Raw genomic sequence first — 55,349 nt, forward strand, 5'->3', positions numbered from 1 at the left:
TCTTGTAGTTTGGCGACCACAAAGTTCAGGAGGTTTTCACTTTTTTGTCAAACCCAAAATTCGGGATGACTCATGTTTACAAATGTATAGATTAGATCATTAATTCCGATGGCTGATTTCGTCGCGGATTTTAGCGGCGCGTTCATATTCTTCGTTAGCAAGGGCATCGTCGAGCATCCGTTGCAGCTCGTCGACCGTCATATCTTTCAGCTGTTCGCTGAATCCGCGTTGCGGACGTCCCGACGAAGAACGGACGAGTTCTTCCGGTTTATCTTCTTCGTCCTCTTCTGACGAACTGGCCGTAATACCGGCTTCCGATAAAATGGTTTCGTAGGTATAGATCGGTACACTAAACCGGATACCGATGGCAATGGCATCAGAAGGGCGGGCGTCAATAACCGTCTCCCGGACACCGTCCGAACAGACAATCCGTGCGTAGAAAATGCCTTCACGCAGGTCAGAAATGACGATCTCACGAACCGTAAATTTGAACTTCTCTGCAAATTGCTTGAAAAGATCGTGCGTCATCGGGCGATTAGGCGCAATCTTTTCAATTTCAATGGCAATTGCCTGGGCTTCAAACATACCAATAATAATCGGCAAGCGTCGATTGCCATATTCCTCGCCCAAAACCAGTGCAAACGAACCCGACTGCGACTGGCTGGGTGACAAACCTAATATTTCAAGCTTAATTTTTTCCACAGCGCGAAATTAACAATTTTAGTAGAGACGCAACAGCTTGCGTCTCAATCAAGCAATATATTACGCCTGATCGGGCAACATTTTTCAACTCATTTCGCAAGGATAACGGGTCGCGAAAACGCCTGACCTACCCCCTGATAACAGGCAATATCCTGCAACATATCAGACAGGATACATTGCAGGATATTGTATTGCTGTAACAACGCAACTATGCGCGTTGTTACAAGGCCTTCACTGCTTTAGTCAGCCGTGGCAGAATATCGAATACATCACCGACAATCCCGTAGTCGGCCGACTTAAAGAAGGGTGCCTCAGGGTCTTTGTTGATAACGACAATTACCTTCGAGGAGTTCACACCGGCGAGATGTTGAATCGCGCCCGAAATACCCGCTGCGATGTAGAGATTCGGGCTGATTTTAATCCCTGTCTGGCCCACGTGTTCGTGGTGAGGCCGCCAGTCGAGGTCAGAAACCGGTTTTGAACAAGCCGTTGCCGCACCCAGCGCCTTGGCCAGATCCTCAACGATACCCCAGTTTTCGGGACCTTTCAGGCCACGGCCTGCCGACACAACAAGGTCAGCCTCAGGCAAAAGTACGTCACCGGTCGCTTTTTCGGTGTTCGTTACCTTCAGCACAAAGTCGCTGTCGTTCAGCGCCGGGCTGAACGCTTCCACGTTGGCGGTGGCATCTTTTTCTTCCGGCGTGATTGTATTTTTCTTGATGGCCAGAATTTTTTTGTCCGCCGTCAGTTCGGTTTCAGCAAAGGCTTTTCCGGTATAAATGCTCCGTTTTACACGGAAACCGTTTGATAAGTTTGGCAAATCAACCACGTTTGCGGCCAGACCAGCCCGCAGTTTTCCGGCCAGACGGGCCGCCATGGCGTCACCCAGCGATGATTTAGCCAGTACCACAACCGTCGATCCTTCCTGCTGTGCCGCCGCCGCTACCACGCTGGCGTAGGCCATGCCGTTAGCTTCGGTCAGCTTGCTGTCGGCAGCATGCAGGACCTTAGCTGCCCCGAAACGGCCGGCAGCAGCCAGCTCTGCGCTATCAGCCTGACCGATCACAATTGCCGTAGCGGCAGTGCCCAGGCTTTCGGCTACTTTTGAACCATAATATATTGCCTCCTTTGAGGAGCCTTTCAGTTTGCCTTCGTCTAATTCGGCAAAAATTAATACTGACATAGTTAATGGGGTTTAACAGGGTTGATTAAATGACTTTGGCTTCGGTCCGCAGTAACCGGATCAGCGTTTCGGCTTCCTCGGCCGGAATCATTTTTACCGAACCACGGGCCGGTGGTAATTCATAGCCGACTACCTGCGTTAAGGTATCATTGCCGGCCGGCGGAATTACGTTCAGCGGTTTTGTCCGTGCCGTCATAATGCCCCGCATGTTTGGTATTTTCCACTCGGCAATCGGTTCCTGACAGCCCAGAATCAATGGCAGCTGCGCTTCCAGCTCCTGCTTACCACCTTCGATTTCGCGGGTCAGCTTCGCGGTTGAACCATCGATGTCCAGCTGCATAACCGGCGAAATCGACGGCATACCCAGCAGTTCGCCCACGATACCGTGCACCTGACCGCCATTATAATCAATGGATTCACGACCCATCAGAATCAGGTCGTAGCTGTTTTGCTTCGCAATGGCGGCAATCTGCTCGGCCACGAAAAAGGCATCCGTCGGCTCGGCATCTACCCGGATGGCATCGTCGGCACCAATGGCCAGGCACTTGCGGATGACAGGGTCCGAATCGGCGCTGCCGACGTTCAGAACGGTTACCGTACCACCAAGTTTCTCTTTCAGCTCAACGGCCCGCGCCAGCGCGTAGTCGTCGTAAGGGCCGGTGATAAACTGCACGCCGGCCTTGTTGAACCTGGTATTATTGTCGGTGAATGTGATTTTAGTTGTCGTGTCCGGCACGCTCGTCACGCATACTAAGATTTTCATGCTTCTTTGAGGTTTTGTAGTTGAGCAGATAAGGGACCGGCAGTTGTTGCGGGTTAAATTAACCGTAGCGCAAGGTGTCCTGTCCGCTATCCGCTATTTTGCGGCTAATTTACAAATCGAATTCAACAATCGTATGCATGCATACTAATTTTTTAGCAACTATGAATACCGATCGTATCCAACAATTACTTCAATTTGTACAGGAAGAACCCGGTGAGCCGTTTAATGTTTACGCGCTGGCAATGGAATACATGCGTGCGGACCCTGGCCAGGCGCTGCATTACCTGGAGAAACTGCTGACGGAGCATCCGGGGTATCTGGCGACGTATTACCATGCCGCCGCCTTATATGTTGAACAGGGGGAGATTCAGAAAGCGGATATGCTGTACGACATGGGCCTTCAGCTAGCGCGTCAGCAGGGAAACGAAAAAACGTTTCAGGAGCTGAAGCGCGCGCAGCAGGCCATGCGTGATGAAGAAGATTTATAACGTTCTGACCAGTTCCTTAATCAACAGGGTCAGTTGGGGTTCGGCTTTGGCCGCCGCCGCCAGAATGTGGGCAATGTCGGCTTTGACCAGAGTTTCGGGAATACCCATGTCGGTGATGACCGAGCAACCAAACACGCGCATACCCATCTGATGGGCCACCATCACTTCGGGAACCGTTGACATCCCGACGGCATCAGCCCCCCATTGCCGCAGCATCCGGTATTCGGCCCGGGTTTCGAGCTGCGGGCCGGTCACGCTGACATACACCCCTTTTTGCAGGAGGATGCCGTGTTGGGCGGCAATAGCTTCGGCTTGCCGGATCAGCGCCTTGTCGTAGGGATCGCTCATATCGGGGAAGCGGTCGCCGAATTCGGGTGGGTTCCGGCCCGTGAACGGATTCTGCGGCAGCAGCAGGCTGATGTGATCGTCGATGATCATCAGGTCGCTGGCTTTAAAGGCCGGATTCATACCGCCCGACGCGTTGGACACCAGCAGCGTTTCGACGCCCAGCCATTTCATGACCCGCACCGGAAACGTGATCTGCTGCATGCTGTATCCTTCGTAAAAATGAAACCGGCCCTGCATCACCACAACCGGCTTACCGCCCAGCGTACCGAGCAATAACTTACCGGAGTGAAATTCGACCGTAGATAACGGAAAGTGCGGAATCTCCTCGTAAGGGATAACCGTTTCGACGGCCACTTCATTGGCAAGCGCTCCGAGGCCGGTACCCAGAATAATGCCGATAGCCGGCTGAATGTTGGTTTTTGACTGAATGAAGCGGGTGGCTTCCTGTATGGCTTCGAGCATGCGGTTTTGAGTCGGATGAAGCCCGAAAATACGGATTTCCCGGTTGCTTCTATGCGTAGATAACCGGATTTAACGGCGTATCAATAACCTGCCCGACCTGCGCACCGGTGCACCACTTCTGCCAGTCCTTGCGTTGGTTCTCATTTTCAGGCTCTTTCAGCACCATGTCTTTGTCCATGTAGATGATCGTCATTACTTTACGAACCTGATTGGTCTGGTTGGCACCCGCCCGGTGAAAAACCCAGCCGGAGTGAAAACTGACCTCGCCAAGAGCATAGGGTTCGATAACATGGCGGAAGTCGGTAACCCGCAGGCGTTGCTGTATGCTGGTTTCGCTGTCGTCGCTGATCGACAGGTCGCGGCCTTCGACAATGGCATGGCTACCGGCGCTGAACTCAAGCGGACCCATCTCAAGCGGTACCGGCTGGAGGGGAATCCAGGCGGTGATGGTTTTGTCGGTCGCCAGCGGCCAGTAGTATTGGTCGGCATGCCAGGGCGTTATGCCGCCGCCCGCTTCCTTGAAAAGCGCCTGGTCGTGGTACAACCGCACGCCGTCGGTCTGCATCAGCGCGGCCGCAATCTGCCCTAGCCGCTTACTCAGCACAAATTCCTTGCAGCGGTCGTCCTGCAGCCAGAGGTTAAACACCTGTAAAAACGCTTTTCCGTAGGTATCTCGCTGATCCAGCGGCTGATGCTCCCGGTTGAGTTCGGCTACCTTCTGTTCAATGGCGGCACCATAGTAAGCAAGGGTTTCCGCATCCAGCACATCCTTCAGTTTGATATACCGGTATTTCCGGTAAAATTCGATGGCGTCGGCCGACACGGTAAAAGGGGCTTCTAACAAAGTCGTTGTCATACACAGAACTGATTTATAGTGACAAAGTTGGCGGATAAGCGGCGGGATGGTTTGGAGCCAATTAGCGGATTATTGTCTTATATTAGCTGTATAGATTAACAGAATGTGAAGAAATGCTAATATAGTGGGCGCTAAGCCGGTTAACCTATGCGTGCTGTATTCGAACATCTGACAACGTCCGGAGACCATTCGTTTCTGGCCCGCCGGTTTACGGTGCCGGGCTTTACGGCGCCTTATCATTTTCATCCGGAATATGAACTGACGCTGATTGTGCAGGGAGAGGGGCAGCGTTTTGTCGGTAAGCAGATCGCTTCGTTCGGGCCGGGGGATCTGGTACTGCTCGGGCCTGACCTGCCGCATTGCTGGCTTAGCCGCGACCGTGGCGATGAGGCGGTGTGTGAAGCCGTGGTAATTCAGTTCGGGGAGCAAATCAACGGGATTGATTTCTTTAGTGCGCCCGAGTTCCGGCAGGTCAGAAAGCTGTTGCAGCGGGCGCGGTCGGGGTTGCAGCCCGGCGCGGCCGACAAGGACTGGTTAGCGCCGGCTATGATGGCGCTGATCGACAAAACTCCGCTGGAACGGTTAACGGGGCTTTTCTCGCTGCTGGACAGGCTCAGCACCAGTACCGGGCTGAAGCCAATTGACAGTATGTTTGCCAATCACGCCTACAGCCAGCATGAGACAGCGCGGTTCCAGCGGGTATTCGCCTACCTGATTGCGCATTTCCGGGAAGAGGTTACGCTCCGCGACGTTGCCGGAGTTGCTAACATGAGCCCGACGGCCTTTTGCCGCTACATCAAGAGCGTAACGCAGAAGACACTGGTGGAGTTACTGATCGACATGCGTATCCACTATGCCACGCAGCTGCTGACGGAAACAGATCTGCCGATTCAGGCCATTGTGTTTGACGCCGGTTTCGGCGATGTACCGTATTTTAACCGGGTGTTCAGAAAGCACAAACAAATGTCTCCGCTGACCTACCGGAAGAAAATGGCCGGTCAGCGGAGGTTACCTTAAAGCCCGATGTGTTTGCCGGCAATATGGCCGGTGGTCCAGGCATTCTGAAAATTAAATCCGCCCGTAATGCCGTCGACATCCAGCACTTCACCGGCGAAAAATAATCCTTTATGGGCTTTGCTTTCCAGCGTTTGCGGGTTCAGGCTACCGAGCGCCACACCGCCGCAGGTCACAAATTCATCCTTGAACGTGCTTTTACCCGAGACCGGAAACCGGCTGTTCGATAGCTGGTCCATCAGTTTGTTCTGCACTTTGCTCGGCAATTCGGCCCAGCGGACGTTCGGGTCCATGCCTGCCAGTTCTGTGAAGGCCAGCCACAGGCGGTTGGGCAGTCCGAACGGGTTCTGCGATGTTACCTGTTTTTTAGGGTGATGCTGCCGGAACTGATTGAAACCGTCGCGCAGTTGCTGCTCGTTCAGATCCGGAAGCCAGTTGATGCGTAGGGTAAACGAGTAATTCCGGTCGGCCAGTTCGCGGGCACCCCACGCCGACAGCCGCAGCACGGCGGGGCCGCTGAAACCCCAGTGCGTAATGAGCAGGGGGCCGGTTTGCTCCTGTTTGGTATCCACGATCTGCACGCGGGCATGCTGCACCGCAACCCCCGCCAGGGGCAGGAGCGGGTTGCCGGGCGTGTTAAACGTAAACAGCGACGGGACCGGTAGCACCAGCGGCTCGGCCTGGTCGGGCATCCAGCCGTAGGAGCTTGCCTGCGGATAGCCGCCCGTTGCCAGCAGAATGCGGTCGGCCCACAGCGACTCGCCCGAAAGCAGGTCGATGCCCCAGCGGTTTTCACCGGACGCCGGCGGAATCAGCCGGCTTACCCCGCAGCTCGTTTCGATCCGGATGCGCAGGTCTTCGGCCGCGTCGAGCAGGCAGTCGATAATGGTTTCCGACGAATCGGTCGTCGGGAACATACGCCCGTCGGCCTCCGTTTTCAACGGCACGCCCTTCGACTCAAACCAGCGCACGGTAGCAGCGGCATCGAATGTATTGAGTAACGGACGCAGCCAGCGGTCGCCGCGCGGGTAGTGCTTGATAAACACTTTGTTATCGAAACACGCATGGGTGACATTGCAACGCCCCCCGCCCGAAACCCGGACTTTGCCGAGCACTGACCGGTTTTTTTCCAGTATCGTTACGCGGGCATCCGGAAACGTTTCGGCGGCAGTAATCGCTCCGAAAAAACCGGCTGCGCCACCACCGATTACCACGATATGTAATTGTGACATACTGTCTTAATCAATCCCGGCGTTTTTGAGTTTCAATGGCTGGAAATAGCTCCGAATGCTGAATCTCTTAACTTTGCCGATATGTTTTTCAAACCCAAATTTCGCACAAATTCGTATCATCGCCGCGGTTTCCGGCTGCGGGGGAATACGTTAGTCCTGTTATTTTTCTTTTTCCTGGTCGGATTGTTCCTGCATTATGGCGGAAAAACGAAACCGGTAGTAGCTTTCTGGAACGATGTGAAGCAGATCATCGGGCTGGGGCCGTCGAAAAAAAGCAAGCAGGGCCATAACCCGTATAAAGCCCCTGAACCCGACGAAGATGTCGCGTCTGACGACCGTTCATCGGCATCCGATAATGCTGCACCCGACGCTAAAACCGAAGACAATGCACCGAACAATCCGGAGGCGACCAGGAAAGCCGGTAAATCGGAGTCGGGCAACAACCGGTTTGCGTTTGAAAAAGAGGTTGACTTTGCCTTGCCCGGGTTTAAGGCATCCGATGAAATTGTGCGGCATGAGGGCTATACCCTGCGGTTTAAAGACCAGTACAAACAAGCCGACTGGGTAGCTTATCCGTTGCTGGCCTATGAAATTACGGGCGATGCCGACCGTTCCCACGAGCAGTTTATGCCCGATCCGGCGGTGTCGTCAGGCTCGGCCGTACCGGCTGACTATTCAAAATCGGGTTATGACCGCGGACACCTTGCCCCCGCGGGTGATTTCAAGTTTTCGCAGCGTATGATGCGGGAATCGTTTTATATGAGTAACATGAGCCCGCAGGCGCCGCAGTTTAACCGGGGCATCTGGAAGTCGCTGGAAGAGCAGGTGCGGTCGTGGGCCTTCCGTGATAAGGGCGTTTATGTGGTAACCGGACCGGTATTGACGCCGGGTCTGCCGACCATTGGCAAGCAGAATGAAGTGGCCGTGCCGGCGTATTACTACAAAGTGCTGCTCTACTGCAATGCCCCCGACATCCGGATGATTGCCTTTCTGCTGAAAAATGAAGGTTCCGACGAGCGGTTACAGTCGTTTGTGGTTACGGTCGATGAGGTAGAGCGCCGGACGGGTATCAATTTCTTCCCCAAAATTCCGGACGATCTACAGAAAAAGCTGGAAAGCGCCCCGCCGAAAAAGACGGTGGCTGAATGGTTTTATTAAGCAGAGAGCTTAGGGAAAAGAGCTTAGGGCGAAGGGGTGTAGGGCAGAGGGCTTAGAGAAAAGAGCTTAGGGCGAAGGGGTGTAGGGCAGAGGGCTTAGGGCGAAGCGCTTAGAGCAGAGGGTATCAATGTACTTCCTGCTCCCTGCTCCCTGCTCCCTGCCCTCAGCCCCCTGCCCTCAGCTCTACGCCCTACGCCCCCTGCCCTCAGCTCTACGCCCCATGCCCTACACCAGGAAGTTCTTCACTGGAATGGCCATTTCAAACCGGTCGAACGGAATGAGTTCGTCGGGTTGCCGGTAGGTGCGGCAATGCCAGGCACCGCTGCCGGTGTCTTTTGTGTACACATCAATTGTTTTGTTTTCGGGATCAACAAACAGACAGTACCACAGCGAAATAACCTGCTGGTACTGTTGCCATTTAAAGCCCCGGTCGCGGTCGCGTGAGTCGGCGGTTACGACTTCGGCCAGCATGCGCGGTTGCCGCATAATCGGGTTACCGCTTTTAAACTCCAGAAAATTGCAGGTTACCGACACATCGGCATGCAGGTAGGTGACGTCGGCCTGTGTTTCGATTTTCGTGTGTGTATGGAAAACGGTGCAGCGCCGTAAACCGGATTCGGTTTCGAGGGCGTCGGCCACGCGTTTCACCTGCTTTTCGTGCAGGTGTGATTCAGACGCCAGGGCAATCAGTTCACCGTTGTGGAAATCGTAACGCAGCCCGTCGTTGGGCTGAAACGCCTTATATTCGGTACTGGTTAGTACCGGTGTTAATGTATCGTTCATGACTATATTTATGTTTTGTTGTACTTTAACAGCAAAACTAAACATATAACGCAATTGACAAGGGCTTATGTTCAGGTATGGGACAAAATAATATTTGGTTAACGCGCGAAATTAGTGGCGGTACCACTCAAAGTGCTGTCATCACTATATCGTATATTTTAAGTAATGTGTTGATTATGAGTAGATTTTTTGACTTACCACATAGGCACATAGATCACAAAGAGGTATATAGCGTTATATAAATAAGAACTTTGTGCCGGATTGGCAAACGAATAAAAAATTACGGGACGGCTGCGGCAGAAACCTGCGCAACCGTCCCGTAACTGGTTATGGCTAAAAGCTGAATCAGCTCATTTTAGTACCCAGTGCATTGTCGTAAACCGCTTTGGCATCCGCAACGGTCATCAGCGTTGTGCCGTCGATTACGAAGTCGCCTGTGGTAACCTCGCCCAGCTGGCTGAAGGCAACGCCGCTGGCCGACAGAGCCGCTTCGAACGCCGCTTGCTGACCGGCCGATACCGAAACCACCACACGGCTCTGGTTTTCGCCGAACAGGAACGCATCCGTACGCAGACCGGCTTCGGTAGTAACCGAGAAACCAACGTTACCCGCCATCGCCGATTCGGCCAGGGTGATGAACAAGCCACCGTCTGACAAATCGTGGGCCGAAACGACCAGTTTGTCTTTGATTACCTGCTTCACAGCCGCCTGCACCGCTACTTCCTCTTCGATGTCGAACGCAGGGGCCGGAGACGCTTTTACGCCACGGAACGAGTACAGGTATTCCGACGACGCGATATCGTTTTTGGTTGATCCGATCAGGTAGATCGCATCGCCCGCCTGACCGAAGTTCAGCGTCATGCGGTTGTCCGGATTTTCCATCAGACCCAGCATACCGATGGTTGGCGTCGGGAATACCGGACCATCATCAGAGCTTTGGTTGTAGAAACTCACATTACCGCCCGTTACCGGTGTTTCGAAGCGCAGGCAGGCTGCACCCATGCCTTTAACGGCTTCCACAAAGTGCCAGTAGACTTCCGGCACGTATGGGTTCCCGAAGTTCAGGTTATTGGTCACCGCCAGCGGCTCACCACCTGTACAAACGATGTTACGGGCTGCTTCGGCCACCGCGATCTGCGCACCTGTGTTCGGGTTTGCGTTTACGTACCGGCTGTTACAGTCGACCGTAATAACGATTGATTTATCGGTTTGCGGCAGACCGGCGCCTTTCACGCGTACCACAGCCGCATCCGAAGGCGCGTTGGTGCTGCGGTTAGCCGTGCCTACCATTGAGTCGTACTGCTCATATACCCACTTCCGTGAGCAGATGTTCGGGTGCGACAACAGGTGTTCGGCAACTGTTTTGATTTCACCGGCGGTTACGTCGGCTACAGTATTGATATCGAATTTCGCAAATTCGCTGATGTAGGCAGGCTCGCGGTATTCGCGGTGGTATTGCGGTGCACCGCCGCCCAGTACGAGGTCATGCGCCGGTACATCGGCAACCAGCTGACCCCAGCGGTAGAAATGCAGACGGCCGGTATCGGTAACGGTACCGATCTGGGCGCAGTGCAGATCCCACTTATCGAAAATTTGCTGAATAACGTCTTCTTTACCTTTCTGCACCACCACCAGCATCCGCTCCTGCGACTCTGACAACAGAATCTCAAACGGCTGCATGTTCACCTGACGCGTCGGTACGAGGTCAAGGTTGACATCCATTCCGAAGCCTTCCTTAGCACTCATTTCAGATGTAGAGCAGATAATACCGGCGGCACCCATGTCCTGAATACCGATAACGTGGCCCGACGCGATGATTTCGAGGGTAGCTTCCAGGAGCAGTTTCTCCATGAACGGGTCACCCACCTGCACCGCCGGCAGTTTCTCGGTTGATTTCTCGGTAATGTCTTCCGAAGCAAAGGTAGCGCCGTGGATACCATCTTTACCGGTGGCCGAGCCGACGATGAAGACAGGGTTTCCGACCCCGTGCGAGGTTGCTTTGGCTACTTTGCCCACCTCCACAATACCGGCCGAGAAGGCGTTCACGAGCGGGTTGGTATTGTAGCAGTCGTCGAAATAGATTTCACCGCCTACCGTCGGAATACCAAAGGCATTGCCATAGTCACCGATGCCTTTGACGACCCCGCGCAGGAGGCGTTTGGTTTTCGGGAGGTCGATATTACCGAAGCGGAGCGAGTTGAGCTGAGCGATCGGGCGGGCGCCCATCGTAAAGATATCGCGGTTAATACCGCCCACACCCGTTGCTGCGCCCTGATACGGTTCGAGGGCCGAGGGGTGGTTATGCGATTCAATTTTGAACGAGCAGGCCAGTCCGTCACCGATGTCAACGAGTCCGGCGTTCTCTTCACCGGCTTTAGCGAGCATGCGCTCGGAGTCGCGCGGCAACGTTTTCAGCCAGACGATTGAATTTTTATACGAGCAGTGTTCCGACCACATTACCGAGAAGATACTGAGTTCGGTAAAGTTGGGTTTGCGGCCCAGGATGTCGCAAATACGGTCGTATTCGTCTGGTAATAAGCCCAGTTTGCGGGCAACGTCAACAGTAGGGAGTGAACCTGTGTTCGGAGAATCGACGGGCAAATGATTGGTAGCTTCCACGAATTAATTGTTTTTCCGTGGTGCAAAAGTACGGCTTTTGCGCAGAAAAAGGCATTTTTTTTTGCTCAGGTATTGACAAGCCTTAAAAATCGCTATATCTTTGCACCCACAAACCACGACACAGAGAGATGGCGGAGTGGTCGATCGCGGTGGTCTTGAAAACCATTGACTGTAACAGGTCCGGGGGTTCGAATCCCTCTCTCTCTGCCAAAAGGCGCTAAAGCCCTAGGTTTTGACAATGCCACGTTTCACGACGTGGCATTTTTGTTTTTATGCCCTTCTCAAACTGCCCTCATTATCAGCGTCGTTACTGCCCGGTAACACGTCAGGTTACATTCTGATCAAAAGGTTACACTTAGGATATTTATTCGTGTCGGTTTTTTCATTTATTAATAATTCCGACACCCGATGTACAACATTTCTCAAATGTCACTCCTCTTCTGGTACCGTAAAAAAAAGGACGGCAAGTCCGGCACCATTCAGGCCCGCGTAACCTATAAGGGCGAACGGGAAGAAATCGGATCCACACACATCACCTGCACTCCCGAGCAGTGGGACCGCACCGCCCAGCACATCGCCGGCAGCAGCGTCTGGGCAAAGGAACAGAACATGCGCCTCAAGCGGATATCCGATCGTATATGGGATATCGAACGCGCCCTGCATGACGAAGGCCTCGACGTGACGGCCGCGCTCATCAAGTCCCGCTGCCTGGATCACGACGTGGTAAAAGAGCAGGTGCAGATTCAGGTGAAGGGCAAAACCATTACCAAAACCGTTACCCGCCGGTTGATTTTCACATTCTCTGATCTGGCAGATCTGCATCTGGAAGCCCAGCGGGCCAGGGTGCCGCGGGGTAAGCTCAGCCAGTCAACGGTCGATATTCAGGAGAATTACGTGAAGAACATCACCGACTGGCTCAAATCCATTAAAAAGGACCAGCTGCCGGCAAGCTCCATCACCGAAAAGCAGGCGGATACCCTGATGGATTTTCTGCTGGAAGGGCGGGTTTTCAAGTATTCACACGTCGAAAAACACCTCAAGCACCTCCGCGCCGTGCTAAAGTGGGCGGCAAACGATTCCAGAAAGTACATTAAGCGTAATCCGCTGGCGGGCTACGTGATCGAGGCCGACGACGAAGATCCGGATACGACCCACCTGACCCATGAGCAGCTCCAGCGGCTGATCGACTTTGATTTCTTTGCCCTGGGCCTGCCCGAAAAGTCGGCCATTGCCCTGGACCGGGAGCGGGATTCGTTTGTCTTTAACTGTTTTACCGGCATGCACCATGCCGATTATACCTCCAAAAAATACACTATTGAGGAAGAGAAGGGTGAGTACTGGCTCCAGGGCCGGCGGGGAAAAACCAAAAAGCCGTTTTTTGTCAAGCTGCTGGAGCCGGCGGTGGCCATTTATAAAAAATACGGCTCGGATCTGGCAAAGCTCCCGTCCAAATCGAACCAGCGGCGCAACGATCACCTCAAAATCATTGCCGCGCACGTCGGCCTGCCGCCGGGGCTGAGCACCAAGATCTCGCGGAAAACCTTCGCCGATATGGCGCTCAACGAGCTGATGGTCCCGATCGAGGATGTGGCCCAGCTGCTGGGGCTGACCACCACTAAACGCCTGCGCCACTATGTGCGGCCGCGCCGCAACCGGATCCGCAACCTGCTAACCTCATGGAATGATATCCACCCACCTAAAGCCGCGTAAATGAGTAAGCCCGGGACTGCCGGGCTTTATTGTAATGTATCGCTTGTAACAACGGTTTTTAAATCGAAGTACATTAATCTGGTAAAATCGTCTTTGTCGCTCTCTGTTAAAAACTTGAATTTATTTTTTTTGTAAAATCTCAATGTATCTTCTTTGTTATAGGCATCAACTGTAATGAATCGACACCCAGTACGATTATTCCTAACAAAAAGCTGCTTGAGAGAGTCAACTAAAAAACTGCCAACCCCTTGCCCAGCAGCAGTATTACTGACTCCAATACGCCCTATTTTCATAGAGGGATATGAAGTATGGGTCCGTTTGGGGTTTGGAATTGGCCGCATAAAACGGTTTAGTTCAGTCTTGTTTTCCTTTAGAGAAATCAGATTGATTTTATCGTTTAGCAGACTGTAAAATGCTAGTGTTTCTTCTGATGTCTCTAGTAAGTAAGTAACAGCAAGGAGTGATGCTTGGTAGTCTTTTGCATCTTTGAGAAGAAACTCATTCAAATCACTGTCTCCGCAGTCAAATGGTTTTATTTCATGTTGCTGCGTAAGACGAATGATCTGAAGGTCTGGTCTATTAAATATTGAACTTGACAACGGACTTAAAGCGGTCAAAGTTTGCGCTCATGCGTTTCTGTTCTGCAGTCGATGCCTTTTTATTTTGACCGGCCTCAACTTCTTTTAAAAAGCGGGCCGCATCCTGACCCTCAAGGATCGGAGTTTCTTTAATTGGTCTGGCCATGCTGTATCTTGATTGTTTGATTGCAATACAAATATAACATTTGGATTTGAACTTTAGTTTACCAGTCTTGTACTATTCCGTTTGACAGGCATGCCTCTGCTCATTCAGACGTTGTATTATTCCAGGGAAGATAGATTTTTATAAGAACTTTAAAACAGCTGTTTTTTGTGTAGCTATATATTAAGGATCGCGCGCGTTAGCGGTGGTTGCAGTGTAAGAAATTGCATTGTATTTTTTTACACTCGTTGGGTGCCGGAGAGCATTTAAAATAGTTTGAAAATATTTTTTGAGGCTTACAGGTCAGGGTATTCCCGGTCCTTCAGGTCATTCAGTATCCGGATAAACATTGCCAGCCTGTTTTGTTCCTCCCTTGTCAGATCAGGCCGGTCAAGCTCATCAATCTTTTGGGTCAGTGAGATCACCCGCCGATCCTGCCGGTAGGCAGCCAGCTGGCCATCCCGCTGCGACTGCGGGCGCGGCTCCTGCTTCGGGGTCACCACTGGCAGTAGTTTGTCGATCACCCGCTGCCGGACAACCGGATTCGCGCAGATCACCTCCAGCTTCATACCGGCCAGCCGGTCGCCCTTCACCCTTACCGTCACCCGGAACGGATCCGTCCGGATATGCAGGATCGCCTGCCGCAGTTCCACCAGCACCGTCTCCCAGTCATGCCCGCTTTTCATCACATCCGGATGCCAGCGCCCGGGCGTGCGTTCGAACTGATCTATCACCTCAATCATGGCCCGAACATACAAAAAAAGTCCCGGCCGCCCCTCTGCGGGCAACCGGGATCCTATCCCACCGTAATAAAACATTAGGGAGTAAATATAGCGGCTCTCCGGCCGGTTGATTCCTTTACGTGATTTGGCGGCACATGTAGGCGGGGGGGTACCGGTTTATTGCCCCTGAGTATTATTTGCCCGCCGGCAAACGAAGCGAATACCTCCATTGTTTGGGTCCGGAGGCAGTTCGTAGGTCTGCCATTCATTGCCGTTCGTGCTGATCTGTATCCTGAGCGGCCGGTTATTTTCCTGATCGAGCTGCATCTGCCGTGTAATCATTTCCATGAGATCACTGTCAAGCTGCTCCAGTTTTTCGCCCACCTCGGCCATGTAATCGGTAAGCGTCAGTTCGCCCTGAGCAATCCGCTCCAGCTTTTTCGTGAGCTTTTTGTAGAATTCCCGTTTGATTTGAATCTCTTCCAGCCTGGTCATAGTTACGTGTGTAAAACTCTTTGAAATTCCCGCCAGCGGTCAAACAGGATCTGCTCCGCATCGGGTATTGATACGCGCTGCTCTCTGGCAATCCGCCAGGTTTCTTCGTTCCAGCGAAGTCTGGCTTCATCGGCGTTAATCCGGTCAGGTTCTTCGGGCTCAAAGCGTGCCCTCGGGTTGATCTCTTTCATGGTTGCATGGGGTTAAATGCGGAATGCTGTCAGACACCGGACAGCGAAATCATAGAGATCCGGCCGGATGAGTCTCTTTTCCAGTGCTTCACGGAATTGTTCTCTCAGGTAATGTGCAGCATAGTCATAGATAAAAGCGACGGGCATGTTCGTGTATTCAAATTCCGCTATGTGGAACATGCGGGCAAACTGGATGTCGTTTTTACGTGACCGGTGAAACACCACAAAGCAGCTGTTTGGCTGCAACGTAATTGGGTCGGCGTCAATTCTTAGTTCTGTGTCCGGCATAATACTTCTGAGCAGCCGGGTAGTTACCTCCGCGAAAAGTCTGGCTTTCGGATCAATTTCAGCCGGTATATTCAGTTTTGCAGATCTGCGCATAACAAATAGTACAGGTTACGGTTAGTAGGTTAAGTTGCGTAAAAGCAACGTTTGCAGAAATACCGAACGCCCTGTACGGCTTGAGACAGGGCGTTGTTCTTTAAAGGTAGGCCAGTATGATGGCCAGCGAGTTGAACAGCACATGAAACGTGTTATCTGTAATGATCAGTAGCCACACCGACAGATACGCCGGCTTACTGTCGGTAAATCCGGAATTAGTGCCATGCCAGTTCCAGTTAATCAGCCGGATCCAGAGCACTGCCAGCCGGAAACGGTCGATCAGAAAGTGCGAGATGAAGATGATCCACATGCCCGGCGTATTGTAGAGCAGCACCGAGAAGGGTAGCGTATAAAGGGCGCAGTGGATCAGGCAGGGAATTGTCTGACGGGTTTTGCGATCGGCGATCCAGTCATTCTGAAGCAGGTAGTCACCGACAAAGTGCAGCAGTAGTCCGATGAATAGGGCAGTGCCCATAGTTACTGTTCCTGAAATTCAATCCCGCGCGATCGCAGGTATTTATAAATAGTAACCTTTGATTTGCCCAGCTGGCGGGCAATCTCCTGGATGTGTTGATTGGCCCGGTAAAGTGCCTCGGCTGTCTTCGCCGTTTTCTCCGCCGCCGGCGAGAGTCCCTTCGGCCGGCCACCGACGCGGCCCTGCTCTCTGGCTGCCTTAATGCCGGCATTGGTCCGCTCGCGGATCAGCTCCCGCTCAAACTCGGCCAGTGAGCAGAAAATATGAAAGATCAGTTTGCCTGACGGCGAGCTGGTATCGATCTTTTCCTGAAGGCTGGTAAAGGCTACTCCGCGGTCGGCGAACCGGGTGACCAGCTCAACCAGGTGCGGCAGTGAGCGGCCCAGCCGGTCGAGCTTCCAGACGATCACCTCATCACCCTGACGGATGTGCTCCAGCAGGCGGGCCAGTTCGGGCCGGTCGGTTTTGGCCCCGCTGATTTTTTCCTGATAAATCTTTTCGCAGCCGGCGGCGGTGAGTGACGACAACTGGAGATCCAGGTGCTGGTCTTCGGTGGAGACCCGTGCGTATCCGATTTTCATAATATGCGTTCAGAAAACCCCGCTTTCGGGGCATTTGCTGAATTTAGAATACTGAACGCATTTTATGAACGGAAACGGGCCGACTTCGTATTCAATGGCCCGGGTACAGGAAACCGAGGGTTTTTCTGTACAAAGCATATCCGGCTATTTGTTACCGATAATATGATCGGTTATTGTCTGTACGGAATCTTTACCCAGATCCCAGGCTCTGAACTGCCGGCCCTCTTTTATGACGTATGCAATTTCTCCGGAAGTATGAATATCGATGATGTACTTCCGGCCGTCTCTATATATAATCAGAGACAGGCAGTCTTCTTCATAATAAAAATGGTCAATCTGTATTCCGTGTATCAACAGCGGACGCTTCAGGTCTTCGAGAACCGACAGTATAGTAATGGGTAAGTTTTCTGCGCTCATGAAGTAAGTGTTTAAATGAAAAACCCGGCTCAATCTGAACCGGGCATTTTACCTATGACTAGTTTATTTCCTTGACAGCTAAAAAGGATCCTCAGCGGTGGTTTGTTTTGGGACAATGCCCAGCGTAATCATCTCTTCGGTCGTCAGGTCAATGGCAGTACCGTCGTGCAATAAGCCAAGGAAATTTGTAGGAAGCTGAAGTTCATGCCCGTCATCATTCAGAGTCAGAAAGGTGTCCCGCAAATCAGCTAGATCAATCGGTACAAAGGCGATACTATGACTTTTATCTTCATCAACAACATGAACACAGGCCACACCAATGACGGGACTTTTCCAGTATGAATCTTCGTCTTTGTAGGCAGCGTACAGGCCATTGACAGGCAAAACCGAAACTGACTTAATTGTCTTCATAAAGTTTTATTAAGAGTTAAACGTGATTTACTTCCCCTTACTGTATTCATTCATTTTGGCAAAGGCATCGCGCAGTGAGTACAGATCGTAATTAACGCCGGCCCGTATCTGCTCCCAGTTCGGCAGCGGCTCGGCATTGATCAGCAGATTGAATTGCCGGATGGCTTCGTCGAGCCGGCTGACAATGCTCTGCATACTACCGACGGGGCCGTCCATCTGATCAAGCATGGCGAATATAGGCAGTACGTCAATAACCGAATTTGTGTAGGGGTTGGTAACCAGAACCGGAGATGGTTTTGTATCTTGCATAAAACTCGAAGTTTGTGGTACAACTGATTTTTGGGTTTGGCCCGGCTGCTCGCTACAGCCGGGCTTCTTTTTGTTAGCCATATTAATTAAGCGGTAATTCAAGTGCCTGATGGGCCTGCTTCAGAAAACGCTGGGTCTCCCGCGGATCTTCGGCATCTTCGTGGAGCGGTTCCTTATGATAGGTATGCGCCCTCCGGTTCTGAATATTCTTCAGCTCTGTTTGTAGCAGCTTTCGCTTTTTCATTTCGTTTCGGATCGTTATGTCCGTCTGCTTGATGTCGCGGATAATCTCCCACTCCCGTAGGGCATCATGCCGCATGGTACTGCCATTGCCAAAGAAGTGATTATATAGGACACTATAGCATTCTTCCTGAAACCGCATCAAAATAGGCTGCACTTCCGGTTTTGTCCGTTCAATGTCAATTTTAAAAAGCCATCCTGGTATATATAGTCTAACCGAAGGCAAAGCATCTCCTGACGGCGATTTGCTGAGTCGTGTATATAGCGTAGGCTATGTGCGCGATTAAGTATCGGGTGCTTTTTTATCTGATTATACTGCGTTTGACTATCTACACCAATCGCTTCACAGATCGGTTTAACCGCTACCCAGATCACATCCTGTTCTTTTTGACAGGCTAACATTGTTTCGTGAAAACCAATGATCTCTGTTGTCATAGTTGTAATGTTAGTTATATGTGTTAATAATTGTAGCAAATATTAATAACAGGAATTAATATTCCTAATGTTAGGAATAAATATTTTTCATAATACTTTTGTAGCATTAATTAACAGTTAGAACTATGGCAAAGGTTAACCTCGATATACCAGAAGATTTACATTTGAAAGCAAAGCAGATCCAGCTTGACCGGGAAAGAAAGGGCGAAAAGATAAGTCTTAAAGACCTGTACTATGAGATTATCCGGAAGGGTATCAGTGAGGTCGAGAAATAAAGTCAGTTATAATTGTAATGTACTAATAACAAACCCCCGCCTTGTTTAGGGCGGGGGTTTTTCATTAGTACAGCTGAGCTGAATCTATTTTTTCTTTTTCTTCGGCGGCTTGGTTTCCTGTACTGCCTTTTTCTCCCACGGCCGGTCATCAAACTGGCTTGCATATATTTCCCGAAGTCCGGTTTTTAACTCCCAACCACTGGTATAGGAATACGGCACATCATAAAAGGTAGTAGGTTCCTCATTCATCGTTACCGGCTCGACCCTGATAAAGTTAATGGTTGACAGCAGCAGATCCGTGACGTTGGCCGGGGTAAGCTCGGCTGAAACCCGCATAAAGCCGTCATGGGTGTGCCAGCTGCGCCGGACAGGTAAGGCAATAATTTTGTTACTGGCCAGTTTAAGCAGGATGCGGGCACTCTCCGGCACATCGTAATCACGGGCCACACGCCGCTCAACATGAAGGATAAACGGGCTGTTTTCGTCCTGCGTAATTCTGACTGAATATGTTTTTGGTAATGTCTTTACTGCCGGAGAACCCGCCGGTAGTCCGGCAGACATTAACCTGCGGTATGCCAGGTCTTCTTCTTCCCAGCCACCCTCGACAGTAGAAGATGTAATTACATTAGTGAAGGGATCGGATGTCCGGATGCTATATCGGACCGGAGGCAGGCAGCCGGCCATCAGGGTCAGCACCGAAAAAAGGAGTAGTGTGTTTTTCATTGGTGTAATTGGTTTAGCCGGCAAAGTACATATTAACATCTTAACAGTAAATACCGGTAACAAAAAAGCCGGACAGGATACCCGTCCGGCTTTCCGGCTACAAACTGAAAACAGGTCTACAGGCTTGTCTGATTCCGGATGTCATTGATCCGGCCGGTTTCGTCCTCCCATGACTGGTAATGGATTTTCGCATAAACGGGTCTGGTGCTGATGCCCTCCAGCTTCTGATTCATGGTCCGGAGCTCTGCCAGCAGCGCCTCGTTGCCGGATCCGGATGCAGTACTGCCCCCCACAGCCGCATAATTCCCCGACCGCTGCACCACGTCGAGCATGCGGGCAAAGTTGGCCACCGCCGGCACCTGAAGCGCCCGGTTGTTGATAACAAACTCCGGCCGGCCGTCTTCGCTGACGGAATAGTTTTTCCCCGAAAAAAATGTCGGCGTCGAGTAGAACCCGCCGGGCATACCGGTCGTGTCGCGGGTAAAGCCCCCGTCAATAAACTGCGGGGCGTCAAACTTCTGGGCCCGGATCCGGGCCACGGCACCGGCAAAGCTCAGCGTCGGCACGGCCGCACTTTTGGCGATCGCTAAAAGGTTGGCCGGAAACGGAATGCCGGCAGCGGCGGCTACCGACTTCATCAGTGCCCGGCCGTATTCGATGCCCGTTTCGGCCAGCGCCCAGGCCTGCTGGGCAATCAGGGCGGCCCGGTAAACCTTGGTGTTTTCCTTGAAAAACGACTTCAGCACAACGACGGAGTCATTAAAGATATCGCGGCGCTTATCCATATGGGCCTTCAGGGCATCGACCCGGCTTTTTTCTTCCTTCTGCTCCTGCTCGCTGCGGGTTTTGGTTTCGGCCTCGACGATGTCGGATTTAGCCTGCTGCTGATTGACCTCGTTCTCCTGAATCGAGGCATCAATATCATCCAGCTTCTGCTTTTTCTGACGGGCGATTTCTTCCAGCTGCTCGGCATCTCCTCTGGCCAGCTCCTGTAATTTCTGGTAGTGGGCCTCATAGAGAAGCTGCTTTGCCTCCAGGAATGTCCGCTCAATTGCAAGTGAAGCCGCTTTAGCTTCTTCTTCGCTTAGCTTACCGGCTGCCAGATCTTCCTTAATTCCGGCCTGCTCCAGCCGCTTACGGATCTCCAGCTCTTCCTCGGCATCCTTCATTAGCTGCTCCTGCTTTTTCTGCTGCTTCTCCCGGTCCTTTTTTTCATACTTTTCTTCGATTCGGGCCAGTTCGGCTTTTTCTGCATCAGCAATGCCGGTCAGCCATGTCTTTCTGAGCTCAGCGGAGATCTTTGCGTCGCTGGCTTTCCGGCGTTCCTTCTCATAATTGGATTTCACCCGTTCCATCTCACGGGCCTTGTCTTCTTCCTGCGCCTTTGCATTCAGCTCACGGATAGCCTCTTCTGCATCCACCCTGGCCTTCAGCCGCTCTTTCTCCTCTTTTGTCGGATCGGCCGGGACTGATCCGGTACCGGTTTTGGTTTTCGGGGGCGTTTGTCCCTCCGGCGCTTTAGTCACCTCTTCCCCGAGCCGTGCCCGCCGCATTTCCCTGCGGACGTCGGCGCTATAACCCTTAAGCCCTTTTAGTATTTCCTTCCGCTTTTCGATCTCCGCATTCAGCTCCGTTGTTTCCTGCTGGATCGCAGACAGTTCCTCATTGGTCATTTTACGGGTAATCTGCGCCTGACTACCGGCAATACCTCCGCCCCCGGGGCCGGCTTTTTCTGTTACCTCACCTTTGTTGAGATCCTTTACCCGTGCCGCCCGCTGCTTTTCCAGCTGGGCCAGCTCATTTTCCTGAGCCTTGATTGCATCGCGGTTAAGGTACTCAGCCATATACTGCTGCTGCTCCATGAACTTACGGGCCTTTTCAGTATTGATATCCATTGCCCGTCCATACTGATCAAACCCGGTTGCCGCAATGGGCATAACCTGAGCCACCTTATCAACGGCCTTCCTGAGCTCATCCTGTTCTGTTTTTGAGAGGCTTGTCTTGCTCTTAAGCTCATCAATCCGGCTAAGTAATGGCCCGATCTGTGTATTCAGATTCTGAACCTTGTTTTTCTGCTCCTCAAACGCATGCATTGTATCTTCTGTCTCGGATTTTAATCCGAGCATTCTGACAGCAATGTCTGTCAACGCAGATCCCAGCCCCAGCAGTGTATCAGAGGTCAGTAAATTGGACACAAACTCGCCCAGCTTTTTCATGTTCACCGCCAGGGCGTAGTTACGCTTGTTAAACTCCTCGGTGATACTGCTGGTCTGATCAATGCTGCTGCCGGCGAGCGCAATCTTCTGCTCGACCATGTCGGTATTGGTGGCCAGCTTCATGAAGATCTCCATCACCCCGGTTCCCGACAGGCCCATCTTATCCATTTTCGTTGCCATACCGGTGGCCGACGTGTCGCCCGTGTTAAAGCCGCGGGCCACCGACAGCAATGCACCCATCAGGTCGTTATTGACCAGATCGGCAAACTGCTTGCTGCTGAGCTTTGCTCCGTCTGCACCAATAGCATATCTGGCAAACTCGGCCGGCGCCTTGGCCATACCGTTGAGAATGTCGATTACGGCCGTTGAGCCCCGCTCGGCGGTGACGTTCATTTCCTGAAGGGCGGCCGAGAGCCCCAGTGTCTGGGCTGATGTAAGGCCCAGCGGGATGGCTACCCCACCGATCCGGCTGGTAAAGTCGGCGATCACGGGCGCAGTAGCAGCGCCGGCTGCCTCCAGTGTATTGATCGAATTGGCAATGTGGAGCATATCCTGATCGGACCGGTCGGTCTTGATGTCCTGGAGCGTATTGCGCAGGGTCATCATCTGGGTGACAGTCTGCTCGGCTCCGCCGAACTGATCGCCCAGAGCCACGTTGATTTTGTCGGCACTCTCCACAAAATCAGCCATCTGGTCTTTGGCGATACCGAACTGACCGCCCACGGCCGCCAGTTCGCGCAGATCCTTCGTCGCCGTACGGGTATTGAGTCCGCGCAGCTCCTTGTTTAGTCCGGCGACCTCCAGATCGGTCATGTCGGCTGTCTTGGCTATATCGGCCAGCTGATCCTTCAGATCCATGCCCCGGCTGATTACGGCCGGGATCAGACCCAGCAGCTGCTGAAAGCCCATGGTCAGTACGTTACCACCGAACACACCGGCCGACACCTCGGCAAAGCGCTGACCGAAGCGCTGCCAGGCCGTCGTGGTATTGTTGATCTGGGTGGCCATCTGCTTCTGGGCGGCCACCATTTTCTGATATTCGGCGACCTTAGCCCGGTAGGCCTCCGGATTGTCGGCCTCCTTCATCTTGATGATCTCCGAGCGCAGCCGGGCCGTGCTCAGGGTGATCTCCTTCAGCGATGTCTGGGCCTGCTGCCCGTTGATGACCAGGTTAATGACTGCCCGGTCCTGTTGCGTCATTCCCATTTTTTACGGAGTGAGGGTTAATGAGGTAGATAAGGCGTTTTCAATCAGATCGACGGGTACATTGACGTAGTAGCGGGCCGCCAGCTCACGCAGCCGGTGGGTTTCAAACGCCTTGCGCTTGCTGTACCAGCGTTTGGGGTGGCGGTTGAGCTCCTCGCCGTTGGCCGTGCGTCGGGCGTATTTCGCCAGCTGGTAATCCACCCCGCGCCCGACGCCCATGTCCACAAAGCGGCCGTATAACGGAAAGCTCAGCTGCACCGCCCCGCCGCCGTTACCGGCCGTTACCTGGCTGCGCCAGCTGTCACGCAGCTGCCAGGTACGTTTTTTGAGCCATTTGCGCTCACCCTGCCCGAACCGGTAGTTTTTACCCAGACTTGTCCGCTGCACCCCCCGCCGGTTGGTAATCAGCCCGTACACCTTAGGGGTGATCTCCTTCTGCTGAAAGCGCTGCTGCGCTACCCGGGTCCACGCCTGGAGCATGGCCCGGAGGTTAATTTTCGTGTTGATATCCAGATCGCGGTAGTCCATCAGATAATGTTATAATCGTCGCCGGGTTCGAGCTGATACGTGGTGGTGTAGAACTGAAGACCTGCCAGCATCGATCCGGACTGAAGCCGGTCGGCCAGCGCACTGCTCTCCAGAACGGTCTGCGTGCCGGTACCGTAATAGGGCTGGATGGTTTCCACGTCGGGCTGCGAAGAGCCCACCACGTAGGCCACCTTTTTTCTGACCCGCAGCGGCAGCGACTGCACGGCTACGGGCGTAAGCCGCTGCCGCTCTTTCCAGAACCTGACGGTGATGGTGGTCCGGCGCTCGACGAATACCACGCCTGACTGCGAGCGCGAGGCCTGCGTGCGGGTTTCAGCCCATTCCACCCAGACCGGATCCGCAAACTGTTCCGTGCCCAGACTTATCGCCGCCGGCACGGTCTGAAACTCCCCGCGGACTTTGAGCAGGCCCGAGGGGCCCGGTGCTTCGGCGGTGATCTTTGCCGGCAGAAACTGCCCCGGCTGCCGGTCAAACCACAGCATTACCGGTTTGTGCAGCTTCAGACCTGCCAGCTCCTGAGCGGGAACCAGCAGGTCTGCCGTGATTTTCCGGGTATTGGCCAGAAAGTAATAATACAGCGCCAGCCCGCCGTTCCAGCCCCCGAAGCGGCCCGACAGGGCGGGGGAGAAGCTGCTGATCTGCGCCTGCGTGCCGTCGCGCACGGCCGACGTGGCCAGCGGGTAGAGCGAGCCGGCCGAATCCTTCTGCATGCCCATGTAGGCCAGCAGCCGCAGCCCGCAGCTGTTTTTCCGCAGCCCGTCGGTGACGTACCGCGCCGAGGCCTGGTAGGTTGGATCCAGAATGTTGCCCGGCTGGCGTACCACCGGCACGATCCATTTTGCGGCCGGGTTGTAGGGCGTCACCAGGTAGGTGATGTTGGCCGTGCCGACCGGCATGGGAATCCGGTTGGTGCCGTCACCGGAAACGTAGGTTTTAGGCTGGGTGAGCGTCAGCCCGCCCTTGCCGTCCGGGACTTTATACAGTTCATCCTCCGGATCCAGGTACTCCTCGATGGTGTAACCCGATCCGGAGGCCTCCTCAATGCCGTAGTCCGGCTTCTGAAAGCTCCGCCAGTCCCGGTCGGGCCGCTCGTTCCACACATCGGAAAAGCACCGGACGGTGCAGGTTTTTTCCGTCGAGTTAAAGCCGAATACCAGCCCGAAGCGGGTTTTGACGGCCTTCAGAAAATCGCTCACGGTCATATCCGGCACATGGTAGCGGGGATAGACGTAATCAGGGAAAAGCGAGGAAAAGCCCGTCTTCGTGCTCATCGCCGTCAGGTTCAGCACCACCAGCCGGCGGATCTCGGGGCGGGTAAAAAAGTCCCCCTGCAGGCGGTAGCCCGCCGCCAGCAGCACCTGCTCGACAAGCCAGACCAGGTAAAACTGCGGACTGATCAGGTTGCCGGTTTTACCCGCGGAGTCTGTCACAAAGTCATACCGGTCCCAGGAATTGATGTAGCTGCTGCGGGTAAAGCCCGGCAGCTTGTCGGCCCCGAACTCCGGCTCAATCATCAGCTCGTTGTACACCGGAAAAAACGTAAACGGGAAGGAACCCGGCGCCATGGCCGCAATCTGTCTGAGCCGCGCCTTCAGCTGACCGGGATAGCCGGCCATGGGAATGCCGGCGGGCAGCACCTCGCCCAGCCGCTTCTCCTTTAGTTTCGAAAAGGCCTCGCCGCCGTCGATTTTCAGATACCCGTCAATTTTGGCGTCCCGGATCCGGTAGGAGAAGGTGCAGCGCCGGTAGAGCATGCCGGCCAGGTTGACGTTAACGGGCAGCTCCATCTGCGGGGAGATGTGGCCCGGCCGCCAGCTGTAGGACAGAAACCGCTCGTTGTGCTCGTTGAGCGGAGCGGTAATGGGGTAGGAAAATGCGCCGGGCAGGTTATCGTCCGACAGCCAGCCCGAGGCCTGCTCGACGGTGATGCCCTGCCCGGCGGAAAGCTGAAGGAATTGCCCCGCATCGTTACGGATCTGAATCATGTGGCTGCGGTTAGTGGCCGGCGGCGCTGCGGGCGCCGCCGGCGTGGGTTACCGGGTAAAATACAGGTTGGCTTCCCGCTCCCGGCGGTTGACCAGGCCGGCGAGTTTTTTGCCGTCGGCATGCACCCAGCGCATGAACTGGGTGCGGATGGCCGGATCGGCCGGATTGGCATTGACTTTGGCCAGCAGCGTCGATTTCTTGAAATTGTCCGGACCGATATTATAGGCCAGGCTCACCAGCGCATCGAACTGGTTCTGACTAACGTCGTCGCGGGTGACGCTGTCCACCAGACGCTCAAAGCCGGCCAGCACCGCCATAAACAGGCTGGTGGCCGTTGCCTGGCTGATGGGGGGATCCTTCAGGGTTACCCGCCGGCCGTCGACGTAATAGGTGGAGCCGTAGCCGATCGTCGGGTAACCGGCGGCGCAGAGATAGGGGGACAGGCGCAGGGATTCGAAATCCTTAATCAGCGCCTGCCCTGAGGCGGATGTTCTGGTAATGTGCATAGCTTGTTACGGATTCGGGGGTTGATCTTCCTGCCGGGTGGCAATCACCGGCACCTCGATATTATGTTTCATCAGCACCAGCTGCAACTGCTGCCGCTCCTTTTCCAGCTCATAGACCCGGTTGCGCAGATGGGCAATTTCGGCCTCCAGTTTGGCTGAGTCCTGCAAATGCCGCGTCTTGAGCTCATCGAGCAGATCATAGAGACTTTTTTTAGTCTCGATATCGTCTTTGCGCCGCGAACGCAGGTACTGCAGCAGCTGGAGGATGTTGCCCAGACCGAAAATACCGGACAGCAGCGTCCACAGGTTGTCTGAAAACAGGGAATCAAGCATTATCATGGTTGTTGGATTGGTTACGGGGTAATGGGGATCCGACCGGCGGAATCAGTAAGCACCTGATCCGCCCGTGCCCAGACCAGAATCCTGTCCAGGGCACGCTTTGCCTCAGCCCGCCGCCGCCGGAACCAGCCAGGGCCGGCAATCGCCCGGAAGGACTGCGCGGACTGTGCGATGATCCGGTCTTTTCTGACCTCCGCTTCCGCCCGGAGCGGACCGGTGCGCCTGTGCCAGGTCAGCTCGGCCAGATTGAGCGTAAGCTGCCGGTAGGCTACCGTATCGTAGCAGATGGTTAGCCGGGAGCTCACTGCCGGCAGCAGGTACGACGGCGGCACCGGTGCGGCACCGGTCGTCTGATACACGTACCGGATCCGGACGGGCAGCGGCAGACTGGTAACCGAATCTTTGAGCAGCTGCATCTGTACGGACTGAAGCAACTGCCGGCGCTGACTCTCGGCCGCAATCTGCTGCTCGCGGGACGCCAGGATCTGATTCTCGCTGATCAGCTCCGCATTCCGGAGCCGCAGGCTGTCAGCGCGGGCCGTGAGCCGCCCGACGGTGTGGGCATGTCGCCACGCACTGGCGCCCCAGAGCGAGCCCAGCAGTAAAGCCACCCCGGCCAGCAGCCAGAGGGGCAGGGAAAGGTTAAGCAATGTTTTCATAGAGTTACGTTTGGGTAAATACCCCGGCTTTCTCCCGCCGGCGGGCATTACAGATCGTTCTTTACCAGCTCGCCGTACCGGAACACCGCATACGTCTCGCAGTAGCTGTACATGAGCTCAACCTGCCACTGCGCGATACCGGCGTCTTGTAGTGCGGTATAATACCAGGCGTTGGCTGTCTCTTCCGGCACAATCGCCAGCGAGCAGAGCCAGTCATGGCCAAGTGACGGCAGAAAACTTCGGCCAGCCCTCGGAATCAGCCAGTCCGGCACCCAAAAGGGAACCGATGCCCCGTCTGATACGAAACCCGCCGGAATAATGTAGCTGACACCATCGACAGTGATCGCTGCCTCCTCGGCCAGCTCCCACCAGTCGTATTTGGCATCGCTGTAGAGCTTTCGGACGGTTGCGTGCAGCAGGTCGGCGGGCATGTCAGAGCTGACTCAGATCGTTCAGGTTCCCCCGCACCACCATCCGGTTCATCACCGTTTGCAGCATCTGCGTGATCGGTCCGCCGAAGTTGCTCCAAATTGCAGCCAGTTCCGGTACGGCGCCCGGCGTCCCTGCCGGTACCAGGTCAAACGTTTGCGGGTCGATGAACTTTGAGTTATCCGACTGCGTGACAAACGCAAACTGGTTGGTCGCTGTAAAGCGCCGGTATGGCTCCCAGTCCCCGTACACGGTTTCCGTTTCGCCGGTCGGCTCGCCGTTTTCGAGTACCAGCACGTCTGTAGCCGTTCGGGTAAAGAGTTCGAGCATTAAATCAAGCACGATCTTTTGTGCCTGTATGTTCTCGCCAAAAACGACCGAAAAGCCCTTACAGATGAAATCCTGACGCACGCCCGGTAATGTCGGATCGTCGGGCAGTGTAATTTTGATCGGTTGCATTATAGTGTTCCGGAAAAGGTGATGTATTTCACAACGTTGCTGGCAGTTCGCACGTAGAACCGCGTGTCATCGTAGCAGATTTCTCCCAGCGCAATGTTGGTATCTGTGCTGCTGGTCGGGGTGTATCTGCGTAACTGTGTGCGACGCTTGTAGCGCCTGTTATCAATTGTTTTCAGTACATCCTTACCATCATCTGCACTCAATGTATCCGCACTGTCGTATTTGAACAATCCTGAACAGGCGGCATCATCGACAATGATGTATTTCGATTCGATGCCGGTTGCTCCGCGAATCATATCAAGCGACATGACTGGTGCATACCAGATCGCATTGTCCGAATTGTTTACGTGTGCTGCCGTGCCAAGCAAGCCGTTAGGCGATGTCTGATCGGGATTTGTCCCGCTTCCGTAAGGTCCCATCTATAATACAAGAGTTTGTGCCTGACTATCTGCTATTTGTTTTGTCCATACTGCGAGTTTCATTACGTGGTCGTTCAGCTGCCCGGTGCCGTCCGCATAACTTCCGGCAGCCAGAAATGTCCAGCTGGACGAATGAGAGCTTACATAGTTCTGCGATCCGCTGGAGCTACCCCCTGCATAGAAGAATTTGACCGGAGATCCGTTTTTCCACGTTACGACATAGCGGGCAATGGCGCCGGATGTCCATGCTGTTGTCCCGCTGTCGCCGTTACTACCAAGCGCCGGGTCCCGGAACATAGCCGAAACGGTCGATGCCGCCTGCCGGATATGGATACCGTCTGTCGAGTCTGTGCCAATCCCACAAAGAGTTCCGGATGATCCTGTAGCCCCGTGCCTTATCTCTACGAATATTGCTCCCTCTTCGGGGTTGAACCAGTTCCTTGAAACCGGAAGCCGCAACACATCCGCACCGCGTACAGCAGCCACCCCACTTGTTCCGGTCGGATTGGCCGACGTAGGAAATGCACCGACCGATAATTCTATATTATCTACATACACTGTTTCGCCGCCCGCAAGCCCCGGAGTTTCTGCATGAGCCGCATTGCTTAGATGTAATCCGGCGTACCAGGAGCCTTCGGCAACAGTAACCGTCCGGCTCGCACTGATCCTGTACCAGCCGCCTGCGAGAGTTTCGACGAATGTTGTGTAGTTTGCGCCGGAGTTGTTTGCAACGAAACTGAGGGTGTTGAAATCAAACGCTATGCCAGGCGTTGATATACTCCCCGCTACCCGAATAGCAACATACCTGTAGTTGCTATATTTCACGTCTGCGGAAACCGTATAGACAGTATTAGCGCCAACAGCAGAATATAATCTCCTTACATACGCGAAACCAGACCCGGCAACACCAACCATCGCGTCCGCTGTCATTTTTCCATCAGGGCCGGTAGTTGCATCCGCTGTGATGGTTAGCCCTGCGCCAGTAAGCCATCCGCTGCCGTTCAACTGCCCCCCGTATAGCTGAATATTCGTGCGGCTCTCTTCGGCCAGATAGCCCAGGCACTTTTTCGTAGCAGGGTCGAAATTAATACGGGGCACGTTAGCACCTATAAGCTCCCGAAGTCCGGTCCGATTGTACCGTGTTGCCGGACCTGACCGACCATATGTCAGGCGGGGCGATACGACACCGGAACCCGCAAAATCGAACAGCACACTGGGCCGGACATCCGGAAAACCGGTCGTAAACGGGTCAATCTTGCCCATCGACCCATCGCTGCGCTGAATGACAATCTTATCTGTAGATACCAGCGGCAGCGAAACGACCGGAAAGGCGGATGCCGTTAGTGTCCCCGGATCGCCTTTGTCTGCCACACTTTCCAGATTTGTGGTACTGAAGCTGGCACCCGAAACATGATCCGTCGTAACCCGGTAGCTGCTGCCGGCATTCCGGACAATATCATCTTCGTAGTACTGCGTGTTGGCCTGCCAGGCTCCGGCTGGATTCCATCCGCTGAACAGGCGCAGCCAGTTGGCCCGCGAAAACGTGGAGCCGCTTGTAAAGTCCGATGTAGCCAGGTAGGCCGACCGGCGGAATACAACCAGATCATTCAGCAGGTAGTCTGTATTCGCCGCCCACGAACCGCGCGGGTTGACACCGGCAGCCAGTAAGTCCCAATTGGCTTTTGCGAAGGTAGACCCGCTGTTTCCGGCAGTCTTACGCCGGTAGAAGCTGTTGCCGTACAATACACCATCACCAACGATGTAATCCGTGTTCGGTGCCCAGCTGCCCATGTAGCGGTAACGGTTCTCCTGCGCGGCAATACGTTCCTGCTGAGCCAGCAGGGCGGAAGCAGCTGCGTTGTTCTCGCTGGTTTTGGCGTTGGTTTCCGACGTACCGGCCGCAACCGCCGAATTGTAGGCGCTGTTCTTGTACTGGTTAGTCAGGTTCAGGTTGTCGCTGACAGTCTGCTTATCAGAGGCTACCTGCTGCCGGTCCTGATTAGTGGCCTGCCGGTCGTTAGCCGTCTGACCGGCCAGTACTTCCACTTGCCCCAGTGAATCAGCGGCACTTTCGGCACTGGCAGCGGCTTCAGCAGCCTTATTGGTGGCCGTTTGGGCACTGGCTTCTGCATTATCTTCTGACGTACCGGCCGCAACTGCCGAATTGTAGGCGCTGTTCTTGTACGTGTTGGTCAGATTCAGGTTATCGGCTACGGTCTGTTTGTCTGAGGCAACAGCTTGACGGTCCTGATGTGTCGCCTGCCGGTCATCAGCGGTTTGCTGAGCCAGCTGATCAATAGCCTCTCTCTGATCATCAATGTGTTCAACCTGCTGATCAACGTGTTCAACCTGCTGATCAACATGAATCACCTGCTGATCAACATGCTGTTTGGCGGTATTGACCTGACCATGTTTCGCGTTGACATCATCCTGCACCCCCAGCATCTGCGCGATGATCTGATCCAGAAATACGTAGACCATATCGCCGCCAAACGTGTGCAGCTTAAAGAAATCCTGCCGTGGCGTCTGTTCGGTGCGCAGATCAGATGTCAGCGTGCCGCGCGTCTGCACCATGCCCCCGTAGCTCAGCTCGACGTAGAGATTACTGTAATCTGATGCGGCCAGCATCTTGGGGCCGGAGATGACCAGAATTGCCAGATCCGGCCGGGTCTGGGACAGAATAAACGCCGGCTTCAGGGAAGGAACAGGCGCCGGGTCATCCCCGAAATACACCTCTGCCTCCAGATCGGAGGGCACCTGCCCGCTGGCGAAATACAGCGGAAGCCGGTACTCGTTCTGCCGGTTACCCGACAGCGACAGATTGACAAGTTTTTGTAGTCCGATCATATTTAAGCGAGTCTTACCAGTTGCCCGGTGGTTATATCGTATCGTATCTGCTTCTGGTTTACATTGAAGCTGCTCACTACCGGGATATTGTCCCGGCGCAGGTAGATGCTGTCGGTCACGCGCCGGATAATCGTAATCTCATCATCCTGCGTAATCTTGTACCACCGTTTGGCGGCGTTGTCGTACATGAGCAGAAAGGAGCCGCCCGTAATGACACTTTCCCCGACCGTCACCGGATAGGTGATAATGTCGTACTGGGTGCCGGTGTCGCTCTTCGCCGAAAGCTGAAGGTTGCCGTTAGTGTCGATGTAGGTCGTGAAATCGCTGTTTTGCAGGAACGTGGTATCTGCCATTTTGGCCCCTACCCGCTGCCACGGCGTATAGGCAGCATCGCCTACGGCCGTGCGTGTAATCAGGTAGCTGTTGTCGTCCGCCAGCATGATCTGTGCGTGCCGCTTTACGCCGTTTGAGCCGGTAAACACCCGGTAATCCAGATGCCAGAGGCTTTTTCCGAAAATGGTTGCCGCCACCAGATAATTCTGATTACCCGCAATATTTCCGGCGTCTTCGGTATACAGGACCGGCCCCAGAATCACCGACCAGTCCGACCAGCCCGAATCGTTGACAATCTGACATTCCAGAACCACGTTGGCGAAAATATTCCGTGCCTGTAGCCGTTCATACCGCCCGCCGTTCTGGCCGATATAGCGGTCGATCACCTCAAAAATCCACAGCTGTTTGCCGTCTTCCAGCGGATAGGGATGCAGCCGGCCGGTATAGAGGTACTTAACCCCCGTCAGCAGGTTATCCCGCGTTTCGGTCAGGTGTACAACCGACCGGTATTCCAGCTGCTCGATGCCCCGCCGCCCGTTACGGAACGAAATGACCTCTTGCGGCAGGAGCATAATGTCCCGCTGCTGCGTCAGGGGCAGCAGGTCAACATTATTTTTCAGCAGGATCGGCACATCCGTATGCAGGTTGATTTTCACGCCCCACGCGACGGCAAACCCCCGGATATTCTTACCCTCGAACGGACTGGATATAGCTACCGGGTGCGCCGGATTGCTGTAATCAATCGCTGAATAGTAGCTGTCCCGTATCCAGACATCCACCTCAGTGCCCTGCGCCCATTGAAGATCCAGAATGTAGCCGGTGGGGTCGGCATTGCTGCCCACATTAATCAGTACGATCTCGCCGCCTGACGACACCCGGCATACTGTAATGTTACCGGTGAACGGAACAAGCTCGGCCCCCTCTGACTTACGGGCAAGTACCAGAAACTCGGTCTCGCCGGAGGGCAGCGGCTCACCGTCTGCATCCAGTACCGGCACCTCATCCACTACTAATTCGCCATGCACAATAGGCACGATCCCGCCTGCAATCGGCGGGGTCGGAGAATTGGGCGTAGTAACGTTCTGGGGCAGGTTTGACCGTGCAGGTAACAGGTTTTCGCGCCGGTTAAACTGGTAGAAATTCTGAATGGCCCCGTCCTGAAACCAGCAGTCTTCCATGCCGCCGCCCGGTTTTCCCACAAACAGGTTGTGGTGAATGTTGTTGGCCACCGCAAATTCGAACCGGTCTAAAACGGGGATATACCCGCCCGACACAATTACACCCCGTGGTGATTTCTGCGTATCCGGCGCACCCTGCCAGTAACACTTATTCCCCGTAATCTCCCAGTCAGAGGCTGACCGGTTGAGGTAGAAATAAGCGCATACGCCCGGACCGTTGAAGCCCGAACAGTACCACAGACCGGAAATCCGGCCCTGCCGCATCTGCTCGACGTAGACACCAATCGCCTCGAAGTTTCCGTGACAAAACAGAATATCCCAGCCGGGAGCGCCGTAGGTATCACCCAGCAGTACCACGCACCGCCGTACGTTAACGAAGGTGCACAGCTCGATTTTCATCCCCTCCTGCCCGTACGGGAAATTACCCGGACTCGGAATCGGGTTTACGACATGAATCGAATCCTCAACATCGTGAATCTTGCAGCTCGAAATAAGACACTCGTAGCCGCCCCTGGTTGATTCAATGTAGATGCCGTAGTTGTTACGGCGTACCCCTTCCGGATTGCGGATGCCGTTGCCCTGCATCTGTACCCAGTAGATACTTGCGTAGTTGGGATTGTAGAGCTTCAGGCCGTATTTTGTCCCGTTCGACCAGGGCCGGTCACTCGTATACGCATTCGAGCCGTTGAGGAAGACATTGAAAATATCAATGTTCTGGCGGCTAAGCTGAAAGTCGATGTTGCTGGGCTGGTCAACAGCATATCCGTTTATCTGGATGTATTCGCCGTTCTGGAAGTCTCCGTGCATCTCGACCTTGAAATCATGCAGCTTAACGGTTTTCCGGCCTGCCGACACGTCGAAGCTGAACCCCTGCCCCCACGTCAGATCTGGCGTACCGTCCGGATTAGCCTTGCCTGGATATACCCTGATAACAGAATCAGCCCCGAACCCTTGAATGTTGATGTTGCGGTTATACGTCCTGATCTGCCGGTTGATTGGGATGATGCAATCTTCCGGATACCCTACCGGCCCGATGCGGATCGCCCGTTCAAGACGATCCGTGTTTTCGGCAACGGCCTTAATGAACGCCGGTTGCAGATAGTAATACGGGTCTTCATCGTCATAACCGATTTCAGACAGGGTTTTTACGCCATACTCAGTGACTGACCTGCGATGTCCGAATGCACGGTGGGCAAGGTAATTGATTGCCTCATACGTCCATTTATAGGGCGTATCCAGCAAGCCGCGCAGATGCTCGTCATACTCTGCGAGCTTGCGGTTTACCTTTTTTATCCACGTGGTTTCAGCCATTATTCAGAGATTTTGTAATACAGTTGTGTTGCTCTGTCCCCTAATGCAGCCAGCATATTGCGTTGAAACTGCGATGATGCTTCCGTCTTGTTACGGGCATCAATCGTCTGCTCAAAAATTACAGTTTCGGCTTTCCGGTCATTCCGGTCATACGCCTTGCAGGTGAATGATGTCATTATACCGGATATGATTCGTTGAAAACCTCACAGGTTGCGCCCTGTATGCGTAATCTGACCACCTTCCCCGATGGTGTCATGAGGTCATACACCTCAATCACATTGACATTTCGGCCGGGGTGGTAGGTAACAATGGAGACATGTAGCTGATTGCCAACCGTTTTTTCACGCACACGGGCATATAATCCACCATGCACTTTTCCGGCACCCGTTGTATTGTAGCCATCATACATTGACGCCCATTCCAGCAGCTGCGTGCCATCGTTTTGCGGTGTGCCGTAATTGGCAGGTGTTACCCAGTCTTCTGTAACCGGCGAGCCGTTGCGCTCGATGCATTTGTACTTGCAGTCCTGCCACTTTTTTCCGGCCGTATTGACGGTCATGTTGTACATCAGCTTCGCTTTCGGAGCAATGTCCATATAGGCCATCGGTGATTCCGGATAGCCCTTTACGCCATCGGTATGCGGGGGGTTAGTGCTGCTTCCGTCACTGTTAAACCAGGCAACATAGTTAGCGCGGTCAGGCCCCGGATTGGGGTTCGGATTGGTCATTTTCAGCGGATTCGTGCCGAATATTTCGCTGTTTTCCCAGTTCCAGACATCGGCAATACCTTCACGGCCATCAACGTTTACGCCCTCGGTATAAGTCGCTACACACATAGCGACCAACAATTCATGATCGACCTGCGGGTGTTCGGTCGAAATGACATAACCGTTAAGTGCAGGTATATCACGCCGGTAGCGGAAGCCATTATGAATGCTCCATGTTACGCCCTGTTCAGGTAATTGTTCAACTTTGGACCAGAAGTGCAGACAAACCCGGTTCCGGTAAGAGCCGTTGTCATTGGTGGTGCCGAATACGGAGACCCGCACTGCGTACATCACGTTCCAGAACTGACGGCGCGACTGGAAGTCTTCTGCGTAAAACTTGATGTCATGCACCATGCCCATTTCATCGTAGCCCAGCGCAAAGAAATTACACCGGCTGCGGGCCGTAGCGCGGCTTTGCAGGGCCGCTTTCCAGTAGGAATCATTCGGGGCGGTATGATTACCGTCCGGCTTGCGGAACCCGAATTTGACCGTATGCCAGAAGGTGTGAAAGCCGCCGTACGTGGTTTTATAGTACAGCGTCCGGCCCTCAGCGGTATAGATTTCCTTTAGCCGCTGCACGATACCCTGCTCGAAGGTAGAAATGTGGGTGCCGGTCGTAATGGCGCCGATGTCACGGAGCTTGCCCTCGCCGATGAACTCAGTACCGATGTAGCCGGCCTTTTCGATGTAGTTGGCTACTTTGCGGCCGTGGGTGTCGTTTAGTTCAACCACCGGAGCACCTTCATACGCAGGCGGCGTCCAGCCGATGTCTGACTGGTGGTTGAACAGGATACCGTAGATGTCGTTGCCAATCAGCCACAAGCCTTTACTGGCCAGAGCAGGCTGATTTGACTTGGATTCATCCGGCTTGGCTACGCCATCGACACCGGCACGGCCGGGCAGGTCGGACGGGTCTGCGACCTCAAAAACCTGATGCTGGATCAGTTTCACGCCATCTACTGACGACGCAACTTTGGGCTGGTTGATCCACTGACCAACCCAGCCCAAAGTGTTTAGTTTTGGTTTTTCTGCAAATGGCATATTTTAAGCGTTTTGCGTGACAGACATACCATCGGGCGTCCCGGTGTAGAGAAGCAATTGCGCCTTGCGTAAATCCGGATAGGCAACCCCTGACGGGCGTTCCAGCGGGTTATAGGTCGGCCAGTCCATTACGTCAACGGTGGCCTGCGTGTGCTGCGGCAGAAGAATCGGGAAGCCGGCTACAGGATCACCGTTCAGGAATACTTTCCAGCCATAGGTTGCCGCCGCAAGTGCAGCTGTTACCTGTAACCACTTGTTACCATCAGGGCCGTTTACCCAGTTCAGCGACGGCGTAAAGACCGGGTTCTGCGGATCGGGCTGACCAACGCGGTACAGCTGGTTTGTGGTCAGGTTGTTGCCTTGTTTAGTCGCTTCCGGCCAAACCAAGGCCTCAACAGTGCTGTTAGTTGATAAAGGAGATAAGACGGTGTAGGTGAGCGGGATTTCGATGGTCTGTCCTTTGATGCGGAATTTGATGGTGACTGTATCACCGGCTACTACATTTCCAAACATAAACCCGAACCGGCCAATGCCATTTTTCTGGACATCGTACCAGTCTGTATCCGGTGGTAAAGATGCGCGGCTTGGCTGCACCTCCACAACCTGAGTACCGGAAACAACCGCCTCAAATGAGATATTGACCGTCGATCCTGCCACGGTGATTTTCCGGTAGATCGCCGTTATCGCTGAAGCCGCTACGGTTGCCGACAAATTAAAGCTGAACGATCCCTGCGAACCCTTATCGCCGGTCGCAATGACTCCAATGGTGCTGTTGCCGGCAGCAGCAGCCGAACCACTCAACACAAATTCATTCGTATTGGTATCAAAGGTGATGGCCACACCCGTAGGCACACCGGAATACGAGAATGATTTAACCTCGCCCGATTGCCAGCCGTTAAAGTCCGCAATCCGTTTGCTGATTGTCTGGCCGACAATAACCGGAACCGTGCCCACGTTTGGCGGCACCAGTTGGTTTGTGCCCGTACCTGCCGTAGGTGCTTCCGTCAGCAGCGGCGTAATCGGGGTGTTCTGGACCGGATTGTAGTAGAAAAAGAAATCCTCGCTGGTCGTATCACCCGGCCGCTTTACATCCACGGCATAGGCTTTGCCGCCTGCCAGACCACCGGTTCTGGGATTGAGCGAGAATGCATAGAAACCCGCGCGGAAATTGAACTCAGCGTTGCCGGTCGAAGGTACGGCAGACTGAAAGTGGCCCGCTCCGACAGGATCGGTTCCTGTCTGGCTGCCATTGGCCGCATTACCGGTATATACCGTGCTGTCCAGTGTCCGGAAAGCAACTAACACTGCGTTCGTGTTTTCTGTCTGAATGAAAATATCCACACCGCCCGTGTTAACATCAATCCGCACGAAAATACCTTTCAGCCAGGCGTTCACCGGATTAGGTGCAACGACCATCGTGAATTGCATGTCATCCGTCTGTCCGTCCGCATCTGTCCACGTCAGCGTTACGTAGTATTCGCCTGGCAGCGTAGGGAAGCCGGGAAATTTACCCGTTGCCGGATCAATGCTCAGGCCGGAAGGCAAGCCGGCTGCTGACCATGTACCGGTTTGGGTTACCCCGTTGCCGTAGCTTACCTCTGCCTGTAGCGGGGTAGTCTGCCCCTGCACCAGCGTCAGGGCGGAAATCTGGGTAACAGTCGGCTGGGGTTTCTGCGTCACCGGAGCCGCCAGCACCCGAAGGTTGAACGGCTTTCTGACAACATTGTCAGCCTGCAGGCCGGGCCCTACCGTACCAACCAGCACAAGCGGCCATGTGGTCTCCTCGGCAACCGTGCGGGTGCCTGTCAATCTCCTGCTGGAACCCGCAAACGCAAAACCGGCCGGAGGGGTTTCAACGGCGTAGGAAATCGTGTAGGGGTATTTCGTGCCGTCGGCTTTGGTGAAAGCCGGCAGCGTGATACTGAGTGCAGCCCCCGATGAAATGACAATATCGGCAATATCCGGAGCAACCGGCAGTCCCGGATCGGCATCCTGCTGCTGCGATTTTTCTCCGGTAGCCAGTGCCATAAATTCGGCAAACGAGGCTCTGAATGCTATTTTACTGTCATCGCTGATGAGCAGCGGCGAAAACTTGCCGGTGGGCGGCAGCGGTTCCAGATCAAGGCGCAGGCGGATATCGCCGTCTTTGTCTTTGCCTTTGCCGATCACCTCCAGCCCGCGATGGGCTTTTATCTCAATTGTAGCACGGGGGTCAATATCTAGCGGCGCATTAATGCCGTACTGCCCGATCAGTGCAGAGAAGATCTGCTCCAGTTGATTGCCGGCGTCGTTTACCTTCACAAAGGTATCCAGCTCCAGCAGCGTAGTGAGTACATCTTTCAGCTTGTCATAAATAATGACCTTCACTTCCTTGTTCTGGCTGCCTTCCTGCGGCCGGGTATAAGCCAGCAGCCCCTCGGCCTCTTCGGTTTCGGCAAAAGGAGCCATCACGCCACCAACGGTAAGAGGAGCACTCTCCGATATGGCATCCGCCTTCAGATACGCCAGGTCCGCCTGCGCGGCCGTGAGTACAGTATTTTTCCGCGGATACAGCAGATCGGCGGCCGACGGGGATAGCTTACCCGAGCTGGCAGTGACAAGTGCATTAATCTGGCGGATGTAGCTCAGATCCTCGGTTGTAAGCTGACGGGCCGCAGCGGGTACTGTATTGTCGACAGCGGCAATTACCTGCGTCTGCTCGACGGTAATGCTGCCAACGCCCGAAAAGCCCGGCGGCGGGCCTTCGTCAAACTCGTCGTTGTCTGTGAAAAACATATCCTGATAGAGAAACTGGAAGCTGAACGAATGGGCAAACAGCGAGTCCCCGTCTTTAGCCTGCTTAATGGATTTACTGACCAGGCCTATCGGTAAAACCTCACGCGACGGGCGGAGAAGGAACTTCACCGGCGATCGGTAAAAGTCAGTACAGCGGGTGAGAAATCCTTCGGGCCGGAAGCCCGTAGCTACTTCATACTGTTGCTGGAGCTGCACGTCGTACTCGGCAAACTGCCCGTCGGTAACGGAATACTGAATCGGGAGCACGCTTTCGGCCAGCTCGCCGGCCCGTGAGAGTTCAGCCGAGCCCTTGCCGTAGGTCGTCAGGGTATCAAATGCCCCCAGCGAATTGAGATAGATAAAATACCGGGTATACGGCCGGTAGGCGTAGTCAATCGTGTAGCGGTATTCGGCACTGTAGTCGCTCTCCCCGTGGTGCAGCACCACAAAGTATTCCTTCAGGTACTTGCCCGCCGGTACGAGCTCCGAGAGCCCCAGCGCGTTGAAGCCGGTGGCAAAGGTGAGTTTGGCGCCGGCCGGAAAGGGGAGCTCCGCCACCAGATCCGTGCGGGTCAGTGAGCTGTTATCGTCAAAAATCAGCCGCACGGAGAGACCGGCTGCGGACTGAGATGCATGAAAATTAATGAATGTCAGGTAGGAGGGCTCGTTGAGCCGCACGTAGCGGCGGCGCGGGCCGAAGCGCAGCGCCCGGCTGACCGGCGGCTGAATGCCGCCCAGCTGCGGCAGCGAAAAACCCTCGCCGGCGGCGTGGATGTAGTCCGCCCCGCCCAGATAGGCCCGTTTCACGGTATCTTCTGTCACCAGGGCTACTTTCAGGGGAGAACCCCAGGCCTCCCCGTAGGCAACGTAGTAGGGGCGGGCTGACAGGGTGTTTACCTTGCCGATTGCCTGCTCAAACAGGGGCAGGTCGGCCGAGAGCTGACTGTGCAGCATCGAGCCGCAGTCAAAATCGGCATAGCCGTCCGCATCCGTGTCGATGGTAGCGGCATAGATGCGGACGAAATGATCCGGATCCGAGCCGTCCAGCCCGGGGCGGGCCACAAACAGCTCGACGTAGATACTGTACCGTTCGCGGATGATTTCCGCCTGGCCGGCCAAGGCGTTGCCCACGCTCCAGTTGCCCGACTGGCTGAGCTGGCGGATATTATACTGCTGCCCCTCGCGGCGGGCGGTGAGGTTTACCCCCTCAAAACCATTCAGTGAGGAGCGGAATACGGTAAAATCTTCGCGGAAGGGCTGGTACTGGCTCAGGTAATCGGCCAGCTGATTGGCGTGGGCAGCGCCGCCGTTTCCTGCCGGCAGCTCGCCGGGTTCGGCCGGATTATTACGGATCGTCAGCGTTTCGGTCTTGTCGCCCCACTGGAGGGTAATGCTGTTACCCTCTGCCAGCGGACCGGAGATCACAAAACCGTTGACGGCCGCGATGCCGGCGGCGACCACGCGGCCGTCGCCCTGAAAGCGGTAGGCACAGCGGCCGCCTTTGGTCAGCGCCAGCGGATCGGGAGAGAAGATTTTGGAGATGGCCATACGACGCATGAATGCTTGGCCCCGAAATAGCCTTCTTACCGCTCCTTCTGCTCTGACAAACGTTGTACGTATCAGCCGTCCCAGCAGTCATCGGGCGCAACGGACAGGGGCGCCGAGAGTTTAAACCCGTAGCTCCAGCCCACGGCAATGTTGCCCAGGACCGGAGTAGCTTCCCCGCTAAACGGCGGGCTCAGCAGCACACCTTTCCCGAAAATATGTTTGCGGCAATCAGCCCGGAACCGGCGCAGGATCTGAAGGGCGATCATCCGCGCCTGGTGGCGGGCCTCCCGCTGGGCCCGGCTGTTGCCCTGCTCAAAGCGGACAAGGACAGAAAACCCGCCGGATACATTCACCCTGAAATTATCCTGGCTGTCGTCCACATCATCCACGTACTGATCCAGCAGCAGACAGGGCAGGGTTAGTTTTGACCGTACTGCCTGCACAACTTCGGTATATTCATCGTTATCGGCTACCCAGAAGCGGGGCGAGCCTTCCGAGTGCTGAATGGCCGTATGGGCAGCGGCCAGCCCCTCAAAATAGCTGATGTACTGCTGTTCGGTCATGTTCGTCTGAGTTTTTCGAGTTCCTTCTGCTGGGCCTGATCCGCCCTGAGCTGCATGTCGAGCGCCCTGAGGGTCAGATACAGGTTAGTCTGCTCATAGTGCCGGATCTGCGTCGGGTCATACTTTGCCATGGACAGGGCCACATCCAGCCAGCCGGCTGACGGCTGCGTGTTTCCCCCCTCTGCCGGCGAAAACACATGCGGAAACGCGCGGGCGAGCATGGCAATGGTGCTCTCAAAACTGTGGCGGACGGCGGCGTGTATCGCCGGATCCAGTGAGCGGAAGATGGCGGCCCGTTTATCAGCCCCGTCCGGATCAAACCGGATCCGGACGCCGTTTTTGGCCGGCCGGTAGAGAATGGCCGTCAGCGTAGCGTTATCGGCGGCCCGGTACGCCCGGTCGGCAAACATCAGCTCCCCGAAGGTGCAGTCGGTCATGGCCGGAGCGGGGCCGTACCAGACCTGACGGCGCAACAAACGGCCAATCAGGACCGCCGGCGTACCGAAGCGGTAACTGTAGCGGGAAAACCGGGGCAGAAATCCGGCTTTTTCGTCGGGCCGCATCACAAAGCTCACCAGCTCCAGCAGCGACTGGCCCTGCTGGAGCAGCAGGGAGATCTCGTCGGGCTCAAATCCCTTATAGCGCAGCCAGCGCTCGTCGTAAAACCACCGCAGATGCCGGCGTCTCATGCCAAACAGCAGCGTCAGGGCAGGGAAAATACTCTCGGGGGCGTCGCTCAGGCGCTCCCGCAGCCGCATGAGCGCGATCCGCTGGTCTGCGGACAGTTCATGCCAGGCCGATGGACCGGTAAAAAACAGGTCATAATCCGGGGTTTTGAGGTTGATTGTGTGCATGGTGAGAATGAAAAAAGCGGCAGTTCTGCCGCTTTTTCTGGCTTAGATGGTGAATATTGCCCTACATCAGGGGTAAACATCGCAAAGGCAGCCCGCCGGATCCGGACTGGTAGAGTCGTTTGGGCAGCACGCAGACAAACCATAAACCCGCCGTTTTGTGTGTAGTAGTCCGCAGCAGGAGCAGGTCAGCGATGGTTACGACTGACCGCGCCAGATAGATAACGTAGCGGGATTTCAGCGCAGATTGAGCCGCAGGCCGGGCATTAACAGAAACAGCCGGCGCTGCATCAGTCTGACGGATGCTGTCAGCCACGTAAATAGCCTGATCAGCGTGCAGCAGCGGGGTGATCGCAGCCTTGCCGGCCGCAGACAGTGAAACGGGGGCGCAGGAGAGAGCGGAATCCGGCGGATCAGCCGCCGTCAGCAGGACGGATACGCCCAGCAGAAGCCAGCCCAGGAGCAGAAACTTTTTCATGGTACTGAATCGGGGTTAAAGTGAAAACTATTACAGATACACGATCTTATCGCCGATCGGAGCGGGTGGAACAGGATCCTCAGTGTCGGGGGGCGGACTCAGCGCCGCCAGGGCATTATCCAGCGTCTGCCAGGCATCATCCGCCTGCCGGCGCAGCTTCAGCCCCAGCCGGTCGAGCAGCTCAGCCGAAGGCGCCGTAAAGTACTCACTGGCCCCGCCGTACTGGCTGGCCAGATTGACCTGAAGCGTCTGGCCGGAGATTTCGACGGCCAGATTGGGCATGCCGGCGGCAATGGTCTCAAACGCCACGGCATAGCGCAGCTGCTGCATGAGTGCCGTCTGCCGGGTCTGGTCTGTTACCTGACTGATCTGCGCCAGCCGGCCGGCAGCCGTCAGCTCAGCCCGGGTTAAAAAGGGCCGCAGCGCCCGGAACGTCAGACATTTTCCCTGAATCGGGTAGTAGGTGGCGAACTGCCGTGCCGACTGAAACAGGCTGCTGCGGTATTCATTGTAGCAGGGCGCATCTGGCCATGCCGGAAAGGTATCTTCGTGTTCGTCAATGTGCGCCAGCAGCTTATCCAGCGCCTGCCAGCCGGACTGCGCCAGCCGGGCGGCCAGATTGCGGGTCTGGTAGGAAAATGCCGCCTTTCGGCCGTCAGCGGCCGAAATAGTCACCCCGTCATCACCGATCTGGGTCTCGGCAAAGGGCAGATACCGCTCAAAACCCAGGTTGGCGACGACCTGACGGAAATAGCTCACGGCCGGCACCAGAACGGGATCCGTCTGCACCGGCACGGCTGCTGCCAGCAGCTGCGCCGCCAGATCCGGGCCCAGAAAGCCCGTGCGGATATCCTCTTCCACCTGATCCAGATAGGGGCGAAGCGGCCCCACGCTGAAATTCATGGTTACCGGCACGTAGCGGCGGAAAAAGGCGGTATCGTCGGTAAACAGCGGCATCAGCTGACTACTTTTTTAGTGCCGGCTCCCGTATCCAGCGTGGTGAGTATGGTATCCCGGAAGCGGAAGGTCAGATTCGGGAAAGCCGCCTTCCAGCCGTTGTATTCCGCAATAAATTCAAGGGGTTCCAGCAGCATCTCCCGGAAGGGTGCCAGCATCTGAAGCGCAATCAGGTAGGCTTCGCGCTTGTCGGAGCCGCCGGATTTGGCCCCCATTTTATCGCCGCCGGCGAAGCCGACGATTGCCGGATCCACGCCGAGCGCGTAAAAGACGTTGGCCGCGGCCTCCAGGTTGTCGTCGAGAAACTTGCCGTCCAGGGTTTTGTCGTCGATGGTGGTAATCTGCACGTAATCGCGGATCTTGTTCTGGGCGGACGGCTCCCAGGCCACTTCGGTCATAATCGCCTTGCCGGCATTTTCCGTGCTGGTAAGCGTATCGGTCAGCGTTTTGAGCCAGCCGGTAATCTTCGCCTGTTTTTCAGCAGGTTTCAGCTTATTCCAGACCTCAGTACCCCCGAAACGGATCGGCCAGAAGGCACTGTCAACCTTGATGTGGTATTTGACCGAGATCTGGTTCTTCAGCAGGTATTTTTTGTAGGCGGGCACGTCCAGATGCACATCGTACCAGCCCGACTTAATCAGCGCGTAGTGGTGGGCAAGCGAGTAGTAGCGGCGCCCCGGCGTCGGGTAGCTGATGGGATAGACAAACTTGTAAAAATCAGATCCCCGCACCCAGTCCACGCGGTCCCAGCGGTAGGGATCCAGCGCCGTGAGCTTTTTGGTGTAGCGCTCCTCGCTGACGGCCACGTTCGGCCAGGCACTGGAGAGATACACATGCGGCAGGTTGCCGTTTTCGTCCATGCGGCACCAGCGGCACTCCTCGGCGTTGAGCTCATGAATCTGCACGATCTTCTGACGATCCTTTGAGAGGATCATTTCCGGCCAGGCGTTAAAAAACCAGGCGATATCGCCCGAGGATTCGCGCAGGTAGCGCCGCAGGTCGGGCGATTTGAGAAACGCCCGGATTTCGGCAGCGACGGGATGATCTGCCGGCAGCGGGTTGTCAATTTCCTTTCCGGCCCCGTCGATATCTTCCTGCACGGCCATTACGCCCCGGCCGGTCATCATGCTGGCGACCTTATCGAGCGTTTTGGGGATGATCGGGTCATTATTGTAGAGTTCGGCCAGCCGCTGGGGAAAATCGTTTCCGTCGCCCCAGGGCATCACCTCACCAATGGCCGAACCCATCAGGGCATCGGGCAGGGCGACGGCCGACGGAGCGGCGCCGGGCAGCGTCTCCTTTGCCAGCGCAAAGCTGACGCCGGGCCCCTTTCCCGTAGCGGTAAATACCGCAACATCATACTGCCCGCCCTCAAAATAATCGATCATGCTACCGGGATGTTATTAAACCACAAAATCAGGTCCAGGTGAATCCGCACAGGCGCACGGGTACCCCGCACGGAGCGGAAATCCAGAATGCGTTTTGGTGCCCGTTTTCTGGTCAGCAGCTCGGCCGACCGCAGCTCCCGCACCTGACCACCTTCGCCGGTAGTCCGGTTGGCGGTGACAAAGGTGATGTCGAAGGGCTTGTCGGCACTGCGCATGCGCTGCACCATCTCCTGAACCGTAATCATAGCGGAAATTGCCGGGCCCGGGGCGGAAGCGGCCTGACAACCGTTGTACGCGGGGATTTGCCGGGAAATAGCTAGATTCGCTGTGACAGAAATAACCCGCAATGAGAAAGCCGATTACAACCGACCAGGCCTTTGAGCAGCTGGTCAGCAGTCCGTACTACTGGAGCCTGACCGGACTCAAAAAACAGCGGCAGCGCTACTACCGGACGCAGCTCCGGTCAGGAAAGAAGAAAATCAGCACAGAAAAAAAGGAGGAGCTGCTGACACTGGCCGGCTTCGGGGTCTGGCAGGAAAAAACCTGGCACTGGCCGGAGTAGAATTCAGGGGCGAAGGACAAAGCCGGACGGCGGGAAGAAAAACACCGAATCGTTAATGCGCCGCATGGAGTCGCCGGCCGTAACTGAATTATAAACCGCCGGCAAAAGGTACAATGTTTCTGTATCCTGCGTGCCGGAGCCTGCTGACACCAGTACACAGTAATCCTCATCGTCAAAAACCTCGACAGGTACGGTAATGACGATGACGCTTTTCCCGTTCGGTATTATCCGGGGGGCAGGGCTTGTATACCTGCGGGCCGGCTCATACCACTTCTTAACAACGATACCCCGCCTGAGTTTTCCGGACTCACATGCCGTCAGTACACATAAGATCCAGAGTATGGACACAACTGATTTCATCCGGCTTTTGCTGTATCTGAAGAACATCCCGGACCGGCACAAACCGCACAAGACTTAACCGACTGGTTAACCAGCAGATTATCCCGCACGCAATACTGAAGCGGACGTATATTAACCGGTATCACGGTATGGCTATACCCGTCATTCATATCGCCGGTTTTGGTAATATCCTGATAACTGACCATTGCCACCAGCTGACCATCAATGGTATTAAGCTGAATAATTTCTACGTTTCTGAGATTTTCCATTGTTTTCTTTAAGAATGAACAAGCCCCGGCCGTGTTGCCGGGGCTTCTGGTTTGGGTGCCGGTCAGGACAGGGCTACCCGATTATAAGCCGCATATCCCTGTTGTAGCGGCCGGAATCCTCACTGACCTGGTCCGTCCGGAAGCGGACCGGGCACCATTTGGCTATTGAACGGGAATGACAGAAGAATCAACGGTGGCCACGTTGTACTCAGCCGCCGGTGTTACTTCAGTAATGTCAAGATAATACTCCCTGCCAGGCCGGTAGTGACCAAACAGATCCGGAACTGTAATCATCATCGTCAGCTCTCCAACCGGCGTAGCCGTAGAGAACGATTTGTTTTCAGGACTGTTGCCATACACCGGTATAAATGTCGGCTTTTCGCTGGCTTCGTAAATTTCGACCTTAGTACATTTAAATTTAGCCCTTACACTACTCATAAAGTGATAGTTTAGTTACAGGTTTTCCAGAGACAAATCTGCCCGGAAAAAGCGGTTGTCCGGTAGCCGTTAAATCAGATGAAAACAGCTAATCCGCTGATTAATAATGGACAGTAACAACAAAGCGTATGCTACAGCAAACGGTATATAAACCCGTTTTTAAGTCGCTTTCATTGAAAATCAGTCTTTTATGCGCTGGAATTCAAAAAAAACGGCTCCGTCTGACACACCGAACCCCGAGGCCACGCGCCTTTTCAAAATGCAATTGCACCGCCGGGCTGCACCATATATGATGGGGCATCGGTGCATCCCGCACCCGCCCGCTGCCGCCTGAGCCGTCATCGTATCAGTGTGCCCGCTATCCGATCACATCGAAGCTCTCAGCGCTCATGTGACGGTGTACCTTCAGGGCGCCCACCAGCAGCGTATCCGCCGAGTCCGAGAAGTGGGTGGTTTCGCGCTGATCCAGGTTCGGTTTGCGCTCGTTGCCCTTATCCTTTTCGAATGCCCGGCCCCCTTCCTTAATCGATGCGTTCTGCATGGAGGTGCGCAGGTACTCGGTGTTACCCCGGTTAAAGCCTACCTCCAGCAGCCGGTCACGGTTGCCCCGCAGACAGCTGCCCCATACCTCATAGCGGTACTGATAGCTGGCTGTATGCCCGATCCAGTAGGGCTCTACGGTCCAGCCTGCCTGGCTGAGCACATCCACGACGATATCCTTATAGGTCTGATCATCCTTACCATCCGAGCCGATAGCGGTGTGATCATAGTAGTAGCGCACATACTTATTGTGATGATAGCGGTAGTAACCGGCAAACCCCAGCAGGGCATCGCGCAGCCGCTGGGGGTGGCGGGCATACAGGGCATTGACAAAGTTGTACTTCTTTCCCGCCGGCTGACCAACACTGATACAGTTGATCGATGCCCCGTAATCCAGCCCGATCTCCAGCATCGCGTACGGATCCACATCAGCATCCTTACGCGAATCGCGGAACTCTCCCTTACCGAACTCATAGGAGTCGATGTAGTCATAGTTGTACGCATCATAAAAGTGGCGCTCATCCAGATCCGGATAGAAGGCGTTCTCGGTCAGAAACGGCCGCTCGTTGAGAATCGCCGTCCGGTAGATAAACGTGGGCAGGATCTGTCGCAGCCGGAGAATATTTTTCTCTCCGAAACCGTGAATGTTATCCAGCGTGGAGGCCTCGGAGAAAAAGACCGTACCGGCCCGGAGCTCATTCCACTCTTTCTGCCAGGCGTTAATCCGGCTCAGAATGTTTTTGCGCCGGGCCGGATAGCACAGCAGCTGCTCGTAGAGCTTGTAGATCTCAACCTGAATCGCCAGCAGGATCCGGATCCGGTCGGGATCCATGCGTTTCTGCTGCTCCAGGATCCACATAGCCTCCTTGGTGGTGGGCATGTCGGTGCAGAACAGCAGGGAATGAAATTCAGGGATGCCGCCGAAGTAGCGCTCATCCCCGCGGTTTGTCATTAACAGCTCGCTGTCGAGCTTCTGTTTGTTAAGGAACTTGGCCTCATCGCCCGCAATCCAGTGCACGGTCTTGCCGTTGGCGCTGCCCGGCCGGTCCTGGGAGATCATGCTGGCGATCGCGCCGTTTCTAAAGAAAATACAGTGCTCGGTGGTGATGGGCCCCACGATCGGCTCGGGGATGCCCAGCTTTTTCGGGGGGCGCTCGCGGATCCAGAAATCACGGTTGCGCCGGAGACCCATATTTTCCCATCCCTTGATCACCGGCGGCAGCGTACGCTCCAGCAATTGCAGGTAGGTGGCTCCCACAAAGCAGCCGTGCGAGCGGGGCATCACCTGCATGTTGCGGTAGGTGCGGGGGGCAATCAGCCCCTCTGACTTGCCGGTACCACGGCCCCAGACAGCGTACTCTTCGTTGGCGCCCACCAGCATCGAGCGCAGCTGCGGCTTATTATAGTGCAGGTGGGTAATGTCCACGTCGGCCGCCAGCCCGCTTTCGGGCGCCTCCAGTCCGGCCAGCTGGAGCGTGGCGCCCAGATCATCGCGCAGTACGCTGTCCAGGGTTTTATAACTGTCAGGCAGTAGTGTCGTCATCGTCCAGGGTGGTAAAGTCGCTGAATTCCTCTTCGCGCCTGCGTTTATCGGCCGCTTTCAGGTTTTTGATTAGCTTCTCCAGCTGCTCGGGGCCGATCTCCTCGCCGCCCAGCTGCACCGGATTAAAGTTGAGCACGTTAATGACCGTTTTGTTGTCAACCTGCTCCTGGGGCTGATCGGCGCCGATCACCTGCGCGTAGAGCTTACTCAGCGAGGCGACCGCCTTGAAGTCTTCCGACCGCCGGGCGCGGCGGATATCTTCGCGCAGCTGACTGATCAGCATGACCCGCTCAAAATCCAGATTGGGTTTGCCCAGCACGGAGTAAAAACGTCTGGTGTCATCCAGCAGCCGGCGGGCAACACGTGCCTGCGTGCCGGGATACTGCTTTTGGATAGCCAGTACCAGCTGCGACTCCTTTACCTGGGCGCCGGATTCCATCAGCGCGTAGATCCAGGCCCACTGCTGCCGCTCCTGTTCCAGTTCCGCCGGCAGGGTAATACCGCCTGTCTCATCGCGGTACCAGCGGTAGACCCGGTCGAATTTATCTTCCCACTTAGCCAGCCCTGCGCCGGGTGACGTTGTCAGCTCGCTGCTCATTGGACATGAATCTGATACGTGGTAAATTCGGTGCCGTCATCGTTTTTGATTGGCTCGCCGGCGGGCTCGCAGAGCAGGGTACCGTCTGCCGCCTGTTCGGCAAACACCTTCAGCAGCTTGCTGTCAATGCCGGCGGGCCGGGAGGAGATTGTAAATTCCAGACAGGGCCGGCCGTCGTCTGTTAATGAGAGGGATATCATCACGTTTGAGGGGTAAAATTCACAGAAATCAATCAGGGGATTCACAGGGTTCAATCCGCAGCGGCCTTTTGCAGCTCAGTTTCTACGGCAAACAACTCGGCCCGGTAATGGTCGAGCTTCTGCTGAAGCCGGCTGATCTCTCCGGCCCCGTAGGCCTGCTGAAGCTGTTTGCTGTAGCGGGTCACGTAGGTCCGCAGCGTGTTGCGGCGGGTGGTAAGTGCCAGGGGGGTGGTGCAGGAGGGGGGATCCGCATCGGGCAGATAGCCGTGCTGCTCATAGAAATCCTGCTGCCCGAAGTGCTCATCGAGCTGATCGTTGAGTGCCAGCACCTGAAAAGCCAGCTCCCGCAGCTGATCGCCGGAGGAGGTACCGCCCGCATGCAGCAGCCGCATGCGTTCCTTGAGTACAATCCGCTCGTCGAGCAGCTTTCCCGCCCGCTGCCTGCCTTCGGCCAGCACCGGCGGCAGCTCCTGCAGCCTTGCCTGCTGCTCAGCCAGCAGCTGCGCATGTTTTTCGCTCAGCGCGGTTTCGAGCACCGAGCGGGAGTAACTGTCCTCTCCGGCCTTGAGCACCGAGAGTACAAAGCCGGTCCCGATCAGCCGCTCGTACAGCAGCACGCCGGCGGGATACACTGGGTTCTCCAGCCATGCAGTAAGTCGTTCCAGGTCGGTCATACAAAAAAAGCCCGGGGGAAAGGCCGGGCTTTTGATTACGGGTTGCGTGTCAGGTAGGGCACCTGCTCGGGGAACTGAAGCAGGTATTCCGCCTCCTCATCAGTGAGCCGGGCCAGATCGTAGCGTTTGCCCTCGAAATAGACCGGCATCTCATCCGCCGGCGCAAGGCCCGTCACGCTGAAAAAGCGTGTCGCTGCCGGCTCGTTAGCTGGCAGGGGTGACTGGGACGGTCGCGGCATAGCGGTAGATGTAAGGAGTGAAACCGGTCACCTCAAATTCGGTACCACGGCCGCGGCCGGAGTTTACGCCGGTTTTGAAGCTCGCTGAAAACCGCATTGAGAACCGCTCGGAGCCCAGCTGGAGCATCTTGCCGTCGGGCAGCTCGGCGATCACGATGAGCACATCGTTCTTGATCTGGTTGAAGAACGTGATGGCCGCATCCTCCAGACCCGGATAGAACGCCTTCAGTACCGGCTTGAAGGACTTACCGTCCACCTCGCCGATTGCCTGAAGCTCCAGATCACCGGTATCCTGGGTAATGTAGCATTCGTAGAACTTTTTGCCGGTTTTCATCTGAAACGGCGTCGTGAGAATGTAGGGGCTGGCAGGAGAAGCTGCCGGAGCGGACCACGTCTGGATATCGACCCGGCGGGCAAACCACAGGCGCTCGGAGAGACCGCCCATGTTCACCTCTTCGCCGGTCGGCGGCAGCATGTCTGCGTAGGAAATTGCCATTGGTTAGTACTGGTTTATCGGGTGAATACAGATCGGAAGCTAGTCAGCAGTTGCCGGCCGCAGGAAGGCCACGCCCTCGCTTACCAGCTCTTCAGCCAGCGCCTTGTCGGCCTTCAGTACGTCCAGGGTGACGTCCTTCCCCTTCCAGCAGAAGTCAGAAATCAGCTCATACGGCCGGCGGCCGATCATGATGGATTTCCGGTCAGCGGCAGGGGCGGCGGTTTCGGCGGCGGTCAGCTGCTTACGCAGACCGGCAATCATTTCAGCCGCCGTTTTCAGCTCACCGTCCTGGCGGCTGATTGTCGCGGACTGTTCCGCAGCAGCTTTTACGTGCGCGGCAATGGCCGTGTTTGCGGCCGTCAGATTACCATCCAGGGTCTTGATGGTTTTGGCCTGCGTGGCAATGGTTGAATCGCGTTTGGCCAGCTCAGCCGTCAGATCCGCGATTTTCTGGTCTTTTTCGTCCATGGTAAAGTAAGCAGAGGCCCCCTTGCAGGGGCTTCCCGGGAGTGAAGGGTGAGTTATACCTGATCGTTTACGAAGAGCATAGCCAGATCCGCGATCTGATAAGCCAGAATCATCTGGTACTTATAGGTTGCTCCGTGAATGTGCGGGATCATGTTACCGATTGAATTGATATCAGAGGTCAGATCCGTACCCATTTTCAGGTTGCTTTTCGGCGTAGCGATGATCCGCTGGCTGCTGCCCATCCAGGTACACGGCTTAAGGATCCACTTATTACCCGAACCGAATACGTAGTAGTTCACCGTACCCGGCACCTCATACGCACTGGTACCGTTAACAAACTTGTTGAGCAGCGCCGTACCGTACTTCTGATACACATCATAGCTGACGTAGAAGAAACCGCCCTTGCTTTTCTTTGCCGTCGGCATCGCATTGTAGAAGTCCGTTACCTTGTCAAAGGCATTGGTGCCGGTGATGGCGCCGGTAGCGATCTTGTTGGCCGTATCCATTGAGGAGTACTCGGCGGCAATGATGGTACCGAAGCCTTTTGCCAGCACCTCGTTGTCGCAGTCTACCCATTTGGCCGGATGCGATTCAGGCGTCTGACCGGCTGTGGTGGTGGCCAGACAGCGGTAATAGACCTTGTCGGTATACCGCATCCGGTCGCCCACGTTGTAGGCCGTCGCGCCGCTATAGGCAGCGATATCCTCCGAGTCTACGCCGTAATAGGCGTTGTCGTTAATTTCGGCCTGAATGATATTTGTCTGCTCGGCCCAGAAATACTGCGCAAATCCCTGCGGGTATTCTTTGGCATTAGCCGCCAGATCGCGGCCCAGATACGTTTTGCGGAGTTCCTCAGGGATCACATCGAGAATCTTCATCGACGTGCGCGGGGTGATGGTGCGGACACCGAATTTACCCGCTTTGCCCTTGGCCGAGCGGATATCGGTATCCAGGGGACGCATACCGCCGTTGGCCGTATACTTAGGCAGGATCTGCGGCTCGCGGAGATTGCGGATCAGATCCACGTCATTGACGATATCCAGCCCGTTGACAACCGACGCGATGATCTGGGACTGGTAAGTCCCGGCGTAGTTATTGATGGCGGTGATATCGTTGGTGGTTGTTACAGTAGCCATACGCTAAAGTGGAAGAGAAAGAAGTTACGGGTGAGTTGTCAGCAAGCACTAAAGGGGCTTACCGGCCCTGCTGGCGGGCCAGCATACGCTGCATTTCGGCATCAGTTTCAGACATTACCAGCGGCGTAGTGGTCGCCAGCGGCTCGTCGGTCTTCTCGACCTTGCTCGGCGTGGCACCCGGCTGCGAGCCGTAGGACTCGGCTTTGGCCTTGTAGCTGTCACGCTCAGTAGTCAGCGTGGTGATGGTGGTATTCACGGTAGCCAGGGCCGAAACGGCATTTTCTGCCTCGTTCAGGTAGCCGGTGCTGATCACCCGCACGCCGGTAATGCCCAGAGAATCGAGGTTGGCATTTACCTCGTTGAGCTGCTCGTCACTGACGGCAGCCTGACCGGCCAGAGCCGTCAGCTTTTTGTGTTTGTCGCCAAACATAGATGTATCGGGATTTTGGTTACTGGACTGAATTTGTGCGGCAGCTTCCGGGGCGTCATCCGGTTCGTGCTCCGGATCCTCTTCCGGATCGTTATCCTCTTCGCCGGAATCGTCCGGGGCTTCGGATTTGAGAATATCCTGAATGGTCTCGCCGGCGGCCATGCGGGCAATCAGCTGAAGGGCGCGGTCGGCACTGCCGATCTCGTCGATGATGCCGTTTTTAAGCGCATCGGCGGCCACGTACAGGGCGCCGCGTGTGGGATCATCGGCTTTGGTAATTTTCAGCTTACCGGCGCGATACTGTTTGACCGCAGCAATGAACAGCTGCGCCACCCGGGAGTTATTGGCCTCGTAGAGACTGTAATCACCTTCCTGGGCGGCCCGGAACTCTTCGTTTTTGCGGTCCGACTCGGGGGCATAGATGTCCTTCAGCGTAAAGCCGTACTGCTCCCAGAAGCCCGTATCGTCCATGAAGGTGCTGTAGACGCCGATTGAGCCGATGCGGTCAGTGGCACGGCTGGCCATGATGTAGTCAAAGCCCAGGGCAAACCAGTAGGCGGCCGAGGCCATCAGGCCGTATTCACACAGGGCGATTTTGGGCTTCTTAATCGCCTGGATTGTGTCAAACAGCTTATAGGCCGCCTGATCAACGCCGCCCGGCGAATTGATCTTGCAGATAATGCCGACGACATTTTCGTTCATCGAGGCCTGCTGCAGCTGCCGGCAGAGCCATTCAGCGTAAAAGCCGTAGAGCGGGTAGTCCACGCAGATAACCACCACCGAGCCCGGCATGGCACCCGACATACCGCCGCCGCCCATCAGGGACGGAGCCGCAGAACGGACGCCGGCATACGTAACGGCGGGTTCGGCTGGCTGCGCCTTGTTTTCCAGAAGCTGGCGGAGCACAAAACGGCCGGCCGCCTGATCAATCAGCCAGGTGTGCTGTGTAAGAGAGGCAAGGGTCTGCATGCTATCCATGCCGGAAATTGCGCCCTCGTCCGGCAGCTCTGCCTGACAAACGTTGTACGCAGAAAAAGCCGGACAGGATACCCGTCCGGCTTTATACGTTCCCAAAGTTTCAATCAGTCAATCAATCAATAAGGTCAGGCAGTGCGGTCAGCTGGCCGGCAAAGGCGATCCGGTTACCGCGCCGCTCACCGGGATTGGCGCCCGGCGAAAAACTATAGCTGAAGGTAAGGCCCGCCCCGATCGCGCCGGCGCGGCGGACCAGCCCCTCGTTGTCTTCACATTCAACCACAAAGCGGCGGGTGGTCATTGCCGCCAGCTGGGCCCGGATAGCGGCCGAGTCGCCGGGCAGAAATGCCTGCACACTCAGCTCCCAGACAGGCCCGTTATCGGTATCCTTCTGCTGCTCCTCCCAGCTGAGCGAGCCTTCCGAGCCGTAGCAGGAAAGCCAGCGGGCGCCGGCGGCAAAAGTTACCTCCGTGCCGATGGCCGTAATGCTGTCGAGCGGGGCAAACCGCAGCAGAAATACCCCGCCGGTATTGGCGCTGCCGGGCGTAAAGTTCAGATCATTCATGGGCGTAAATAATCGGCGCGGCAGGGGCAGCCTCCCCGACAATCGTTGTACGCATTACCGTATCCCAGTCCGGCCGGCGGTAGGACTGCCGGTTGCGGCCGGCGCGGGTACGGTAGTAGAGCTGCTCCAGACTGGCCTCCGAGAGGTCATCATCCGAAAAATCGTACCGGTCGGCAATGCTGCGGATGGCCCCCTGCACGGTCACGGCGGGATCCCGCGCGTCGATATCACCCAGCAGATCATCGAACATAAACTTGGTTACCACGCGGTTGAACACGTGCAGCTCGGCAATATTGAGCAGCAGCTGGGAGCGGGAGCTGTGAAATTCGTAGATGCCCACAACATAGTTCCGGGACATTTCGTCGAGCCGGTATTTGCGGTACCGTTTTACACGGCCGCCGTGCTTCTGATAGAGGTGTACCTTTTCGCTCTGGGCCATCGCCCACAGCCAGGTACCGACCGGCGCATTCTCAAAGGTAGCCATCAGCGGCTCACCGGCCTGCCGTACACGCAGATACTTATAGACGTGCTCGCAGACGGGCAGCGGAAAAATTACCGGATCGTTTCTCATCAGTTGACGGGGGTGAAAAGTGCCTCTAAGTTACCACCGCGGAGAGGGCAGGCGGTAGCCGCATAATCAGACTGCCGCCGGCGTAACCGCAACCCGTGAAAAACACAAAAACGCCGGACCAGCCTAAAAACAGGCAGGGAGAAGGGAGAGCGCAAAAAAAATGCGTGATGCCCCGGAGTGCGTAACGGTTTTCAAAATCCTCCCGCACTCCCGCAAATTCCCGCACGTCCCGCAAACTCCCCTGTTGTTTTTAATAGATAATAAATAATAAGTATATAATAATCAATAAGTTACGTTAAGCAGGGAATTTGCGGGAGTTTGCGGGAGGATTTTCACGGGTTGCTACAGCTTTTTATTTTTTCTCAAAAGCGAAAAACGACCCCCGTTCAAAACGCCGGAAACGGCCTTTTTTATACATGACCATACGGTAATGATTGCGGGAGCGTTTCCGGGAAACGCGGGATTTACTCGGGACAGCTCGGGACAACAGGGGAGAGCAGCGTGTTTTCAGCCAGGCGTATCCTTATTAAGTTACTGATTTGTGTATTTTGAAAATAAAATATATTATAAATACTTCATAATATTAATACAATGGATCTTATAGACTAATGGAGCAAAAATTAAAAATGTCCAAAAAAAAAGGAGGCTTTTGCCTCCTTGTATGATTTTGGGTTTGAACAGACTGTGATACCTGTTATCTATATAGCTCAGCGACAGGCCGGTCAAAAACGATATAGGTGCTGATTCCCCCGAATTTACCAGGAATATTCAAGTCGCTGTCTGCCTGC

General features: G+C 55.1%; 63 protein-coding genes and 1 tRNA gene (1 of these 64 running past the window's edge). 7 read left to right on the plus strand and 57 right to left on the minus strand.

Going from position 1 to position 55,349, the window contains the following annotated elements:
- Positions 1–99: 99 nt before the first annotated feature.
- The 3 genes from AC23NW_RS26620 to AC23NW_RS26630 all read right to left on the minus strand — a co-directional run bounded on the left by AC23NW_RS26620 (position 100) and on the right by AC23NW_RS26630 (position 2,648).
- Positions 100–702, minus strand: a complete 603-nt coding sequence (locus tag AC23NW_RS26620) for a bifunctional nuclease family protein (protein WP_293839789.1) — start codon at positions 700–702, stop codon at positions 100–102.
- Positions 703–922: 220 nt separating this feature from the next.
- Positions 923–1,885 carry an electron transfer flavoprotein subunit alpha/FixB family protein gene (locus tag AC23NW_RS26625; protein ID WP_487453319.1) on the minus strand — a complete coding sequence of 321 codons (963 nt, stop codon included), beginning with the start codon at positions 1,883–1,885 and terminating at the stop codon, positions 923–925.
- A 25-nt stretch (positions 1,886–1,910) separates the two neighbouring features.
- On the minus strand, positions 1,911–2,648 hold the full coding sequence (locus AC23NW_RS26630; RefSeq protein WP_293839783.1) for an electron transfer flavoprotein subunit beta/FixA family protein: 738 nt from the start codon (positions 2,646–2,648) through the stop codon (positions 1,911–1,913).
- Between the two features lie 161 nt (positions 2,649–2,809).
- Between AC23NW_RS26630 and AC23NW_RS26635 the strand changes: the two genes are divergently transcribed.
- Positions 2,810–3,136 carry a tetratricopeptide repeat protein gene (locus AC23NW_RS26635; RefSeq protein ID WP_293839780.1) on the plus strand — a complete coding sequence of 109 codons (327 nt, stop codon included), beginning with the start codon at positions 2,810–2,812 and terminating at the stop codon, positions 3,134–3,136.
- Here AC23NW_RS26635 and AC23NW_RS26640 read toward each other — a convergent pair.
- Positions 3,131–3,946: a purine-nucleoside phosphorylase gene (locus AC23NW_RS26640; protein ID WP_487453322.1), complete on the minus strand. Its 816-nt coding sequence runs from the start codon at positions 3,944–3,946 to the stop codon at positions 3,131–3,133. The genes AC23NW_RS26635 and AC23NW_RS26640 overlap by 6 nt on opposite strands.
- Before the next feature lie 49 nt (positions 3,947–3,995).
- Positions 3,996–4,802 carry a phytanoyl-CoA dioxygenase family protein gene (locus AC23NW_RS26645; RefSeq protein ID WP_487453324.1) on the minus strand — a complete coding sequence of 269 codons (807 nt, stop codon included), beginning with the start codon at positions 4,800–4,802 and terminating at the stop codon, positions 3,996–3,998.
- A gap of 147 nt (positions 4,803–4,949) precedes the next feature.
- Between AC23NW_RS26645 and AC23NW_RS26650 the strand changes: the two genes are divergently transcribed.
- Positions 4,950–5,819 carry an AraC family transcriptional regulator gene (locus tag AC23NW_RS26650; protein WP_487453326.1) on the plus strand — a complete coding sequence of 290 codons (870 nt, stop codon included), beginning with the start codon at positions 4,950–4,952 and terminating at the stop codon, positions 5,817–5,819.
- Here the strand turns inward: AC23NW_RS26650 and AC23NW_RS26655 are convergent.
- Positions 5,816–7,048: a BaiN/RdsA family NAD(P)/FAD-dependent oxidoreductase gene (locus AC23NW_RS26655; protein WP_487453327.1), complete on the minus strand. Its 1,233-nt coding sequence runs from the start codon at positions 7,046–7,048 to the stop codon at positions 5,816–5,818. The two genes, AC23NW_RS26650 and AC23NW_RS26655, sit on opposite strands and share 4 nt — an antisense overlap.
- Before the next feature lie 81 nt (positions 7,049–7,129).
- Between AC23NW_RS26655 and AC23NW_RS26660 the strand changes: the two genes are divergently transcribed.
- The gene (locus tag AC23NW_RS26660) at positions 7,130–8,206 is read left to right on the plus strand and encodes a DNA/RNA non-specific endonuclease (protein ID WP_487453329.1); all 1,077 of its coding nucleotides are present in this window, start codon (positions 7,130–7,132) and stop codon (positions 8,204–8,206) included.
- A gap of 225 nt (positions 8,207–8,431) precedes the next feature.
- Here the strand turns inward: AC23NW_RS26660 and AC23NW_RS26665 are convergent, their stop codons facing one another.
- On the minus strand, positions 8,432–8,989 hold the full coding sequence (locus AC23NW_RS26665) for a Uma2 family endonuclease (RefSeq protein WP_487453330.1): 558 nt from the start codon (positions 8,987–8,989) through the stop codon (positions 8,432–8,434).
- Between the two features lie 345 nt (positions 8,990–9,334).
- Positions 9,335–11,608 (minus strand): phosphoribosylformylglycinamidine synthase subunit PurL, encoded by a 2,274-nt coding sequence (gene purL, locus AC23NW_RS26670; RefSeq protein ID WP_487453331.1) that lies wholly within the window; start codon positions 11,606–11,608, stop codon positions 9,335–9,337.
- A 122-nt stretch (positions 11,609–11,730) separates the two neighbouring features.
- Here purL and AC23NW_RS26675 point away from each other — a divergent pair.
- A tRNA-Ser gene (locus AC23NW_RS26675) sits at positions 11,731–11,818 on the plus strand.
- Positions 11,819–12,034: 216 nt separating this feature from the next.
- Positions 12,035–13,318, plus strand: a complete 1,284-nt coding sequence (locus AC23NW_RS26680) for a hypothetical protein (protein WP_487453332.1) — start codon at positions 12,035–12,037, stop codon at positions 13,316–13,318.
- Between the two features lie 26 nt (positions 13,319–13,344).
- Here the strand turns inward: AC23NW_RS26680 and AC23NW_RS26685 are convergent, their stop codons facing one another.
- The 13 genes from AC23NW_RS26685 to AC23NW_RS26745 form a co-directional block, all read right to left on the minus strand.
- Positions 13,345–13,935, minus strand: a complete 591-nt coding sequence (locus tag AC23NW_RS26685) for an N-acetyltransferase (RefSeq protein WP_487453334.1) — start codon at positions 13,933–13,935, stop codon at positions 13,345–13,347.
- Positions 13,898–14,062 (minus strand): hypothetical protein, encoded by a 165-nt coding sequence (locus AC23NW_RS26690; protein WP_487453335.1) that lies wholly within the window; start codon positions 14,060–14,062, stop codon positions 13,898–13,900. Before AC23NW_RS26690 ends, AC23NW_RS26685 begins: the two co-directional genes overlap by 38 nt.
- Before the next feature lie 293 nt (positions 14,063–14,355).
- The gene (locus AC23NW_RS26695) at positions 14,356–14,802 is read right to left on the minus strand and encodes a hypothetical protein (protein WP_487453336.1); all 447 of its coding nucleotides are present in this window, start codon (positions 14,800–14,802) and stop codon (positions 14,356–14,358) included.
- Between the two features lie 156 nt (positions 14,803–14,958).
- Positions 14,959–15,276: a hypothetical protein gene (locus AC23NW_RS26700; RefSeq protein ID WP_487453338.1), complete on the minus strand. Its 318-nt coding sequence runs from the start codon at positions 15,274–15,276 to the stop codon at positions 14,959–14,961.
- Between the two features lie 2 nt (positions 15,277–15,278).
- Positions 15,279–15,467, minus strand: a complete 189-nt coding sequence (locus tag AC23NW_RS26705) for a hypothetical protein (protein ID WP_487453339.1) — start codon at positions 15,465–15,467, stop codon at positions 15,279–15,281.
- 12 nt (positions 15,468–15,479) lie between these two features.
- A complete protein-coding gene (locus AC23NW_RS26710; protein WP_487453341.1) occupies positions 15,480–15,848 on the minus strand; it encodes a hypothetical protein in 369 nt (122 codons plus the stop codon).
- Positions 15,849–15,948: 100 nt separating this feature from the next.
- The gene (locus tag AC23NW_RS26715; RefSeq protein ID WP_487453343.1) at positions 15,949–16,323 is read right to left on the minus strand and encodes a DUF3307 domain-containing protein; all 375 of its coding nucleotides are present in this window, start codon (positions 16,321–16,323) and stop codon (positions 15,949–15,951) included.
- A gap of 2 nt (positions 16,324–16,325) precedes the next feature.
- Complete coding sequence (locus AC23NW_RS26720; protein WP_487453345.1) at positions 16,326–16,904, minus strand: recombinase family protein; 579 nt, start codon at positions 16,902–16,904, stop codon at positions 16,326–16,328.
- Positions 16,905–17,048: 144 nt separating this feature from the next.
- Positions 17,049–17,321: a hypothetical protein gene (locus AC23NW_RS26725; protein WP_487453346.1), complete on the minus strand. Its 273-nt coding sequence runs from the start codon at positions 17,319–17,321 to the stop codon at positions 17,049–17,051.
- Positions 17,322–17,399: 78 nt separating this feature from the next.
- On the minus strand, positions 17,400–17,732 hold the full coding sequence (locus AC23NW_RS26730) for a hypothetical protein (RefSeq protein ID WP_487453348.1): 333 nt from the start codon (positions 17,730–17,732) through the stop codon (positions 17,400–17,402).
- A gap of 27 nt (positions 17,733–17,759) precedes the next feature.
- Positions 17,760–18,041, minus strand: a complete 282-nt coding sequence (locus tag AC23NW_RS26735; RefSeq protein WP_487453349.1) for a hypothetical protein — start codon at positions 18,039–18,041, stop codon at positions 17,760–17,762.
- 82 nt (positions 18,042–18,123) lie between these two features.
- Complete coding sequence (locus tag AC23NW_RS26740) at positions 18,124–18,438, minus strand: hypothetical protein (RefSeq protein WP_487453350.1); 315 nt, start codon at positions 18,436–18,438, stop codon at positions 18,124–18,126.
- On the minus strand, positions 18,423–18,716 hold the full coding sequence (locus tag AC23NW_RS26745; protein ID WP_487453352.1) for a phage antirepressor N-terminal domain-containing protein: 294 nt from the start codon (positions 18,714–18,716) through the stop codon (positions 18,423–18,425). The genes AC23NW_RS26740 and AC23NW_RS26745 overlap by 16 nt, the downstream gene beginning before the upstream one ends.
- A gap of 125 nt (positions 18,717–18,841) precedes the next feature.
- Between AC23NW_RS26745 and AC23NW_RS26750 the strand changes: the two genes are divergently transcribed.
- Entirely contained in the window at positions 18,842–18,991 is a 150-nt protein-coding gene (locus tag AC23NW_RS26750; protein WP_487453354.1) for a hypothetical protein, read from the plus strand.
- 84 nt (positions 18,992–19,075) lie between these two features.
- Here the strand turns inward: AC23NW_RS26750 and AC23NW_RS26755 are convergent, their stop codons facing one another.
- From AC23NW_RS26755 to AC23NW_RS26855, 21 genes are all read right to left on the minus strand, one after another.
- Positions 19,076–19,714, minus strand: coding sequence for a hypothetical protein (locus tag AC23NW_RS26755; RefSeq protein ID WP_487453355.1), 639 nt, complete (start codon positions 19,712–19,714; stop codon positions 19,076–19,078).
- Positions 19,715–19,830: 116 nt separating this feature from the next.
- Positions 19,831–23,130 (minus strand): phage tail tape measure protein, encoded by a 3,300-nt coding sequence (locus AC23NW_RS26760; RefSeq protein WP_487453356.1) that lies wholly within the window; start codon positions 23,128–23,130, stop codon positions 19,831–19,833.
- Positions 23,131–23,139: 9 nt separating this feature from the next.
- Entirely contained in the window at positions 23,140–23,664 is a 525-nt protein-coding gene (locus tag AC23NW_RS26765) for a hypothetical protein (RefSeq protein WP_487453358.1), read from the minus strand.
- Complete coding sequence (locus AC23NW_RS26770) at positions 23,664–25,670, minus strand: efflux RND transporter periplasmic adaptor subunit (RefSeq protein ID WP_487453359.1); 2,007 nt, start codon at positions 25,668–25,670, stop codon at positions 23,664–23,666. Before AC23NW_RS26770 ends, AC23NW_RS26765 begins: the two co-directional genes overlap by 1 nt.
- Before the next feature lie 48 nt (positions 25,671–25,718).
- Positions 25,719–26,177, minus strand: a complete 459-nt coding sequence (locus tag AC23NW_RS26775) for a lysozyme (RefSeq protein WP_487453360.1) — start codon at positions 26,175–26,177, stop codon at positions 25,719–25,721.
- 6 nt (positions 26,178–26,183) lie between these two features.
- The gene (locus tag AC23NW_RS26780; protein ID WP_487453362.1) at positions 26,184–26,510 is read right to left on the minus strand and encodes a hypothetical protein; all 327 of its coding nucleotides are present in this window, start codon (positions 26,508–26,510) and stop codon (positions 26,184–26,186) included.
- A gap of 20 nt (positions 26,511–26,530) precedes the next feature.
- Positions 26,531–27,175: a hypothetical protein gene (locus tag AC23NW_RS26785; protein ID WP_487453363.1), complete on the minus strand. Its 645-nt coding sequence runs from the start codon at positions 27,173–27,175 to the stop codon at positions 26,531–26,533.
- A 47-nt stretch (positions 27,176–27,222) separates the two neighbouring features.
- Entirely contained in the window at positions 27,223–27,606 is a 384-nt protein-coding gene (locus AC23NW_RS26790; RefSeq protein WP_487453364.1) for a DUF1353 domain-containing protein, read from the minus strand.
- 1 nt (position 27,607) lies between these two features.
- Complete coding sequence (locus tag AC23NW_RS26795; RefSeq protein WP_487453365.1) at positions 27,608–28,063, minus strand: hypothetical protein; 456 nt, start codon at positions 28,061–28,063, stop codon at positions 27,608–27,610.
- The gene (locus AC23NW_RS26800) at positions 28,063–28,482 is read right to left on the minus strand and encodes a hypothetical protein (protein ID WP_487453366.1); all 420 of its coding nucleotides are present in this window, start codon (positions 28,480–28,482) and stop codon (positions 28,063–28,065) included. Before AC23NW_RS26800 ends, AC23NW_RS26795 begins: the two co-directional genes overlap by 1 nt.
- Complete coding sequence (locus AC23NW_RS26805; protein ID WP_487453368.1) at positions 28,483–31,329, minus strand: phage head spike fiber domain-containing protein; 2,847 nt, start codon at positions 31,327–31,329, stop codon at positions 28,483–28,485. It lies immediately after the preceding gene.
- Positions 31,330–31,331: 2 nt separating this feature from the next.
- Positions 31,332–34,151, minus strand: a complete 2,820-nt coding sequence (locus tag AC23NW_RS26810; protein ID WP_487453370.1) for a hypothetical protein — start codon at positions 34,149–34,151, stop codon at positions 31,332–31,334.
- The gene (locus AC23NW_RS26815; RefSeq protein WP_487453372.1) at positions 34,151–34,327 is read right to left on the minus strand and encodes a hypothetical protein; all 177 of its coding nucleotides are present in this window, start codon (positions 34,325–34,327) and stop codon (positions 34,151–34,153) included. Before AC23NW_RS26815 ends, AC23NW_RS26810 begins: the two co-directional genes overlap by 1 nt.
- The gene (locus tag AC23NW_RS26820; RefSeq protein WP_487453373.1) at positions 34,327–35,958 is read right to left on the minus strand and encodes a hypothetical protein; all 1,632 of its coding nucleotides are present in this window, start codon (positions 35,956–35,958) and stop codon (positions 34,327–34,329) included. Before AC23NW_RS26820 ends, AC23NW_RS26815 begins: the two co-directional genes overlap by 1 nt.
- A gap of 3 nt (positions 35,959–35,961) precedes the next feature.
- Positions 35,962–40,281 carry a putative Ig domain-containing protein gene (locus AC23NW_RS26825; RefSeq protein ID WP_487453375.1) on the minus strand — a complete coding sequence of 1,440 codons (4,320 nt, stop codon included), beginning with the start codon at positions 40,279–40,281 and terminating at the stop codon, positions 35,962–35,964.
- A gap of 71 nt (positions 40,282–40,352) precedes the next feature.
- On the minus strand, positions 40,353–40,844 hold the full coding sequence (locus tag AC23NW_RS26830) for a hypothetical protein (protein ID WP_487453377.1): 492 nt from the start codon (positions 40,842–40,844) through the stop codon (positions 40,353–40,355).
- Entirely contained in the window at positions 40,841–41,698 is an 858-nt protein-coding gene (locus tag AC23NW_RS26835; RefSeq protein ID WP_487453378.1) for a hypothetical protein, read from the minus strand. Before AC23NW_RS26835 ends, AC23NW_RS26830 begins: the two co-directional genes overlap by 4 nt.
- A 61-nt stretch (positions 41,699–41,759) precedes the next feature.
- Positions 41,760–42,173, minus strand: a complete 414-nt coding sequence (locus AC23NW_RS26840; RefSeq protein ID WP_487453379.1) for a hypothetical protein — start codon at positions 42,171–42,173, stop codon at positions 41,760–41,762.
- A gap of 30 nt (positions 42,174–42,203) precedes the next feature.
- Positions 42,204–43,130, minus strand: a complete 927-nt coding sequence (locus AC23NW_RS26845) for a DUF6712 family protein (RefSeq protein ID WP_487453381.1) — start codon at positions 43,128–43,130, stop codon at positions 42,204–42,206.
- On the minus strand, positions 43,130–44,518 hold the full coding sequence (locus AC23NW_RS26850) for a hypothetical protein (protein WP_487453383.1): 1,389 nt from the start codon (positions 44,516–44,518) through the stop codon (positions 43,130–43,132). The genes AC23NW_RS26845 and AC23NW_RS26850 overlap by 1 nt, the downstream gene beginning before the upstream one ends.
- Positions 44,515–44,763: a hypothetical protein gene (locus tag AC23NW_RS26855; protein ID WP_487453385.1), complete on the minus strand. Its 249-nt coding sequence runs from the start codon at positions 44,761–44,763 to the stop codon at positions 44,515–44,517. The genes AC23NW_RS26850 and AC23NW_RS26855 overlap by 4 nt, the downstream gene beginning before the upstream one ends.
- A 101-nt stretch (positions 44,764–44,864) precedes the next feature.
- Between AC23NW_RS26855 and AC23NW_RS26860 the strand changes: the two genes are divergently transcribed.
- A complete protein-coding gene (locus AC23NW_RS26860; RefSeq protein WP_487453386.1) occupies positions 44,865–45,080 on the plus strand; it encodes a hypothetical protein in 216 nt (71 codons plus the stop codon).
- 3 nt (positions 45,081–45,083) lie between these two features.
- Here AC23NW_RS26860 and AC23NW_RS26865 read toward each other — a convergent pair whose 3' ends face one another.
- From AC23NW_RS26865 to AC23NW_RS26935, 15 genes are all read right to left on the minus strand, one after another.
- Positions 45,084–45,440 carry a hypothetical protein gene (locus AC23NW_RS26865; RefSeq protein ID WP_487453388.1) on the minus strand — a complete coding sequence of 119 codons (357 nt, stop codon included), beginning with the start codon at positions 45,438–45,440 and terminating at the stop codon, positions 45,084–45,086.
- Positions 45,437–45,688 (minus strand): hypothetical protein, encoded by a 252-nt coding sequence (locus AC23NW_RS26870; protein WP_487453389.1) that lies wholly within the window; start codon positions 45,686–45,688, stop codon positions 45,437–45,439. The genes AC23NW_RS26865 and AC23NW_RS26870 overlap by 4 nt, the downstream gene beginning before the upstream one ends.
- Positions 45,689–45,850: 162 nt before the next feature.
- A complete protein-coding gene (locus tag AC23NW_RS26875) occupies positions 45,851–46,126 on the minus strand; it encodes a hypothetical protein (protein ID WP_487453391.1) in 276 nt (91 codons plus the stop codon).
- Positions 46,127–46,484: 358 nt separating this feature from the next.
- Positions 46,485–48,209, minus strand: a complete 1,725-nt coding sequence (locus tag AC23NW_RS26880) for a hypothetical protein (protein ID WP_487453392.1) — start codon at positions 48,207–48,209, stop codon at positions 46,485–46,487.
- Positions 48,190–48,807 (minus strand): hypothetical protein, encoded by a 618-nt coding sequence (locus AC23NW_RS26885; protein WP_487453393.1) that lies wholly within the window; start codon positions 48,805–48,807, stop codon positions 48,190–48,192. The genes AC23NW_RS26880 and AC23NW_RS26885 overlap by 20 nt, the downstream gene beginning before the upstream one ends.
- Positions 48,804–49,007 (minus strand): hypothetical protein, encoded by a 204-nt coding sequence (locus tag AC23NW_RS26890; RefSeq protein ID WP_487453395.1) that lies wholly within the window; start codon positions 49,005–49,007, stop codon positions 48,804–48,806. Before AC23NW_RS26890 ends, AC23NW_RS26885 begins: the two co-directional genes overlap by 4 nt.
- A 50-nt stretch (positions 49,008–49,057) precedes the next feature.
- Positions 49,058–49,681 (minus strand): hypothetical protein, encoded by a 624-nt coding sequence (locus AC23NW_RS26895; RefSeq protein WP_487453396.1) that lies wholly within the window; start codon positions 49,679–49,681, stop codon positions 49,058–49,060.
- 35 nt (positions 49,682–49,716) lie between these two features.
- The gene (locus tag AC23NW_RS26900) at positions 49,717–49,920 is read right to left on the minus strand and encodes a hypothetical protein (protein ID WP_143092604.1); all 204 of its coding nucleotides are present in this window, start codon (positions 49,918–49,920) and stop codon (positions 49,717–49,719) included.
- Complete coding sequence (locus tag AC23NW_RS26905) at positions 49,886–50,416, minus strand: hypothetical protein (protein WP_487453398.1); 531 nt, start codon at positions 50,414–50,416, stop codon at positions 49,886–49,888. Before AC23NW_RS26905 ends, AC23NW_RS26900 begins: the two co-directional genes overlap by 35 nt.
- A gap of 39 nt (positions 50,417–50,455) precedes the next feature.
- Positions 50,456–50,884, minus strand: a complete 429-nt coding sequence (locus AC23NW_RS26910; RefSeq protein ID WP_487453399.1) for a hypothetical protein — start codon at positions 50,882–50,884, stop codon at positions 50,456–50,458.
- Positions 50,885–50,937: 53 nt separating this feature from the next.
- Entirely contained in the window at positions 50,938–52,020 is a 1,083-nt protein-coding gene (locus AC23NW_RS26915; RefSeq protein WP_487453400.1) for a hypothetical protein, read from the minus strand.
- 58 nt (positions 52,021–52,078) lie between these two features.
- Positions 52,079–53,524 (minus strand): S49 family peptidase, encoded by a 1,446-nt coding sequence (locus AC23NW_RS26920; protein WP_487453401.1) that lies wholly within the window; start codon positions 53,522–53,524, stop codon positions 52,079–52,081.
- Positions 53,525–53,540: 16 nt separating this feature from the next.
- Positions 53,541–53,990 (minus strand): hypothetical protein, encoded by a 450-nt coding sequence (locus AC23NW_RS26925; protein ID WP_487453402.1) that lies wholly within the window; start codon positions 53,988–53,990, stop codon positions 53,541–53,543.
- Positions 53,983–54,561 carry a hypothetical protein gene (locus tag AC23NW_RS26930; RefSeq protein ID WP_487453404.1) on the minus strand — a complete coding sequence of 193 codons (579 nt, stop codon included), beginning with the start codon at positions 54,559–54,561 and terminating at the stop codon, positions 53,983–53,985. Before AC23NW_RS26930 ends, AC23NW_RS26925 begins: the two co-directional genes overlap by 8 nt.
- A gap of 694 nt (positions 54,562–55,255) precedes the next feature.
- Positions 55,256–55,349 carry the final stretch of a hypothetical protein gene (locus tag AC23NW_RS26935; protein WP_487453406.1) on the minus strand. Its footprint extends 383 nt past the window's final position, so the window shows 94 of its 477 coding nt (coding positions 384–477); its start codon lies beyond the right edge, outside the window; its stop codon occupies positions 55,256–55,258.

The sequence above is a fragment of the Arsenicibacter sp. R0_47 genome (assembly GCF_057652235.1).

Bases quoted from the DNA above. Each gene is read 5' to 3' on its own strand.
- AC23NW_RS26645 (WP_487453324.1), bottom strand. From the start codon at position 4,802: ATGACAACGACTTTGTTAGAAGCCCCTTTTACCGTGTCGGCCGACGCC.
- AC23NW_RS26890 (WP_487453395.1), bottom strand. From the start codon at position 49,007: ATGATATCCCTCTCATTAACAGACGACGGCCGGCCCTGTCTGGAATTT.
- AC23NW_RS26765 (WP_487453358.1), bottom strand. From the start codon at position 23,664: ATGGACTACCGCGATCTGGATATCAACACGAAAATTAACCTCCGGGCC.
- AC23NW_RS26665 (WP_487453330.1), bottom strand. From the start codon at position 8,989: ATGAACGATACATTAACACCGGTACTAACCAGTACCGAATATAAGGCG.
- AC23NW_RS26760 (WP_487453356.1), bottom strand. From the start codon at position 23,130: ATGACGCAACAGGACCGGGCAGTCATTAACCTGGTCATCAACGGGCAG.
- AC23NW_RS26725 (WP_487453346.1), bottom strand. From the start codon at position 17,321: ATGAGCGCAGAAAACTTACCCATTACTATACTGTCGGTTCTCGAAGAC.
- AC23NW_RS26870 (WP_487453389.1), bottom strand. From the start codon at position 45,688: ATGGAAAATCTCAGAAACGTAGAAATTATTCAGCTTAATACCATTGAT.
- AC23NW_RS26720 (WP_487453345.1), bottom strand. From the start codon at position 16,904: ATGAAAATCGGATACGCACGGGTCTCCACCGAAGACCAGCACCTGGAT.
- AC23NW_RS26865 (WP_487453388.1), bottom strand. From the start codon at position 45,440: ATGAAATCAGTTGTGTCCATACTCTGGATCTTATGTGTACTGACGGCA.
- AC23NW_RS26730 (WP_487453348.1), bottom strand. From the start codon at position 17,732: ATGAAGACAATTAAGTCAGTTTCGGTTTTGCCTGTCAATGGCCTGTAC.
- AC23NW_RS26775 (WP_487453360.1), bottom strand. From the start codon at position 26,177: ATGCACATTACCAGAACATCCGCCTCAGGGCAGGCGCTGATTAAGGAT.
- AC23NW_RS26680 (WP_487453332.1), top strand. From the start codon at position 12,035: ATGTCACTCCTCTTCTGGTACCGTAAAAAAAAGGACGGCAAGTCCGGC.
- AC23NW_RS26915 (WP_487453400.1), bottom strand. From the start codon at position 52,020: ATGGCTACTGTAACAACCACCAACGATATCACCGCCATCAATAACTAC.
- AC23NW_RS26800 (WP_487453366.1), bottom strand. From the start codon at position 28,482: ATGGGACCTTACGGAAGCGGGACAAATCCCGATCAGACATCGCCTAAC.
- AC23NW_RS26630 (WP_293839783.1), bottom strand. From the start codon at position 2,648: ATGAAAATCTTAGTATGCGTGACGAGCGTGCCGGACACGACAACTAAA.
- AC23NW_RS26735 (WP_487453349.1), bottom strand. From the start codon at position 18,041: ATGCAAGATACAAAACCATCTCCGGTTCTGGTTACCAACCCCTACACA.
- AC23NW_RS26650 (WP_487453326.1), top strand. From the start codon at position 4,950: ATGCGTGCTGTATTCGAACATCTGACAACGTCCGGAGACCATTCGTTT.
- AC23NW_RS26755 (WP_487453355.1), bottom strand. From the start codon at position 19,714: ATGAAAAACACACTACTCCTTTTTTCGGTGCTGACCCTGATGGCCGGC.
- AC23NW_RS26700 (WP_487453338.1), bottom strand. From the start codon at position 15,276: ATGACCAGGCTGGAAGAGATTCAAATCAAACGGGAATTCTACAAAAAG.
- AC23NW_RS26850 (WP_487453383.1), bottom strand. From the start codon at position 44,518: ATGATCGATTATTTTGAGGGCGGGCAGTATGATGTTGCGGTATTTACC.
- AC23NW_RS26810 (WP_487453370.1), bottom strand. From the start codon at position 34,151: ATGGCTGAAACCACGTGGATAAAAAAGGTAAACCGCAAGCTCGCAGAG.
- AC23NW_RS26885 (WP_487453393.1), bottom strand. From the start codon at position 48,807: ATGAGCAGCGAGCTGACAACGTCACCCGGCGCAGGGCTGGCTAAGTGG.
- AC23NW_RS26825 (WP_487453375.1), bottom strand. From the start codon at position 40,281: ATGGCCATCTCCAAAATCTTCTCTCCCGATCCGCTGGCGCTGACCAAA.
- AC23NW_RS26710 (WP_487453341.1), bottom strand. From the start codon at position 15,848: ATGCGCAGATCTGCAAAACTGAATATACCGGCTGAAATTGATCCGAAA.
- AC23NW_RS26930 (WP_487453404.1), bottom strand. From the start codon at position 54,561: ATGAGAAACGATCCGGTAATTTTTCCGCTGCCCGTCTGCGAGCACGTC.
- AC23NW_RS26790 (WP_487453364.1), bottom strand. From the start codon at position 27,606: ATGCCCGCCGACCTGCTGCACGCAACCGTCCGAAAGCTCTACAGCGAT.
- AC23NW_RS26845 (WP_487453381.1), bottom strand. From the start codon at position 43,130: ATGCCGCTGTTTACCGACGATACCGCCTTTTTCCGCCGCTACGTGCCG.
- AC23NW_RS26925 (WP_487453402.1), bottom strand. From the start codon at position 53,990: ATGAATGATCTGAACTTTACGCCCGGCAGCGCCAATACCGGCGGGGTA.
- AC23NW_RS26875 (WP_487453391.1), bottom strand. From the start codon at position 46,126: ATGAGTAGTGTAAGGGCTAAATTTAAATGTACTAAGGTCGAAATTTAC.
- AC23NW_RS26660 (WP_487453329.1), top strand. From the start codon at position 7,130: ATGTTTTTCAAACCCAAATTTCGCACAAATTCGTATCATCGCCGCGGT.
- AC23NW_RS26655 (WP_487453327.1), bottom strand. From the start codon at position 7,048: ATGTCACAATTACATATCGTGGTAATCGGTGGTGGCGCAGCCGGTTTT.
- AC23NW_RS26840 (WP_487453379.1), bottom strand. From the start codon at position 42,173: ATGAAAAAGTTTCTGCTCCTGGGCTGGCTTCTGCTGGGCGTATCCGTC.
- AC23NW_RS26780 (WP_487453362.1), bottom strand. From the start codon at position 26,510: ATGCTTGATTCCCTGTTTTCAGACAACCTGTGGACGCTGCTGTCCGGT.
- AC23NW_RS26745 (WP_487453352.1), bottom strand. From the start codon at position 18,716: ATGACAACAGAGATCATTGGTTTTCACGAAACAATGTTAGCCTGTCAA.
- AC23NW_RS26690 (WP_487453335.1), bottom strand. From the start codon at position 14,062: ATGGCCAGACCAATTAAAGAAACTCCGATCCTTGAGGGTCAGGATGCG.
- AC23NW_RS26805 (WP_487453368.1), bottom strand. From the start codon at position 31,329: ATGATCGGACTACAAAAACTTGTCAATCTGTCGCTGTCGGGTAACCGG.
- AC23NW_RS26785 (WP_487453363.1), bottom strand. From the start codon at position 27,175: ATGAAAACATTGCTTAACCTTTCCCTGCCCCTCTGGCTGCTGGCCGGG.
- AC23NW_RS26830 (WP_487453377.1), bottom strand. From the start codon at position 40,844: ATGACCGAACAGCAGTACATCAGCTATTTTGAGGGGCTGGCCGCTGCC.
- AC23NW_RS26815 (WP_487453372.1), bottom strand. From the start codon at position 34,327: ATGACATCATTCACCTGCAAGGCGTATGACCGGAATGACCGGAAAGCC.
- AC23NW_RS26835 (WP_487453378.1), bottom strand. From the start codon at position 41,698: ATGCACACAATCAACCTCAAAACCCCGGATTATGACCTGTTTTTTACC.
- AC23NW_RS26695 (WP_487453336.1), bottom strand. From the start codon at position 14,802: ATGATTGAGGTGATAGATCAGTTCGAACGCACGCCCGGGCGCTGGCAT.
- AC23NW_RS26910 (WP_487453399.1), bottom strand. From the start codon at position 50,884: ATGGACGAAAAAGACCAGAAAATCGCGGATCTGACGGCTGAGCTGGCC.
- AC23NW_RS26770 (WP_487453359.1), bottom strand. From the start codon at position 25,670: ATGATTCAGATCCGTAACGATGCGGGGCAATTCCTTCAGCTTTCCGCC.
- AC23NW_RS26880 (WP_487453392.1), bottom strand. From the start codon at position 48,209: ATGACGACACTACTGCCTGACAGTTATAAAACCCTGGACAGCGTACTG.
- AC23NW_RS26640 (WP_487453322.1), bottom strand. From the start codon at position 3,946: ATGCTCGAAGCCATACAGGAAGCCACCCGCTTCATTCAGTCAAAAACC.
- AC23NW_RS26750 (WP_487453354.1), top strand. From the start codon at position 18,842: ATGGCAAAGGTTAACCTCGATATACCAGAAGATTTACATTTGAAAGCA.
- AC23NW_RS26625 (WP_487453319.1), bottom strand. From the start codon at position 1,885: ATGTCAGTATTAATTTTTGCCGAATTAGACGAAGGCAAACTGAAAGGC.
- AC23NW_RS26715 (WP_487453343.1), bottom strand. From the start codon at position 16,323: ATGGGCACTGCCCTATTCATCGGACTACTGCTGCACTTTGTCGGTGAC.
- AC23NW_RS26635 (WP_293839780.1), top strand. From the start codon at position 2,810: ATGAATACCGATCGTATCCAACAATTACTTCAATTTGTACAGGAAGAA.
- AC23NW_RS26900 (WP_143092604.1), bottom strand. From the start codon at position 49,920: ATGCCGCGACCGTCCCAGTCACCCCTGCCAGCTAACGAGCCGGCAGCG.
- AC23NW_RS26820 (WP_487453373.1), bottom strand. From the start codon at position 35,958: ATGCCATTTGCAGAAAAACCAAAACTAAACACTTTGGGCTGGGTTGGT.
- AC23NW_RS26905 (WP_487453398.1), bottom strand. From the start codon at position 50,416: ATGGCAATTTCCTACGCAGACATGCTGCCGCCGACCGGCGAAGAGGTG.
- AC23NW_RS26705 (WP_487453339.1), bottom strand. From the start codon at position 15,467: ATGAAAGAGATCAACCCGAGGGCACGCTTTGAGCCCGAAGAACCTGAC.
- AC23NW_RS26860 (WP_487453386.1), top strand. From the start codon at position 44,865: ATGAGAAAGCCGATTACAACCGACCAGGCCTTTGAGCAGCTGGTCAGC.
- AC23NW_RS26855 (WP_487453385.1), bottom strand. From the start codon at position 44,763: ATGATTACGGTTCAGGAGATGGTGCAGCGCATGCGCAGTGCCGACAAG.
- AC23NW_RS26795 (WP_487453365.1), bottom strand. From the start codon at position 28,063: ATGCAACCGATCAAAATTACACTGCCCGACGATCCGACATTACCGGGC.
- AC23NW_RS26895 (WP_487453396.1), bottom strand. From the start codon at position 49,681: ATGACCGACCTGGAACGACTTACTGCATGGCTGGAGAACCCAGTGTAT.